The sequence below is a fragment of the Paenibacillus intestini genome, assembly GCF_030803945.1.
Taxonomy (GTDB): Bacteria; Bacillota; Bacilli; order Paenibacillales; family Paenibacillaceae; genus Paenibacillus; species Paenibacillus polysaccharolyticus.
Window position 1 is genome coordinate 1 of record NZ_JAURUN010000020.1, and the last position, 49,849, is coordinate 49,849.

A 49,849-nucleotide genomic window follows, 5' to 3' on the forward strand; every position below is an offset into this window, starting at 1 on the left:
CGAACACGACCGTTAAGCCCTCTAGCGCCGATGGTACTTGGACCGCAGGGTCCTGGGAGAGTAGGACGCCGCCAAGCAAAGAACCACTGCCGATGATGTTCGGTGGTGGTTTTTATTTTGTTTAAATTAGGGAAGAACATAAAAATCTTCATTAAAGGAATACTTAAACTACACTCAAAACAAAAGCAGGCGTCCGATCTGAATAAAAGGACGCCTTTTATTATATTATCAAGGCTTGTCCACCTAAGAAACACATTTGTATACAAAGGGAAGCACACCTGATTGTTCCAAGGAGTTTCCCTTGACATTCTAAATATCGCTTTGCTAAGATGGACAATAATATATTTTCAGAAAACGAATTTTCGGCATACAATACAGCCTGGAATCTTCGGGTTTTGGTCCGTAAAGCTGAGCAAACATAAGGAGGAACACTTGCGTGTGGGAAGATAAATTTGGTAAGGAAGGCTTCACCTTTGATGATGTATTGCTAGTGCCACGGAAATCCGAGACACTGCCTAAAGAAGTAGACGTATCCGTTCGTTTGAGTGATAACGTCAAATTGAACATTCCTTTGATTAGTGCAGGGATGGATACTGTTACTGAAGCGACACTGGCGATTGCCATTGCACGTGAAGGCGGTATTGGTATTATTCATAAAAATATGTCAGTTGAACAACAAGCTGAAGAAGTGGATCGGGTTAAACGCTCGGAGAGCGGTGTTATCACCAATCCTTTTTCACTTACAGCTGAACATCTGGTATCTGATGCTGAGGCAGTTATGGCAAAATACCGGATTTCTGGTGTGCCTATCGTTGAAGGAGATCAGAAGCTCGTAGGTATTCTGACAAACCGTGACTTGCGATTTATCCATGATTTCAACATCAAGATTAGTGAAGTCATGACGCGTGAGAATTTGGTTACAGCTCCTGTGGGTACAACACTGCAAGAGGCAGAAGGTATCTTGCAGAAGCATAAAATTGAAAAACTTCCATTGGTGGATGAGTCCAACACATTGAAGGGCCTTATCACAATTAAAGATATCGAGAAGGCCATTCAGTTCCCACAAGCTGCGAAGGATGCGCAAGGTCGCCTTTTGGTTGGTGCAGCCATTGGTATCTCCAAAGATACTTTTGAACGTGCAGACGCTTTGGTCAAAGCGGGTGTGGATCTGATTACAGTAGATTCAGCTCATGGCCATCATATTAACATTATTGAAGCGGTTCGCAAGTTACGCGAACGTTTCCCTGAGCTCACCATTATTGCAGGCAACGTTGCTACGGGTGAAGCCACACGTGATCTGATTGAAGCAGGAGCTTCGGTTGTTAAAGTAGGTATTGGGCCAGGCTCCATTTGTACTACTCGTGTTATTGCAGGTATTGGTGTTCCTCAAGTTACAGCTGTATATGATTGTGCAAGCGTGGCGCGTGAATACGGCGTACCTATCATTGCTGACGGCGGTATTAAATACTCTGGGGAGATCACCAAAGCTCTTGCTGCCGGTGCTCATGCGGTAATGCTGGGAAGCCTGTTTGCAGGAACAGCGGAGAGTCCAGGAGAAACGGAAATCTTCCAAGGACGTAGTTATAAAGTATATCGTGGTATGGGTTCAATGGCTGCAATGAAACAAGGCAGTAAAGACCGTTACTTCCAGGATGATGACAAAAAACTGGTTCCTGAAGGCATTGAGGGTCGAGTAGCATACAAAGGTCCTTTGTCTGATACAATTCATCAGTTGATCGGCGGATTGCGTTCGGGTATGGGATACTGCGGAACGAGTAATCTGGATCAATTGCGTAATGACACAAGCTTTATCCGTATTACAGGCGCTGGCCTTCGCGAGAGCCACCCACATGATGTGCAGATTACGAAAGAAGCACCTAACTACTCGTTGTAATCTGAAGTGAGTTAATGATTTCCAAGGCAGGCTCGGCGATTTTCGCCGGGCTTGTCTTTTTTTGCGGATACCCCTGTGATAGAATAGAACAAGCGGTGACCGTCCTAGGATGGAACGGGGCGTTGCGGCGATTTTTTGACGTGATCCATGATTTTTTTATGAGATTCAAAGTAAGCCAGTTATGACTTATCATACTAGAAAGAATGTTTATTACGTTTTACATAAGATAAGCATTCAGCAAGATGCGAGCGAAGTGACAATTGATCTGAATAATAGAGCAACGAACTTGCTCATTTCGATACAGCGCATTCAGCAGAGAACCACATATCCATTGACACAGTGACAGGGACTATGAAAATAGCAGCTTGAGCTGCACTGAGGCATTATTCAGAAGCTTCAGACCGAAGGGAGTATTCATCATTGAAAGCCAAACACATGAATAAGAAAAAACGTCAGATCCTCAAAAAGAGCGTAGCCTCCGTTATGCTCCTTAACATGCTATGCATGTCTGCAGTGATGCCTGTTATGGCCGCTGCCAGTGACTCTGGTCAGGTTCTGACTGCGGCAGCTACAACAACGAAAACGCCAGCAAAGGCCGTTAGTATCCCTTCAGTAGACTCGCTTGGACTTGATGTAAGATCGGCAGTCCTGATGGAAGCTTCTACAGGCCAGATTTTACTGTCAGTTGATGCGGATAAAGCGATGCCACCAGCAAGTATGACGAAGATGATGACAGAGTATATCGTTGCAGAACAGGTGAAACAAGGGAAGTTTGGTTGGGATACAGTAGTTACGGTTGGCAAGAACGCAGCTAAAAGTATCGGATCACGCATTTTCCTTGCAGAAGGAGACCAGCATACGGTAAAAGATCTGTATATCGCCATGGCTGTTGGATCGGCAAATGATGCTACCGTGGCATTGGCCGAGTATGTTGCCGGTTCGGAAGCTGAATTCGTAAAAATGATGAATGAGGAAGCGAAACGGATGGGTATGAAGGATACCCACTTCATTAACTCTACTGGTCTGGATCGTGCAGACATGCCAGCAGAATTCCGTCCAGCAGAAGACAAGGAAACGGTGATGTCCGCTTTAGACGCTGCTATTTTGTGTAGATATATCGTCAGAGATCATCCTGACTACAAAGATTTTACAACGATTCAATCCTACAAATTCCGTCCGAACGACAAAGCACCTATTATCAATTATAACTGGATGCTGGAAGCGAATAAAAATATAACCAACTTCAAAAGCTACGCTTACGAAGGCCTGGATGGTATGAAAACAGGCCATACGAGCAACGCAGGCAATAACTTTACAGGTACGGCTGAGCGTAACGGTATGCGTTTGATTAGCGTGGTGATGGGAACCGATTCCGAATCCGCACGTTTTAGAGAAACGAAAAAGGTGCTGGATTATGGTTTTGATAATTTTGAAGTAAAACAGGCTGTTGCAGGTAAAACCAAAGTTAAAGGCTGGGAAACGGTACCTCTGAAAAAAGGGAAAGAGACAACAGTTCCTGTCGTAACCGATAATGCAGTGAGCTTTGTTGTTCCTAAAGGCACTCAAGACCTGAACGTAACATTCAAAGCGAGTGTAACCGAAGCGGACAAACTGGTTGCACCAATTAAAGCGGGTACTAAGGTTGGTACGGTCACTTACACCTACAAAGCGGAGGGAATGGAACCTCAGGAAAAAACGGTAAACCTGATTACAGCCGAAGAGGCTGAGAAGGGCGGCTGGTTCCGCCTATTCTTCCGTGCGATCAAAGACTTCTTCGTTGATCTGTTCGATGGAATCAAAAACTTGTTTTAACCGAAAAATACAAACTAATACTGAATGAGTGGATTGTATATTTACGCTTTTTCCGGTAAAATATCAAGTTAGAATTCTACGTATTACAGTATAAAAGTCTAAGGTTCTTTCATCTGAATAGAAGCGCTATTATGCTTATTGAAAAATGGGAGACAACACATACACTACGGGGGGCTTGGAATATGGAAACGGGAACATCACGCGTTAAAAGAGGTATGGCTGAAATGCAAAAAGGCGGCGTAATCATGGACGTCATGAACGCTGAGCAAGCTAAAATTGCGGAAGCAGCAGGTGCAACAGCAGTAATGGCACTTGAGCGTGTTCCTTCTGATATTCGCGCAGCAGGTGGAGTGGCTCGTATGGCTGATCCAACGATTGTGGAAGAAGTAATGAAAGTTGTTACGATCCCTGTTATGGCCAAAGCACGTATTGGTCACTATGTAGAAGCTAAAGTACTTGAGTCACTGGGTGTGGATTACCTGGATGAGAGTGAAGTACTGACTCCTGCGGATGAAGTATTCCATATTGATAAACATGAGTTTACTGTACCGTTTGTATGTGGAGCGAAAGACTTGGGTGAGGCACTTCGCCGGATCGGTGAAGGAGCATCTATGATTCGTACAAAAGGTGAGCCGGGAACAGGCAACATTGTTGAGGCGGTACGTCATATGCGTTTCATTAACGGCCAAATTCGTAAAGTAACCAATATGTCAAAAGACGAGCTGTATGCCGAAGCGAAGAATCTGGGCGTTGCCTATGAGCTTCTACTGGATGTGCATGAGAACGGAAAATTGCCAGTGGTTAACTTTGCAGCGGGCGGCGTAGCCACTCCAGCAGATGCTGCACTTATGATGCACCTTGGAGCAGACGGTGTATTTGTAGGTTCTGGTATTTTCAAATCGGACAGCCCGGAGAAATTCGCACGTGCAATCGTTGAAGCAACAACACATTATACCGATTATAAATTGATTGCCGAGGTTTCTAAAAACCTGGGAGCACCAATGAAAGGCATCGAAATTTCCAAACTCGCACCTTCCGAGCGTATGCAGGATCGCGGCTGGTAAGAGAAGGGGAATTCAGACATGAAGATCGGCGTTTTGGCACTTCAGGGTGCTGTTACAGAACATATACGCAGTATTGAACGTGCTGGAGCTGAAGGTGTAGCCATTAAGCAAATTCAGCAGTTAGAGGAACTGGATGGCTTGATTTTACCGGGTGGAGAGAGCACAACCATCGGAAAGCTCATGCGCAAGTATGGGTTCATGGAAGCCATTCGTGCCTTCGCCGCAGCTGGAAAGCCGGTATTCGGTACCTGTGCGGGTCTGATCGTTATGGCCAAGCGTATTCAAGGTCAGGATGAGGCTCATCTGGAGCTTATGGATATGACCGTTTCCCGTAATGCTTTTGGGAGACAGAGAGAGAGCTTTGAGACAGACCTACCTGTAAAAGGTATCGATGAGACGGTACGGGCTGTATTTATACGCGCTCCGTTAATTGAGAGTGTTGGCGAACAGGTCGAGGTTCTTTCCACGTATAAAGATGAGATTGTGACAGCACGCCAGGGACATTTGCTGGCTTGCTCCTACCATCCAGAGTTGACGGATGACTACCGTCTACATGCTTACTTTGTAGACATGGCAAGGGCATATAAACAATCGGTAGAAGCAAAATAAAGTATGATGTACAACCTATGATCTCCCGGTCATCGGAGCACTCCTCAGTTGTCTGTTCTAGGCTACTGAGGCAGCTGCATCTGGACGGATGCCTCATGTTGCTTGTAACTGCTGCATAGCGGAATCGCAGCGGAGGTGGCAACCGGGGACATAGGTTGTTTTTTCGGTTATTAGCACATTGTAGGTTATAATAGATATTATTGTGTTTTTAAATGAAAGTATCGAGAACGGGCCTGACATGAGGCTCTATAATGTAGGTTTATTAGGAGGGGTACGTAGTGCTTGATGTGAAAATATTGCGGAATGAATATGCACGTGTAGAAGAAGCATTAAATAATCGTGGCAAATCGCTCGACCTGATTGCAGGGTTTACAGAATTGGATGCAAAGCGACGGGAATTACTGCAGGAGAGCGAGAATCTGAAAAGTCGCCGTAACACCGTGTCCGCAGAAGTAGCTAGACTGAAGAAGAACCGTGAGAACGCCGATGATTTGATTGTCGAGATGCGCGAGGTCTCCGATCGAATTAAAGCGATGGATGAGGAAGTACGTGAGCTTGAGGTTAAGATTAATGACCTCACGATGGCGATTCCTAACATTCCAAATGAAAGTGTGCCTGTAGGTACATCCGAAGAGGATAATGTTGAAATTCGCCGTTGGGAAGAGCCCAAGTCATTCTCTTTCACGCCAAAAGCGCACTGGGAGATTGCACAGGAGCTGGACATCCTTGATTTTGAAGCAGCAGCCAAAGTGACAGGTTCCCGTTTTACCTTCTATAAAGGACTTGGAGCGCGTCTGGAGCGTGCACTGATTAACTTTATGATGGATTTGCACAGTGATCAGCACGGATACGAAGAAATTTTGCCTCCATATATCGTGAACCGGGACAGCTTGTTTGGAACAGGCCAGTTGCCGAAGTTCGAGGAAGATCTGTTCAAGCTTAGAGATACCGAGTATTATCTGATCCCAACAGCAGAAGTACCCGTAACGAACTACCACCGTGAAGAAATTTTGAATGCCGATGATCTGCCGAAGCATTTTGTCGCATATAGTTCCTGTTTCCGCTCAGAGGCTGGTTCGGCTGGACGGGATACTCGTGGCTTGATTCGTCAGCATCAGTTCAACAAGGTGGAGTTGCTCAAGTTATCTTCACCAGAGACATCGTATGATGAGCTGGAGAAAATGACACAAAACGCAGAGCGTGTGCTACAACTTCTGGGCTTGCCTTACCGTGTGTTGACGCTCTGTACGGCAGATATGGGTTTCACTTCGGCTAAAACATATGATATTGAAGTGTGGCTGCCTGAGAGCAATACCTACCGTGAGATTTCATCATGCTCTAACTGCGAAGACTTCCAGGCACGTCGTGCCAATATCCGTTTCCGCAGAGAGCCTAAGGCGAAACCTGAATTTGTACACACACTGAACGGTTCAGGACTGGCAGTGGGACGTACAGTAGCAGCCATTCTGGAGAACTATCAGCAAGAAGACGGAACGGTGATTATTCCAGAAGCATTGCGTCCTTATATGGGTGGGATTGAAGTCATCGCTCGCCGTAAATAGTACGATGTTTAAGATAGCATAATTAACAAATCATCTTACTCCATTCGCCATTTGAGGATGGCGGGTGGGATGGGTGATGTGTTACAGTGCTGGAGGCTGTTAAATCCAGTTCTATTATAAATTTTAAATAAAAATACTTGCATTCCATCATTAATCTATGGTATGATACTTTTCGTGGCAAGTTTATAAAATATTTTTGGAGAGGTACCGAAGCGGTCATAACGGGGCGGTCTTGAAAACCGTTAGGGTGCAAGCCCACGTGGGTTCGAATCCCACCCTCTCCGCCATAACTTTTAAATGACACGCCGCATATGGATTTGCGGTGATTATGTTTGAAACGCACTAGACTGTTGAATAGCGGTCTGGTGCGTTTTTTGTGTTTGTGACCTTTAGAGATAAATCTAACGGGAGTTACTCGTAGGGGTGCTTTTATGAAGAAAATTAAAAGCATACCTAGAACGGTATGCCTTTAAACGAAACCTATGTAGTTTTGGCTTGCTTTTTAGATACTGCTATTTTCTTCTGCAATTCTTTATGTGCAGCAAAACTCATAATAAGGAAGATTAGGTTAACGACCGCAAAGACCGAATAGCCTGGTTGATACGTTATTGCTAATAACAAAGCTATCACTTCTGCTACGACTAGAATTGAAAAGGTTGTAAATGGTAATGTGAAAATAAAAGCCCATGCAATGAATTGAACGAAGATTAGTCCTCCGCTTAATATGCGTGTAGTCTCTCCATCATAACCTACAGGTTGTGTTGTCAGAAACTTAAAGAACATGAATACAAGCCAAAACGCGAAGATGATGCCTGTGGCAACTCTCAATAGATGATTCCCTCCTAACTCTATATAATGAAATGATTGTATCATGCACAATTGAATTTGTAATCATTTTAATGAAGTTTATGGTATGGCCAGATTCATTCATGCATAAAAACAACGTCTTCTCCGCACGTTATAGAAGTGGAGGTGGTAAAGATGAACCGCGAACTAAACATTGATCAGAACGAACTTGTAGGTGCTTGGCAGGAGCGTTTGCCTGAAGTCTTGAATGTGGGTGATCAGGCACAGGTTATGGCAGACGAAGCAAATCATCAGGCGATTCGGATACACATTGCTACAGCAGGTCACGAAATGTACTCTTTTGATTTTAAATGCCAATATGTTGATTCCCGTGAGGTCAGTGTAGAGCTAGTTGACGTGGAACGGGATGGGCGAACAACGGATGAGCGCACAGAACCGATTCAGGAACTGGCGCATGATTACACTCGGCATATTCACGAGTGTGCTCAGTCACTGCAATCGATAACGAAATCTTAACACGAACCAAAAGGGGTCGAATGGAATGACTAAAGCCAAATTGGGTGTGGATAAAAACCTGCAAAATGTTGTTGGAGATCTCGAACAAACTGTGGTTAACAGCCATCATGCACAGCAAATACAGCAAGATTCCAATGATCGCCGCCATCAGGATGCATTAAATCATGATAAAACGGAAGATAGAGACCCATCTCATTCCTAACCTATGATGAGGAGGCACTTATATGAGTAAACCAAAAGCAATTCCTGTACCCGAAGCTCAGGATAACCATCAGCAACGTCATTCATCCAAGCGTTCTTCCATGCAGGAACCATTGTCTGGCTCTAAAAAAGTGAAGAATCAGAATCATGTGGATCATCTAAATCCGGAGGGGTAACCTATAATGTTCTCGTGCAAAAGATAAGTACCAAACATAAAAAATCACTTCATTTCGAAAGTCCCTTGTTACCTAACAGGGGGCTTTTGCGTATTCATACATATGGAAAGACTAGCAGTCAGATCATCCCGTACCTGACATAGGTCTTTCTAGCCATTTTCAAGAGGAAAAATCACAATTTTCCCAAATTAGGTTTCAGTATCGGCCGAGATGGTATATCATTGGTATTGAATTATTTTTTTGGGGTTATCACGAGAGGAGAGAAACAAATGACTAAACGCATGGGGGCGCTTCTTCTTACGTTGTTGTTAACCGTATCTTTGGCTTTAACAGCATGTAGTAGCAAGCAAGAACCAAAAGAGGCATTGAAGACGGCTGCAGCGAATGCTTCTAAATTAACTTCGTACGAAATGAGTTCCAACTTTACAATTAATGAGTTGAGCTATAAACCTGGTGATGCATCTCAGACGGATCAAAGCATGACCCAGTTTATGAGCATGCTGAAGGACGCACAACTGAATGTCACAGGTGTATACCAAAGCGAGCCAATGCAGACAGAGATGACCGTTGGCATCGAGCTTAAAGGCGATATGGGGATGACTTTTAACATTCCTATGGTAATGACCAAAGAGAAATTGTATATAAAAGTGCCAAACATCCCATTCTTCCCGATTCCGGAAAATATGGTGGGCAAATTTATTGAATTCGACTTGAAAAAGCTGGCGGAGCAAGAGGGTACAGAATTTAACCCCGATGCACTGGACGCAGCCAAAACACAAAAGCTGAGCAACGAAATCATGGATGCGGTACTGGGTGAGTATGATGAAGCTAAGTTCTTCAAAAACCTCGACACCAAAGATGCAAAGTTGCCTGAAGGTGTAGACGCGAAGCAGGTTGTACAATTCTCTGTAAACAATGACAATGTGAAAGAAGCAGTTACTGTACTGGTAACCAAAGCACTTCCTAAAGTGATGGATATTGTCTCTAAAGAAGAGTACAGAGATATGTTGCAATTGAGCCAAGCAGATATTGACAAAGCCAAAGAAGATTTGAAAATCTCTGAAGCAGATCAAGCTGAAATGACTAAAGATCTGGATAAATTGAAAAACGTTCTGACAATCAACACATTCAACATTGATTTTGCGTTGGATAAAAACGACTTCCCAGTTTATCAAAAAATGGTCGCTGACATGCTGATCAAACCGGAAGATACCAAAGACGAAATGAAATTGGCCTTCACTGGTTCGAACACATACACTAAAATTAACGAAAAGCCTGAATTCAAAATCAACATCCCAACGGGTGACGATGTAATTACGATGGAAGAGTTCGAGCAATTGATGAACTCCTCTTACGGATATTAGGATCTAAACCTGATCTACAAATAAAACCCGCCTGATACTCAAGCAGAGAAAGCTCTTTTCCTGCTAGTATCTAGGCGGGTTTTATTTGTATAAATACCACTCGCTCCTGTACACAAGGAATGATGTGTTTATTATGTAGACAATCACTGAGGGTGCGGCAATGGGCTTAGCGCTGTAATTCATCTCCCAAATCTTCGGCAAGCACGGCGTAGATTTGATGATCCTGATAGACCCCGTTAATTTTCAAATATTTACGAGCGATCCCCTCATGCTGGAATCCGTTCTTCTCCAGTACCCGCTTAGAACCCTGGTTTGATGGCAATACAGCGGCCTGCACCCGGTTTAACTTCAGAACACGAAATCCATAGGCTACAGCCAGCTTTACCGCAGCAGTCATTCGTCCACCGCCTTGATAGTCCGGATGGATGAAGTAACCCATATCTGCATAATTAGCAACGCCGAGCACAACATTGTTCAGACTGACTTGCCCGATGAGGAGGTCATCCTTAATCGTGAAGATACCGAACTGATAACCGGTACCCTCGTCAGCAGCTCGCACGCGATCCTCAATGCGCCGGGTCTGAGCTTCAAGCGTGTAAAAATCATTTTCGCGAATTGGTTCAACTGCTTGATAAGGGATGCGGGTAAGCTCAATCAGTTCAAGATAGGCTTGTGCATCTTTGATGTCGAGTAAACGAAGACTTATGCCATGAGCTGTATCGTATAGTGTTAGTGCCATTGCAGCAAACATCCTTTCTCACATATTGTTTTCTTATGTTACAGGGTTATTATTTTTTACGCAAACGTCTGAAAAATTGAGTCAGCATGGAAGAACACTCCGGTTGTAGAACATCAGGGATAACCTCGGTTCTATGGTTGAAGCGCGGTTCTTGAAGTAAATTCATTAATGTCCCTGCACATCCTGCTTTGGGATCCGCAGTACCGAAGATAACGCGTGGAACCCTAGATTGTACAATCGCACCGGCACACATTGGACAAGGTTCGAGAGTAACGTACAGTGAACAGTCCAGTAAGCGCCAAGCTCCAATGACTTCGCTTGCCTCTCGAATGGCTACCATCTCCGCATGGGCAGTAGAATCGAGCGTGGTTTCCCGCAGATTATACCCACGACCGATAATCTCGTTGTTACGCACAATTACGGCTCCGATGGGTACCTCACCAAGCGCCTCTGCTTTCTGGGCTTCTGCAATAGCCTGCCTCATCCAATATTCATGCAGCTCTTCCTCGGGCAGCACTGTGAGATCAGGCTGGGGAAAATCATCCTTCATAGGCGTAAAACTCCCTTCTTCAACATTTATTCAGCGAACAAACATTCGGTTTGTTAACATGTTGTGCACAGAATTGTGGATAACTATTAGTTAATCACATAGTTATGAACATACTATCCACAACCCTGTGGATTTGTGAATAAATCAAGTGATACATCTCATTGCATTTCATGAAAAGTGAACATACAACAATATTCGATCTATTCAGCCAGAGCGGTAACTTTCGGGCAAAGGGCGATTATCCTTTTCAAATAGTCATACAAGCGTTATGATGGGTATAGGTTTTGCCATATATCGCCAGAGGGCATAAGCCGAGAGGTGAAGAACGAATTTGTCTATTAAAACGAAATTATCCATGATTATGTCGTGCTCGGTGCTCGTTATTTTGGTATTAAATATCGCACTGAGTTATTATACTACAGAAGAGAATTTGAGGCAGGATAGTGAGAACAAGATGGTACTCACAGCGAAACAGATCGCAATTTCTGTCGAACAAAATCAGTACAGTGCAGATTATGTAAAAAGACAGATTGGAAACAATCTGTGGCTTGCTTCTATTATGGCAGCAGAGGAATTAGATCCAGACATCAAGAACATTACCAATGAAGATCTGGTTCGTTTGAGTAAAAAAGTAGGTGTATCCCATATCTCACTCCTGGAACAGACGGATAATGACATTGTGGTTAACAGGTCCTCTGATCCAAGGGAGATAGGGCTCTCCACGAAATCAATGACGTACTGGTATCAGGCGTTTAAGCAGTTATTTGAGAAGCATCAGGTAACGATTCCCGAGGGGCAGAAGCTTGATCATTTCTGGTCAGATGGTTTCGAGTATTCGACGTCCAGTCCTACAGATGTTGATATCTGGGGTTATTACCATGATGGAAAGAGAAATTACATAATCAACCCCTTCTATAATAATACTGAAGTAGATGACTATGTGAAGATCTCTAGCCCGGATGAAATCTTAAATAAAATCCGTGAAGTCAATCCCTCCATTTTGGAGATTACAGGCATTAATCCATTGACGTTTGCGAGCCCGGATATGAGCGATGATGGAAGAGATACGAACTTCAGCAAACTGAATAACAGACCGATCCGTTTTGGTACATATCAGTATGGCTCGGTAGATGAAGACCATCGTGCTGTGGTGCGAGCTGTTCGCACAGGGCAGAATGTGTCTTTCGTGAGTGAAACACATGATCAGAAGGTTTTGAAGAGTTTTATTCCGATTTTCACACCGAATGAGTCTTCATATGTGATCAGTATTGTCATGGATTACAAACAAATATCCTCGATGGTATCTGAACAGCTGGTCAGCCATGCTTCGATATCTCTGGTCTTGCTGGAGATTGTGATCTTTGGCAGTTACTTGCTTGCTGGTTACATTACACGTCCCATCCAATCGATCTTGGGCAAGGTGAATGATGTGGCGGATGGGCATTTTGATTTCCGTCTGAAGATTAAACGCAAGGATGAGCTGGGACAGCTCGCCAACCGGATTAATGCGATGATTCGAAATCTGGGTCACTATACAAGTCGTCTAAAGCAGATGTATGAAGAGAACCGGGCAGTGAAGGAGCATCTGGAGTCTATCATTAATCAGACAGCTGATGCAATTCATATAACAGACCTTGAAGGAAAAGTGCTACGGGTTAACCGTGCATTTGAACAATTATATGGTTTTCGTAGCCGTGAGGTGGAAGGACGTTCGCTCAAGATTATTCCTCCTGAAGCGGAAGAAGAAATGAAGCAGCAGCATGCACAGCTTATTGAAGGCATGTCGATTACGTCTAATGAAACGATCTGGATGAAAAAAGACGGAACCCGGGTTGAAGTCAGTGTAAGTACGGCGCCTGTACGCGACGAGGCTGGTGAGATTACAGCTCTCATCAGTGTCTCAAGGGATATTACAAGCCGTAATCGGATGGAAGAGCTGCTTAGACGGTCGGAGAAGCTAACGACGGTTGGACAGCTAGCCGCCGGAGTAGCCCATGAGATTCGCAATCCACTTACAACGTTGCGCGGTTTCCTACAGCTTCAACAGGAGAGCAACAAGCTAAATCATCGCCATCTGGATCTGATGTTATCTGAGCTTGACCGAATCAACCTGATCGTAGGCGAGTTTTTGATTCTGGCGAAGCCGCAAGCAGTTCATTTTCAAGAGCGGGATATTCGTTTCATTCTTGGGGATGTTATCTCATTGCTGGATAGTCAGGCACATCTGCACGGGGTTGAGTTTGTGTTGCATGCATCATCGGATTCAGCTATGGTACACTGTGAAGAGAATCAGTTAAAGCAAGTATTCATCAATGTCCTCAAAAACGGTATGGAAGCTATGCCGAATGGAGGAAGCATCCATATCAAGCTGAAGGTTAACGAGCAGGCCAACCGGGTTAGGATTGAAATTAAGGATGAAGGCATTGGCATCCCGGAAGAAATGATGGCAAAGCTTGGTGAGCCGTTCTTCACGAACAAAGAATCCGGCACAGGACTCGGCCTCATGGTAAGTCAGCGAATTATTCAATCCCATAAGGGCATGATGGATATTAAGAGTGCTATGAATAGGGGAACCACTGTCATTATTGAACTGCCGGCTTCTGAAGTGCAGACACAGTTACAGGAGGCAGATCCATCAGCGGAAGAACAACAACCAGATGAAGAGAACTAGATGAGGTGAGATGACCTTTTGCGTATTAATAAATTTATTAGTGAGACAGGTTACTGCTCCCGCCGAGCAGCCGACAAATTAATTGAAAGTGGTCAGGTGACCATTAATGGCATTAAGGCGGAGCTCGGCAGTCAAGCAGAAGAAGGCGACGATGTTCGAATCAACGGGAAGCCGATTAGTGAGAAGAAAAAGCATGTGTACATTGCGTTGAACAAACCCGTGGGAATCACAAGTACAACTGAACAGCATATTCAGGGGAATATCGTTGATTTTGTTGGGCATCATGAACGGATCTTCCCGATCGGACGTCTAGACAAGGATTCGGAAGGTTTAATTCTGATGACGAATGATGGGGACATCGTGAATCGGATTTTGAGATCCGAAGGTCGTCATGAAAAGGAATATATTGTAACGGTTGATCAGACAATCACACCAAGCTTCCTCAGGGGAATGAGCACCGGTGTTAAAATCCTAGGTGAAATGACGCTGCCTTGCACCGTAACTAGAATGACAGACCGTGTGTTCCGTATTATTTTGACGGAAGGCAAGAACCGTCAAATCCGGCGGATGTGCAGTGCATTCGGATATGAGGTTCGCAAGCTGAAGCGGATTCGTATCATGAACATTCATCTTGGAGAGCAGGCAACAGGAACATGGCGGGAGCTTACATCTGCTGAAAAAGCAGAACTGGGCAGCTTACTGGACTATTCACTAGAATAAGGAATACTGAATATGAAACGGGTGAAGGCCCGCCTTAACATTAGCACGAATGAAAAAGCATTGTTTCCTTTAAGAGGAGACAATGCTTTTTAGTTTAAATACAGAAGGACACCCATATACTCGACGCCTCAAAAAAGAGGAAAACCGCTCTCCATCAGTTTCAAGGAGAACGGTCTTAAACTCATTCCGTGCTGAAGGACTGCTAATTGCCGCCATTCACGGATTTTACATTCGTATTGTTACTTTGATACTTCCGGATAATGGACACTTCTACACGCCGATTCTGTGCTCTTCCGATGTTTGTATCGTTGCTGGCGATTGGATGATACTCCCCGTAACCACTAGGTGTGAACTTGGAAGGATCAAGCTGCGGGTTCAGCAACAGAATTTTCAGAAAGTTCAGAGCACGATCTGCACTCAAATCCCAGTTATCCTTATATTGGTTATTGGAAATGGGAATATTATCGGTATGGCCGGATACGACAACTTCATACTCAGGGAACTCTTGCAGCATGCTAGAGATCGCCTTGGCCAGTGAACGTGATTCAGGCTTCACATCTGCTCGCCCAGAGGAGAACAACGCTTTATCACTGATGGTGATCTTGAGTTCAGACTGGTTGAGTTTGGTATTCAGTTGGTCTGATAGTCCATTCTGAGAAATATACTTGTCGAGTCGCTTCTTGAGTTTTTCCAGATCTTCCTGTTCCTTTTGGGCCATCTGGGCATCCGTAATCTGCGCAGGATTTTTCTTTGTGATTTCCTTGGGTATTTCCTTGTTCTTGCCTAAGTCTGTACTGGAGTCCGTTGGATTCATTGACGTGTGATCCAGAACACCGGAACCTCCGTTGAGTGCACTGCTTAGTGCAGAGGCCATTTGCTCGAATTTGGCAGCATCCAGTGAACTCATGGAGAACAGGGTGATGAACAAGGCGAGCAACAAGGTCATTAAGTCGGAATAGGGAAGCAACCAACTTTCATCAATATGCTCCTCATGCGGTTCGTGTTTTTTACCCTTTTTCACCTGATGATCCCTCCTTCTCTTCCAGTTGTTTACGTTCGGAAGGTGTCAGGAATACGGATAACTTTTGGTTGATGGCAATAGTAGATACGCCAGATTGAATAGACAAGAGTCCTTCAACCATCATCAACTTGATTTCCATCTCTTTCTTGGACATCCGCTTCAGCTTGTTGGACATCGGGTGCCATAACACGTAACCACTGAAGATACCCAGGAGGGTTGCGATAAATGCCGCTGCAATAGCATGAGAGAGCTTCTCCATGTCACTGAGGTCGGCGAGTGCCGCAATCAGGCCTACGACGGCCCCTAGAACCCCGAGGGTTGGTGCATACATCCCCGCCTGAGCGAAGATCAGTGCGCCGCCGCGATGTCGTTCTTCGGTCGCATGAATATCTTCCATCAGTACATCACTGACGAATTCCTGGTCGTTACCGTCAATAATCATCCGCATACCGCTGCGAAGGAACTGATCATCAATCTCTTCTACTTTTGATTCCAGAGCGAGCAAACCTTCACGACGGGTAGTGGAAGCCCAGTCCATAAATGTGCCAATTAGAGAAACGCGGTCAATCAGTTCTTGCTTCTTGAAAAGGATACCGAATAACTTCGGAATCTTCTTAACTTCAGACATAGGAAACGCCATAAAGATGGTTCCTGCTGTACCAACGAAGATAATAACGTATGCTGCCGGGTTATTAACGAGGTTAATCAGCGGAGCACCCTTCAAAAACATACCGAGTACAAGGGAGACTAACCCCAAAACTAGTCCGATAATCGTTGAAATTTCCATCATACACCTCATCCATGAGATAAAATTGAATCCTTTCAGGCGGCAGAATTCGGGCTTCCAGACGAAGGTTCTGCTGCAATCCGTTGCATGTCTGGCAACCTCCATGGCTACCGAAAACGAATGAAACGGTCATGTATAGTATTTATCGACCAGATGGGCTTTTTTTTTAAGGGTTATTTTCAGGTATAATAAGATCAAATCCGCCTTTTACAAGGTGAGTGGGAGTGAGAAGTCAATGGGCGTAAAGCATGGACGTGATTATGAAGGTATATTGACAGATTTAACGGTGGCCATAGGACGCATACCGGATCGCTATGTTTTCTTTGAAATGGATGCGGAAGAGTGGGGGAGACTAGGGGAACCGGAACAGCTCGAGGTAGACGAAGCACTGGCGGAGGACTTGTTCTACGCGCTTGGAGAGGAATCCGTCATTCCGGTTGGGAGCGGTGTGGTGATCCATGACAAAGAACAACACCGGATCCATATTTTGATTGGAGAAGAAGAGCTAACCTTTGTACCTCTAATTTAACATGTGTAATGACGATAAAACCTTGCGCTTCAAGGCACTGAGCCATCTGTTCTATGGATTTTGGTGCTTTGACGTGGTAAGATGATACTCATGAAAAAGGCGCCGCTGGGCGGTGGCCTGCCTTTTAGGCTGTATGGGCAGCATGTAAAGGTGCCGATGGTCATGTGGATGTAAGTCCGCGATGTCTCATCATATGGGGAGGAAGATAACGCATGGTTTTTACGCAAGAGGAAGTCGAAGCTCATCTGGGAAGGCTGGAAGGCTGGGAGCTAGAAGAGGGACGGTGGATTGTCCGCAAATTTGTGTTTTCTAACTATATGAAAGGGATTGCTTTTGTGGATGAAGTCGCTGCGATTTCGGAAGCATTCAATCATCACCCTTTTATTACTATTGATTATACAACGGTTACACTGCGTCTTACGTCTTGGGATGCAGGTGGCATTACATCGGTAGACATCAAAGAAGCAGAGCAGTACAACGAAGCTTTTGAGAAAATGAGAACATAATAATCTGCACCAACGTTGTCTGCAGGATGATGTTTGTAATGCATACCAAAAGAGGCTCTTGTCTCCCTAACGGGAGGGTGAGAGCCTCTTTGATGCCTTACGCGCAGAATGCATTATTTCTTCTCTGCTAGCCACATTGCAATGTGGGCGATTTCTTCGTCTTGCAGTTTGCCTTTGAACGAAGGCATACCGCCGCCTTTACCTTTGACAATGGTGGAATAGATTTTCTCCACATCGTCCTTGCTGCCGATGTTCGCAAGAGCTGGGCCTACGCCACCTTGAAGCTGATCGCCGTGACAGGAGATACAGTTGGCCTTCACTAGTGTCTCAGCCTGTCCGGCGTCCATAGCCACTTCAGGCATGGTTGGTTTGGCTTCCTGAGCCACTTCTTCTTTACCTGGAAGCGTAAACATTAAAACAATAGCTAAAGCACATGCTGCAAAAAATACCCCGCTCATGATCCATTTGTGCATCCCTTATGTCCCCTCCAGAATGAAAGATCATCTAACTCAAACTATCCCTATCATTATAACGGAAGCTGTAGCTACATCATAGCATTTTGTGGTAAATTTTTAAACTAATCACAAAAGAGAGACCAATTAAAGCCATTTAATCGTGGGTTTACTCTCTCGGACCTTCATAGACCATGCAATGGAAAGGCTTTAAACCATCTGGGGTTTGGCGTTCATATGTATCCTGGATGACAAATCCGCTTTTTAGATATACCTGAATGGCACGGGTATTCCAAGTCAGTACTTCAAGATCAATTTCATTGGATGGATTTCGGCGGATGGCCTCTTGTACGATCGCAGTAACAAATGCTTTGCCGAGACCTTGACCACACAGATCGGGGCGCATACCGAGACCGATTCGTGTGACATGCTGGAGCGGAAAATATTGTGCAAACCCATAAACCTGGTCATGTTGATCCAGGATAATGGCATATTGTTGTTGTCTGAGATGTGCATCACCGAACTCGACTTCGAGTGCTTTCATCTGTTCCCAAGGAAGCCAGCTATAGATATTGTAAGGTGGGGCGTATTTCCAGCCACATATAAGTTCAGCATGTTCTTCTTGCATCGGTACAACATGAAGTATCAAAGAGGCTTCATTCTTCATATAACAGTGCATGCTCCTTTCTCCAATATCCGTGTCATTGTTCACTCTACAAAAGAGCTGTGTATTAGGCAAGTCTTCATATGATCAGATAAAAATTGAAACAAAAGTCGTGATCATTCCGTTTATATTATAACAGGCTGGGTAAAAACATGATAAGGGCACGGACAAACGAAAGCCGGCGAACGTGTTAGTTCACATACACACCATGACTTGCAACATCGGGAACTACACAGAGTCAGAAAGCATAAAAAAACCGCCGGATACATTCCTGCGGAGAATGTACCGGGCGGTTCTGTTTATACTTCGTATTTCGTTACAGTAGAGTTACATGGTTCCAACATCATGTTGATTACAGCTTGTACCTAGTCAAGGGCCAGTGACTCATAATCGTCCGTGCTCATGATCCGTTTAGCGCCAACGTAGCGGTTAGCCCAGTAGTTCTCACTCAAAGAGCTGATCGTTACACCTTTGGAAGAAGAAGAATGTGCAAACTTGCCACTTCCTACAAAGATGCCTACGTGTGATATACCTTTACCTGTTGTGTTGAAGAACACCAGATCTCCAGGTCTCATCTCCATGCGAGATACGGAATCACCCATGTCGTATTGGGAGCTAGATTGACGAGCCAAATCAATACCTAATTTGTCGAATACATACCGTGTGAATCCGGAGCAGTCAAAACCGTCAAGCGTTGTTCCTCCGCTTTTGTATGTAGTTCCCATTGCTGAATCAATTACTTTATCCATCTTAGAATCTGCAAATGCGCTGCCTGCTCCAAGTGATAATGCAAATGTGAGGCTAAGTACTGCTGCGGTCAGTTTCTTCTTAAACAAGTGATATACCCCTTCCAACGCCTGCGAGGTTAGCTTAAGGATTCGGTTGAAGGTCCCCTATGATCCCTCTGTTTCAAGATCAATTCACCCATAACTGGTTCCCCCGCTTCCCAGGTGCCAGGAATTTGGCTATGCTAGTTATGCACCTGAAAAATGAAAAGAAAATTTAATTTTAAGGATTTAATTTAAAGTTGTTACAAATAAGGATTTAAAGATTACAAAGTTGTTACTAAAAACTCACTGCGCTTATTGTACCAGAGGCTTAGTACTTTGGCAACGTTTAGCAGTAAAATTAACAAAAAAAACCTCGACCTTTGACGGGGAAAGGTCGAGGTTTGCGTATTTATACGTAATAACCAATGAAATGTTTAATATAAGATGGTAACATTTCTTTATTTTTGAAAGCGATCTCAGATGGCGTGCAACATTTTTGTTCAACGTATATGATTTTCATGTCTGGTAGATGTGGACTGCCATAAACGGAAATGACTACATACTTTCCACATACTGAGTAGGCTTCGGGCAAGCGGATAGGATTGTTGCAGGATTAATCCGGATAGTCCTGTCAAGAACCAGGAGGCGGAAGTGAATGCACCAAAGACCACTAAATGCACAACTCCCAGCACCAGCGCAATGCCGATGACAGCAAAGATGCGGCGCACAGCAATCCACAGTCCCTTGAGTGTCCCGTGGATTCGCCCTTCTGCATCCGGGTCAGAAATCCCAAACTGCATGTAGAGCACTGCATGATGTACAATCCAGCCATAAATAATCCAGCCTGCTACATATGGAATGCCGGGAAGTAATAAATGAAGAGAATGAAAACTGTCCATTATTGTAGAAAACAATTTGGGCAGAAGCCAGTATGCAGGCAAGAACATGAGAAAGGTACGTATAGTGTGTAGCAATATCATGGGTTTCCATAACGTTTTGATGCCCCGAATAAAAGGAATGCGTTCTTCAGTAGATTGATAATGTTGCAGGGAGTAGAGTAACCCGGCCTGAATAAGTGGACTGATCAGCAGGCGAAGCAATAACATGCCGCCCAAAATCCACAGATAACGCTGGACCTCCGGACCGGACAGGCTGAGCTGGCTTTCCATTTTGAATAAAAGTGTGCTTAGCTCGCCGACATCATCCGTTGGATAACGTAGTAATAGAGGAACGACAGCCGATTGAACCAACCGGTAGATGAAATAACCCCAAGTTAATTGATAGATAAACAAGAGTGCGGCAATAAACATATGCTGACGGACAAGAAACCAGCCTTCACGAATTTTTGCTTTCACTGTCTCCACCTCACCATGACAGACCTCCGAATATGGCTTCAATTAGTTTCGTAGCACTCATGTTCCAGCGGGATTTGACTTGCTCGTCCAGTCCGGTTCTCAGGAAATTGTTCATATGGCGATTTTCGAGCACGATGTCATACAAAGGGTCAGTCATGGCCCAGGTGACAGGAGATGTATATGTCAGTTTATAGGTGACGCGCTCCTCGCGGCCATCCCAGTGTTTGGTTACGGTATGGCCGTCCTCAAACGCAATCCGAACAGGAACCTTAGGAAAGTCACTGCCTTTTTTGACAATGGTGACAGAGGACTCGTACATTTTTTTGCCGTCCTTCTCTATAGAAGAAACGTTGATCTTCTCTACAGCAAAATCGGCCATGCCGTTCCGGTAGACATATTGGTCAAAGTAATCCGCCCAAGAGGTGCGGGTGACTTGCTCAACCACCTTTTGAAAATCACCCGTTGCGGGATGTTTAAAACGATATTTTTTTACATACGTCGAAAGGATTCGTTCCATGGTCTTCGCTCCGACTTGCTGTTCAATGCCGAGTAGCACCAGTTTGCCCCTTGTGTACACGTTGGAAGCATATTGATTCTGTGAGTCAAACTTCCACGAGGGCTGTGTTAGAGGAGCCGGAGATGTGATCAGACCTGATTGTACCGGTAGATTCGGAATCAATCCGTATTCCTGTTCCATCAGTTTATCTTCTGCATAGGAGGTGAACCCTTCATCCAGCCAGGCCTCCTCAAACTCATTGCTCGCAACCATGCCGTAGAAGTATTGATGTCCAATTTCATGAACAACGGTGCGTTCCAGATCGTAACCCGGTGTTGTGTCATCGGCCCCAAAGGCTGTAATGAGAGTTGGGTACTCCATGCCTCCGGCCCCGTTTGCAGCTTTTGGCGGAACCACGATAGATAAGGTGGCATAAGGATAGGGACCAAACCACTTGCTGTAATTCGTTAATGCGGCTTTGGCAGCAAAGAGATACCGCTCCTTCAGATCCTGATGTGCCGGATCAAGGTAGAGTTTAATGCGTACACCGGGCACGTTGGGGGCAGAGAAGGGTTCCTCTGCATACACAAAATCAGGTGAGGCTGCCCAAGCGAAATCATGCACATCATCGGCATAAAATTGATACACTTTCTCACCATTCTTCAAGGCTGCCTGCTGCGTGGGGAATCCGGTTGCTGCCACCTTGTATGTTTCGGGTACTCGGATACGCACACTGTAGATACCGAAGTCAGCATAGAACTCGGAGTTCCCGTGATACTGATGCAGGTTCCAGCCTTCTATGGTACGGCCCCGTCTTCCAACAGGCTCGTAAGCACTGAGTTTAGGAAACCACTGGCCTGCCATGACAAAATCATCTGTTTTGCCCATCCTTGCGAAAATTTTGGGTAAACTTACTTCAAACGATGTGCGTATTGTGATGCTTTCCCCGCCCTTGACGGGTTTAGGGAGACGAACCTTAATCAGCGTTTTGTCTTTGATGTTCCCGTCATCCGGCTGTACATACTGCATCCGGTGTAGCAGAGAGAGCCCATCCTCCGTCTGCATGTCAGTAAATTTCATGGAGCCATAACCATCTGTAGGCATGACATCGCCGCGAAGCTTACCGCCCGATTCTTTCATAAATGTAGTATCCGCAGAGGAGAATGCATTAGGGTACATATGAAAATAAAGTTCGTTCACCGTTTTTTTGCCCGGATGAGTCCATGTTATGGTCTGTGTGCCTTGCAGTTTGTTCCCCTCGTTCAGCTTCACATCCATGTGGTATTCAACCACACGTTTGCTGTATACCTCGGCTGTAGGGGATTGTACACTTTCCGGGGGGGCGGGCGCTCCGTTTTTGGCTGGAGGCTTGCCCGATTCTGGAGCGAGTACGGGTAACTCAGATGAAATGGAGCGATTGTAACCGAGTGTGATCCATACCCCTCCGGCAAACAGGCATAAGGCCAGGGATATGATGAGCCAGCTCTTGGCGCGTCGTGGAATCATCGTTAAATACCTCCCGTTGACAAGCATCTACAGCATGTATATGTTTGCATTGGGCCAATTATTAGTTAAAATATTTGTATCAACTCTTGGAGGCTATGAACATGGACCAAAATGAGCAAAACGGCAAGAAACAGATTGCCTTGAATATCGTGAGTGCAAAGAGCAAGCATAAAGGCTTTGGTTCAGGCTCTATTGATCTGAACAATCTTTCTCCGGTCATCATTGACCAGGGCGAAGCGAAAATCGACATCGGTGCCATGCACGCGAAGAGTAAAGTGGAACGAGGCATTAAATTTTCAACGAATCGTGAAGACGTTCCGAATGGACGTCAGGTATGGCTGGTATGGGTTGCTGTGGATCGTACAGAGCAAGGACAGTTGTATGGCGGGGCAACGGCATGTGAGATGTGGATTGACACGGAAGCCAAACGGGGGTGGAAGCTGCTCGCGGATCACGTCAACCGGATGGATTATGCGATGAAACGCCGATTTATGCTGGATGAGCTGGGACCGGAAGACAAAGCGGCACTGAAGACTCTTCTGATCTCTCATAATGAAGAATGGTGGAATGCTTCCCCGGATGAATTGAAAGAGGCACTTTCCTAACGGGAAAAAAGAAAAAAGCAACAAGCCCCGAACCGGCAGGTTATCCGGTTTCGGGGCTTGCTTTATTTCTGTGATGAAGATGTAGCGAAGGCTTCATACAGTCGCCTGCATATTTATGAATCCTCCATGTAAATATATGGAGTCTGTTAAACCGGCCATCTTCTTGACGCAATCAAGTCATTACGGATATGCGTCATTCTGTCATTCTACCCACCAGCGTTTGAAATCACTCCACCAGGAACGCTTCTGCTCCTGTACCCCTTTTTGGTTCTGTGCTTCACGCGCCTTATCGTCCTGAGGATTGTCCAGTGGCTGCGTCTCGCCACGGCAGACCTCAGTCGGCTCCGTTCCCTGAATAAACACTTCCAGCCGTTTCTCTTCGCAGCCGTTACCAGCGAGTTTTCCGGTTTCAGGGTTAATGTAGACACTCACGACCTGATCAGGTACAGAGAAGATTTTTGGGGGGACACTTGCAAGGGCTTGTTCCGTAAACTGAGCAAAGATCGGGGCTGCGCGGCGGCCATCGGATGTCGAGATCGCCTTGCCCTGATCATAGCCCACCCATACAGCGGTAGACAGCTCTGGGGTGAATCCAACCAACCAGGCATCCGTATTGGTTGTTCCTGTTTTGCCAGCTACCGGACGTTTGATGGTGGCAGATACCCGATTGCCTGTGCCTCCGTTCTCAAAAACACTCTCCATCAGACGTGTCAGTACGTAGGCTGCTGCCGGTTCCACCACGGTGTCTGCTTTGGTCTGCGGAGATTCATACAACACACGCCCTGCCGCATCCGTCACTTGTAAAATAGCTACGGGTGGTGTCCGTTGTCCTCCAGCAGCAATAACGGAGAAGGCGGAGGCCATCTCCAGCGGACTGACAGGTGAAGTACCCAGTGCAAGAGAAGGGACAGGACTCAGCTTGCTTGTAATACCGAGCTTTTGAGCCATGTTTACGACTTGTTCTGGACTGATCTTCATAATCGTGTTGACCGCGTAGATGTTATCAGATGCAGCAATGGCTTGGCGAAGGTCAATCTCACCTAAATATTTATCGCCGAAGTTGGCGGGTTTGTACGTTTTGCGGTCATTATCGTAATGGAACAAGGTAGGCTGGCTGTTGAAAATAGATGCACTGGTAAGCTGCTTCGATTCGAGAGCAGCGAGATACATAATCGGCTTAAAGGCTGATCCCGGCTGGCGTGTTGTTGTCAGCACATGGTTGATCTGATTGGTACGATAATTTTTGCCACCAACCATCGCTTTAATGTAACCGGTGCGCGGGTCAATCGACACGAGTGCGGTCTCCAGCTCGCTTTTCGCATCCATACCTTTGACAACCGCCATTTCCGCAGCCTTCTGCACTCGTAAATCCAGTGTCGTGTAGATGTTCAGCCCGCCGTGATCCAGCATCGCTTCGCTGATGCCAAGCTCCTTCACTGCAAGACTTCGAATGTAGTCGCGGAAATACGGTGCGTTCTCCACCGTCTTGCGCTCGCCCTCGGGTTTGAAGTTCAGCATTTCTTCGTAGGCGGAGTCCGCTTGTTTTTGCGTAATTTTACCCGTTTCAATCATGGCTTTCAGCACAATCTTCTGTCGATCCTTGGCATTTTTCATATGATTGTAGGGAGAATAATAAGTCGGTCCCTTCGGAATACCCGCAAGCATAGCGCTCTCGGCCAGATCAAGTTTCTTTGCGGATTTGCCAAAATACATCTGCGCAGCTGCCTCAATACCGTAGGCACCGTGACCATAATAGATTTCATTTAAGTACATCTGTAAGATTTCATCTTTGCTGTATTTCATCTCAAGCTGAGCGGTATACATTGCTTCCTTGGCTTTGCGTGTCCAGGTTTTCTCATGGGATAGGTAGAGGTTACGCGCAAGCTGCTGTGTTAACGTACTGGCTCCCTGAGACATTCGCATGTGCTGGATGTTGACAAGGACAGCTCGTCCCATGCCCTGAATGTCGAATCCGAAATGCTGCCTGAATTTACGATCCTCTACGGCTAGTGTAGCGTTCACCAAATCAGGGGTAATATCCTGAAGTTGTACGGGAATCGAATCCTTGCCGCCAGCGGAGAAGGTGGCGATGACTTCACCTTGACTGTCGAGTAATCTTGAGTTGCGATCCGAGTCAGCAAGGGGCAGACTGGTTGCGTATAGATATACCAAAATGGCAGCTATGGCAATCAGGCCGAGCGCCGTAAGTATGGATAGATATTTGATGAATTGGAGTACACGGAACCCGCGTTTGCGGGTCTTGACACTTGGCTTGTTCATGGAACGGGCTCCTCTCTTTTCTTTCCAGTATGGGACGGGAATAACCGGGATATTCAATTGGGCTGCGAAGTGAACAAATTCTAGCCAATTTTGGCCTGAAAACCGTTTTACAGTTGAATCGTCTATCGCGTATAATGCAAAAGGGTAATGAAAAGGTAGGGTTCGGCACAACATACTAAAGCATGTGTGGACGAACAGACCAGTGATTATGCATTTTAAAATGATCACTCATTACTTTTACGGAAAGAAGGTAGCGATCATGGAATTGTGGTTTACAGAGAAGCAGACCCCTGTGTTCGGCATTACCGCTAAGATTAAGCAGACTTACGTCACGGAGCAAACGGATTTTCAGGATCTCGCGATGGTTGAAACCGAAGAATTCGGCAATATGCTTGTACTGGACGGCATGGTGATGACGACGGTTAAGGACGAGTTTGTATATCATGAAATGGCGGCACATCCGGCCTTGAACACTCACCCAAATCCGAAAAAAGTGCTGGTGGTTGGCGGCGGTGACGGCGGTGTAATCCGTGAAGTCATCAAACATGCGGCTGTAGAAAAAGCAGTTCTCGTCGAAATTGACGGTAAAGTGATCGAATATTCCAAAATGTATTTACCTGAAATCGCCGGCAAGCTTGATGAGCCGAACGTTGAAGTGCTCGTTAACGATGGTTACATGCATATCATTGAACATAAAGATGAGTACGATGTTATTATCGTGGACTCAACAGAACCTGTAGGCCCAGCTGCTCCGCTCTTCGAGCGTGGTTTCTATCAGGGGATCTATGAAGCACTCAAAGAAGACGGGATCTTCGTTGCCCAGACGGACAACCCTTGGTTTAAGGCGGATCTGATCCAGAAGGTGAACAAAGATGTCAAAGAAATCTTCCCGATCGTACATGTGTACGGCTGTAATATTCCAACCTACCCAAGTGGTCTATGGACATTTACCATGGGCAGCAAAAGGCATGATCCACTTGAGGTGGACGAGACTCAAATTCCGGAGATGGATACGAAGTATTACTCTCCACGTCTGCACAAAGCGGCATTTGTACTTCCAAAATTCGTGGAAGATTTAACGAAATAAAGGGGAAATGAAGAATGAAACTGGATCAAGCTTATTCAGGAAACGTATTTATTTGCAGCTCTGAGGATTATGAAAATTCGAAAGCGGTCATCTACGGTATGCCGATGGACTACACCGTCAGCTTCCGCCCGGGTTCCCGTTTCGGCCCGGCTCATATCCGTCAGGCATCGGTTGGACTTGAAGAGTACAGCCCGTATCTGGATAAAAGTATCGTGGATATGACCTATTTTGATGCGGGAGACCTGCTTTTGCCGTTCGGCAACGCGGGACGCAGCCTTGAGGTTATCCATGAATACATCGGCAACCTGCTGGCAGATGACAAGTTCCCGATTGGCCTTGGTGGTGAGCACCTCGTGACATGGCCCGTGATTCAACAGATGTACAAGAAATACCCGGATCTGATCCTGATCCACATTGATGCACACGCAGACCTTCGTGAACACTATGAAGGCGAGCCTCTGTCTCACTCCACACCTGTGCGTAAAGCTGCTGAACTGATGGGCGGTCAAAATATTTATCAATTCGGTATCCGTTCCGGCTCCCGCGAGGAATTCCAGTATGGTCGTGAGAACATTAACTTCTACCCGTTTGAAGTAGCGGCTCCAATGAAGGAAGCTCTGCCGAAAATGGGCAACCGTCCAGTTTATGTAACGATCGACATCGACGTGCTTGATCCGTCTGCTGCACCAGGAACTGGAACAGCAGAAGCTGGCGGAATCACATCCAAAGAACTGCTTGAAGCGGTTCACATGATTGCTGGATCGGATGTGAACGTTGTTGGCTGTGACTTGGTGGAAGTAGCACCAATCTATGATCCGACACAACAGACACAGATCGTAGCTGCCAAGTTGATTCGTGAAATGCTGCTTGGATTCGTGAAGTAAGTGAACTTAACTTCTGTTTCGAGCTATGTTATACTGGAAACAGAAGTGTTAGTAATATATTTAATTAATATATTGTGGTCGTGAAGTATAGGGTCTGCGGGTTCAACCATATACTAAATAAAGAGCCATTACCGCGCCAACGGTAATGACTCTTAGGACCCGAAAGGCTGTGGATTGCCACGGCGTGCAAGAATTAAATAATGCTATTCAAGCAAAACCCACCGTCAGGCGTGCAACCTTATGAGGTGGGTTTTCGCTTGTTCCGAAGCTTTTTGCGCAACCAACGGTAAAGCCTTCGTCCACTCAGCACAATGCTGAGGATCGCAGCAATCCACCGGATTACATCAAGCAACACCACAAGTTTGACCATCGACGTCACCCCCTCTTGGAAAGCAGCGCCGTGGTCAGAAAACATCCACACTCAATCAAAAGTCCATATCTCTAATTATAGCACATATGTTCCTATTACAACCATATTTATAATTCAACTTGTTGTAGCCATGACGGGTTATTTTAATTTCAGCTTCATGCTTGTAAATCTGGTAACGTTATTTGGTGCTTATGCCGCCAGGGAATATAAATTTAATAAAATCTCTTTCGTTTTATGTCTGATCCTAGGTATCAGTTTTGTTATGCTGGCTATTCAGTCTTATTCATTGTCATCTGCTTTCACCCGAATTGTTACGTTATGATGCGCGATTTGGGGTAAAACGATAGAAGGAGGTGTTACCAATGAGAATCAAGACAACGAAGAACACCAAGACATGGAAACGAGCAAGTGTGATAACTCTAGTGCTTACACTATTATGGGGAATGGGACGGGCTCATACATTACCTGATGCTAGCGCAGCACCTTCAACCGCAACATGTGGCACAGGAGATCATGGACTGACATCAGAACTGAAAAAAGGCAGTGGCGTGGAAGAAAAGCAATTGCAATTCACGGATATCAATTTTCTAAATCAAACTACAGGACGGGCGGCAGGTAGAGGGTTCTTGATTGGAACTTCGAATGCGGGCTGTACTTGGCAACCCATATACATGGGACAGTGGCAGTTTGAACAATTAAACTTCCCAAATAACGTTACAGGGTATGCACTGGCGGGCGTAAAGGGCTCCTCACTAACGTATCTCATACGTACGGACGATGGAGGTTCACACTGGAAGAGACTGAGTACACCAGGTGTTCCGCCGTTTAAGCGGATTGATTTCGGGGATAAAAATAACGGCTACGGATACAGCTATAACGGTGCATATCGAACTGTCGATGGCGGTGTGAATTGGAGTGAAATAAATACACCAGCCAACACTAGAGCCGCTACATTTATTACAGATAAGCTGGGGTATGTTGTTGTAGTTGTACCCGGGACAGGCTATAAGATCGAGAAGACAAGTAATGGAGGCAAGAGCTGGAATACAGCTCTTCAGGTGAAATCCGGTACATGGAACGGAGCAGACCTGTATGCAAATGGATCTCAGGTATGGGCTATCCTATATGGGGATGCGGGCATGTCCCAACAATCCTACTCCCTGTATGCGAGTGGTGATCAAGGAGAGAACTGGAGGCAGGTTTTCGCTCAATCGACAGCAGGCGCAGGGCCGGCCCCCGGTGCCAATCAAGATGGCAAAGGAACCGGACCGGCTAATCCCGGTGGACATCCAGGCAACATGGCACTGATTGGTAAAAAGACCGCTTATCTCTCTGCTGGATCGCCAGCGGCAGACAAGATTGGAATTGGGCGTTCCTTTGATGGAGGTTCCACGTGGAAAAACATTGATCTGAAAGCTCAAGGCTACAGCTCCCGTATCTCGTTCCCTACAACCAAGATCGGCTGGCTTGTTGTGACAAGTACGAACGCACCTGCCGTTTATGCAACAACAGATGGTGGAATAACCTGGTCAGCAAAAATTTTATTTCGCTCAGAACAGAATTAACAAATTATAAAATGAATTAATGTATTAGCTAATCCATAGTAAAAACGATCTATGTGTATTTTTAATTGAATTAAAATGATGTAACCTCATAATGAGCCCTTTTCCTGAGATTTGATATGGAAAAGGGCTTTTTTTTCAGGAAACAAAAGGGTTGAAACCTGTCTCAAAACAGGTTATTGTAAGCGTTGACAACATATTTCAAGGAGGTTGAAATAGTGGTTAATGTTATTTTAAAGGCTGATTCAGATAAAGGATTAATAAATCGCAATATATATGGTCACTTTTCCGAGCATTTGGGACGTTGTATTTATGAAGGCCTCTGGGTGGGTGAAGATTCACCTATTCCAAATACGGAAGGTATTCGGAACGATGTACTTGCGGCACTTCAGAAGCTGAACATTCCTGTGCTTCGCTGGCCAGGTGGTTGTTTTGCTGATGAATATCACTGGAAGGATGGTGTAGGGCCAAAAAGTGAACGTGCACGCATGATTAATACCCACTGGGGTGGAGTGGAAGAGAATAACCATTTTGGTACACATGAATTCATGAGGCTGTGTGAACTGCTGGGGACAGAACCTTATATCAGCGGCAACCTAGGCAGTGGAACCGTGCAGGAAATGCAGGAGTGGGTAGAGTACATTACGTTTGATGGTGAGTCTCCTATGGCGAACTGGCGGAAGCAGAACGGCCGGGAAGAACCGTGGAAGCTGAAGTATTTTGGCGTCGGCAATGAGAACTGGGGCTGCGGTGGAAACATGCGTCCAGAGTATTATGCGGATGAATATCGTCGTTACGCTACATATGTACGTAATTATTCAGAAAATCAGATTTACAAAATTGCTTGTGGACCGAATGACAGCAACTATGAGTGGATGGAAGTGTTGATGAGAGAAGCAGCCCGTTTCATGGATGGCATTAGCCTTCATTATTACACGATTCCGACAGGTGTATGGGAAGATAAAGGGTATGCTACCGGTTTTGGAGAGGCTGAATGGTTCACTACATTGAAAAAAACGCTGTTTATGGATGAATTACTTGTAAAGCACTCCGAGATCATGGACAAATATGATCCGGAAGGCCGAGTAGGCATTATCGTAGATGAGTGGGGGACATGGTACAACGTTGAACCAGGAACCAATCCGGGTTTTCTATACCAGCAGAATACCATGCGGGATGCAGTACTTGCGGCGGTGAACCTGAACATCTTCAATCAGCATAACAAACGGGTGCATATGGCGAATCTGGCTCAGATCGTTAATGTACTTCAATCGCTTGTATTTACTGAAGGGGATAAAATGATCCTGACGCCGACGTACCATGTGTTCGATATGTATCAGGTCCATATGGATGCACAGCGTCTAGATCTCAGTTATGAGAGCCCGGGGTATACATTTGGTGAGGAGACGATTCCGCAACTTAGTCTGTCTGCATCACGGAACAAAGATGGCGTTATTCATGTGACAGGATGTAATCTCAGTCATACGGATGAGCTTGAAGTAGTCGTGCAACTGGAGGCAGGTCAAGCGGCAAGCGTATCGGGACAGTTGCTCCATAACACTGACTTTGGGGCATTTAATACGTTTGAACAGCCAGATCAGGTGAAACTTGTAGCTTGGGAAGGGCTTGTTTTGGAGAATAATACATTGCGTTTTGTGTTACCTCCGGCTTCCGTTGGTGTGGTCGCTGTTCAGGGTTAAGGTATGAAGCCTAGCAATCACCAATACCAACAGCGGCCCCGTGAGGGAAGAAACGAACCCTGTAAGGGTTGTGACAGCCAGTATGATATTCATATCAGTGATGCCAAAATGGCCCGTCTGGTGGAGATCGCTTCACGCTCACGCACTACGGTAGAGGATGAGGAGTATGAGCGTCGCCTTGCGATCTGCTCAGGCTGCCCTGATCTGCAATATGGAACAACATGCCGGCACTGCGGCTGCCTTGTACAAGTGCGCGCGAAACTGGCCGATTCCACCTGTCCCTATCCGTATGCATCGCAGTGGGCATGAACAGAGTTCATCATTTTATGTTTGAAACTGGGTAAACAAGTATGTTGTTATATTGCCTAGATACGTTTCATTATAATGTAGTAAGAGAGCAAGCCCAATGAAGCAAAGTGGCAAAGTGAATGAAGTCAGACAGCCAGATGATGAAGCAAGATAACGAGATAGATGTGAATTAAGGGAGGGCTGCACGATACGGGTGCAGCTCTCCTTTTTGATGTCATAACAAAAAAACTCTGAATTTGGATTTGAATTGAGCGGGTGAACTGGATATAGTTATACAGTAGAGTGTAGGAGAGCAAGTTTATTCGGAATATGAGCGTGTATAGCGACACAACCATTCAGGAAGGGCTGTTCTCACCAGCTGTCCTGATTTTGCGTCGCCTCGAATATAATGGAGGTTAACATTCATGTCGAAGATGCGACCGGTTCAGATCCGGCTGCACAGCCGTTATGAAGGGGAAGATGTACTGCAGGAAATGCAGGGAGAAGCTGTGGTCAAGGGAGCGTACTTGTATGTTCGTTACGAAGAGCCACAGGCTGGACCCGAGGGAGGCATCACTCGTACAACATTGAAGCTGGGCGGACAATCCATCAAGATTATACGTCATGGTGAGGTGGAGTCGGAGCAGACGTTTGAATTAAACCGAAAGCTTCCAGGTTTCTACCGTTCACCATATATGTCGTTTGCCCTGTCCACGCATACACAGAAGCTGGAACTTTCCATTCAGGGATTGAGCGCACGCGCAGCGTGGAGCTACGACTTTTACCGCTTTGATGAAGAAGCCGGACATTTTGCGATTAGTTTGCATATACAGGAGGAACCAAATTCATGACACGTAATCCACTAGATACGATTAACGAACGGGTAAGTACAGCCATTGGCAATGCGATTGTTGCTGCTGGCATCGTAACACAGGAAGAGCTTCCAGCTATTACACTTGAAGTGCCGCGCGAGAAGTCCCATGGTGATCTGGCTACCAATGCAGCGATGCAGTTGACCAAGATTGCCAAACGGAACCCTCGTCAGATTGCCGAGGAAATCATCGCTAACCTGAATCTTGCAGAAGCCGGAATTGAAAAGGCGGAGATTGCAGGACCAGGATTCATTAACTTCAAATTGAACAAGAGTTATCTCTATCCCGTGCTTAACTTGGTGCATGAGCAAGGAGAGAACTACGGAAGAATTGATGTTGGAGCGGGGAAAAAGGTGGAGATGGAATTTGTCAGCGCCAACCCGACAGGCAGTCTGCATCTGGGCCATGCCCGTGGAGCAGCTGTAGGGGATGCCCTGTGCAACATCCTCGATTACGCAGGTTACGATGTAACTCGTGAATATTACATTAATGATGCGGGTAACCAGGTATTTAATCTGGCCCGTTCTATTGAAGCGCGTTATCTGCAAGAGCTGGGTCAAGAAGCTGAAATGCCGGAAGATGGATACCATGGTGAAGACATTAAAGGTTTCGCGAAGGAACTGGTTGCTGAAAAAGGAGACAGCTTGCTGTCTATGCACCCGGGAGATCGCGCAGCATACTTCCGTGATTATGGTCTGGAGAAAGAACTGGACAAGATCAAACGCGACCTGAACCGCTTCCGTGTGAATTTCGATATCTGGTTCAGCGAAACATCGCTGTATGATAACGGTGAAGTGCTTCGCGTGCTGGACGAGCTACGTGACCGCAACGAGATTTATGAAAAAGACGGCGCAACTTGGTTGAAAACGATGCAATATGGTGATGACAAGGAGCGCGTTCTGATCAAAAACGACGGTACGTATACCTATCTGACACCGGATATTGCATATCACCGCGATAAATACTCCCGTGGTTATGACACGATGATCAACATTTGGGGAGCGGATCACCACGGCTATATTCCGCGTATGAAAGCAGCAATGCAAGCGCTGGGCAACGATCCGGACAAGCTGGTAGTTTTGATTGCACAGATGGTTAGCTTGTTCCAAAATGGCGAGAAAGTAAAAATGTCCAAACGTACAGGTAAAGCTGTAACGATGGAAGACCTGATGGACGAAGTTGGCATTGATGCCATTCGTTATTTCTTCACGATGCGTAGCATGGATTCCCATCTGGACTTTGACATGGATTTGGCGATTTCGACATCCAATGAAAATCCGGTATTCTACGTACAATATGCACATGCGCGTGTGTGCAGTGTGTATCGTCAAGCCGAAGAGCAAGGTATCGAGTTGTTGCCACTGGCACAGATCGATCTGTCCAAGCTGACTACCGAGCACGAGTATGACCTTCTTCGTAAAATGGGAGAATTACCTGAAGAGATCGCTGCAGCGGCTACAGGTTATGCGCCGCATCGCATTATTCGTTATGTCTACGAACTGGCATCCCTGTTCCATAGTTACTACCGGGCTGATCGCGTCATTACCGAAGACGCGCAGCAGACCCAGGCGCGCCTGGCGCTGATCGGTGCCGTTCGCACCGTCATCGCAACAGCGCTCCGTCTGGTGGGCGTATCCGCACCAGACAAAATGTAATCCCTTCGGCCAAGTGGCGGGCAGCTTCCTGCCGCTCGGCCGAAGGCAAAGTCTCCATGCCCCGCGCGAGCAGTTGCTAACGCGCGCGGGCATGGAGACTTTTTTGTGCCCGTGGCTGGCGGTGGCCAGCACCTGGCCCTTGCGGGTACTGGCGATGCTCGCCAAGTACCCGTAAAGGGCTCAGGCTTGCCGCCTGCCGCGGGCACCCAGCAGTGCCCTGCCATCGGCAAAGCCGCAGGGCACTGCTTCAAGAGCAGGCTCGGTTGTGCCTGCTCTCGCTCTTGCCTGCTGCGCAAGGCGTGCCCGGCAGTGGCCGGCACCCGTTGCTGCGCAGCACAGGTGCTGGCGGCGTGTAGCATGCGCCGCCAAGTCACCCCCCGCCCTCTTGCATCAGCTTGAGGGCGTCTAGCTCGCCACCGCGGACTTTACTCTTCGCGGTGGTGCTTTTACGGGCGCGCAGCGGAACCGTCGCGCGCTTCACAAGCGTCTTGATCTCGGCTGGAGACAAGCCGGGATGTTTGGCGAGCAGCAATGCGATTGCGCCGCTCACATGGGAGGTGGCCATGGATGTTCCACTCATCTCATGGTGCTTGCCTTGCACCCAGGAGGACACAATTTTGTCCCCGGGAGCATAGACGTCCACATAAGCACCGCGATTGCTGAATGAAGCAATACGTCTGTTTTTGTCGGTAGCCCCAACCGAGATGGTCTGCGGATATCGAGCAGGATAATCGATGCTGCGGCGCTTGCCGTCATTTCCTGACGAAGCCACAATGACGATTCCTGCTTGATATGCACGGTTGACCACATCAAGCAAAGATTTACTTCGTGTTTTCATACCGAAACTCATATTGATAATATCCACCTTGTTGCGTACACACCAGTCGATGCCGAGTACGATGTCCGAGACATAAGCGGAGCCGTTGTGATCAAAGGCTTTGACGGGGTAGATTAATGAACGCGGGGCAACGCCGATCATGCCTTCGGTACTGTTGGCTGCGGCAATGGTTCCTGCAATATGGGTACCGTGACCGTTGTCATCATGGGGAAGCAAGCTTCGGTTCAACAGATTAATGCCACGGGCAAGGGAGTATCGTAGATCAGGGTGATGGTAATCTGCTCCTGTATCAATAACACCAATTTTGATTCGGTGTCCTGTTGAAACAGACCATACTTTAGGGGCTCGAATTTGCTTCACACCCCAGGGTATGCCTTGAGGGGTGCTGGGTTTGTTGTGGAGTGCAGTAGAATGCAGCGAGACAGGAGTGTCTTCCTCTAACGTAATGTCGTCCCCGTATCGATATAACACGTCCGGGCGCTGGACAGGAGCGATGAGAGTTCTGGCAAGCCTTGAGGTTCGAACGCCTCCCAGATCGGTGAATTCATTGCGCATTCGGGATAATTCAACGAGACAGGCCTCGTACTGCTGCGGTTTGGCGAATCGAATCAGATAACGTCCCCCGTGTTCAGGTTCGGGGCATCTCATTCCGTCAATCAACTGATGCAATAAACCGGTATAGTCCATTATGGGCTGCCCCCTTCGGGATGAACATGCTGAGGTATTCTATGAATGCGCTCATCCCGGCGCATGGGGAACTTGCCCTTTTTTTATAAAAACACATTCTCTCCGTGTCAAAACGGGCGCAGGTACATATGATGGATGGAGGGCTAGAGGGCTCTTGCGGGGAACCTGGTGAGGAGCAATCCTACGAGGGTATACAGTCAGAAGGCGGAGGGGACTCCGTCTTTTACATATGGTTTGGGCTTTTGTTCATAGAGATAGCGTACATATTATTCATTGCTTCCTTATCATTCTGTCTCTCGAAGTGAGAAGATCGGGATATGGATCAAAGGACGGATGTGTAAATATGGGACATGCTTACATAAAAACTTGCTTTTTAACGCTAAATAGGTTTTACTTAGGTTTGTTAATGGATATGTTATACGTAACGATCCAGTTTGCAGGGGATATAAAGTGAATTATGTGTGAGAGGAAGTGTCTTCAGTGAGTACCTCGCTCAATTTGAAAATTGATAAAGAAAAGGTAAGAGAGATCCCTTTGGTGGATCTGGCCTTTATGGTGCTGAAAGCGGCAAACACGCCGTATTACTACCGGGATTTGATGAATGAGGTAGCGAAACAGCGCGGAATGACAGATGAAGAGATCAACGAGTATATCGCCCAGCTGTATACCGAAATTAATATCGATGGCCGTTTTGCTTGCGTCGGTACGAGTCTTTGGGGATTGAAACGCTGGTATCCGGTTGTTGGATCGGAAGATTCCATGACGGGTGCGAAGCGTCCGCGTATCATCAACGATGAAGATGATGATCTGGAAGACGAAGACTTCGGTGAAGAGGACGACAGCTACAACAGTGACGAAGACTTCGACAGCACAGATGATGATCAAGACGAAGATGAAGACGAAGATGACGATGATGATGACATCTTTGATGAAGAAGACAGTGAAGAAGAAGTGCTGGTTGAAGATGACGATTTGGAAGACGAAGACCTCGAAGAAGACGAAGAAGAGTCCGAAGACGAGGATGAATTTGACGACGATTCCGATAATCGGTAATCCTTTTTGCTGACGAAAAATTGCCCGTTTTTTCCCCGATAGTCAGCCTTGACAGCAGACGGGGTAACGGGTAAACTATTGCATGGGCTTATGAATGAGCGACAATATATTTATGTTTTTTTAGAGAAAGTGCCCCGTCCTGCGGGAGTACTTTCTTTTTGTATTTTTAGAGGCAGAATGATGCCAAACGATTACTTTTCCGACTGCTTCCGGCCAAACCTTTTCGGCCTGTTTTTTTGTATGTTCAAACAAAGAAAATGGAACTACCGACGAGGTTTGTAGTGGGACAAGCGTGGATGAAGGCTCCCGGAAAGTTTGCATTATTTTTTGCCAGGAATGATGTGTTAGTTAAAGCCGTCTTCGCTGGAAAGGGCAGTTCGCAGATGCAGTTAATTTCTGCCATTGCTCTTTTTAACGATGATTACCTGGGAAACGGGTTACGATAACACCATATATCGCCTGAATTTCTGTACTTATATTAGGAGGGTAATAACAGTGACAAAGTATATTTTCGTGACGGGCGGAGTTGTGTCCTCCCTGGGCAAAGGGATTACAGCAGCCTCGCTGGGCAGATTGCTGAAGAACAGAGGACTCAAAGTAACAATCCAAAAATTCGATCCATACATCAACATTGACCCGGGAACCATGAGTCCTTATCAACATGGTGAGGTATTCGTAACGGATGATGGCGCAGAGACGGACCTGGACCTTGGCCACTACGAACGTTTTATCGACATCAACCTTTCCAAAAACAGCAATGTCACGACAGGTAAAGTGTACTCTTCTGTAATCAGCAAAGAGCGTCGCGGAGAGTATCTGGGCGGTACAGTTCAAGTCATTCCACATATCACAAACGAGATCAAAGAGCGTGTATTCCGCGCTGGACGTGAAGCGGGTTCGGATGTTGTTATTACCGAGATTGGCGGAACGGTGGGTGACATCGAGAGTTTGCCATTCCTGGAAGCGATTCGTCAGATCAAGAGTGATGTAGGTCGTGACAACGTGATGTACATTCACGTTACACTGATTCCATATATCAAAGCAGCGGGTGAAGTCAAAACAAAACCGACACAACACAGTGTGAAGGAATTGCGTAGCATTGGTATCCAACCAAACGTTATCGTTTGTCGTACGGAATATGAGCTGTCCAAGGACATGAAGGCCAAAATCGCACTTTTCTGTGATATTGACGAGAATGCAGTCGTTGAATGCCGTGATGCAAGCACGTTGTATGAAGTACCACTTAACCTTCGTGAAGAGGGTCTGGATGAAATCGTGGTTAACCATCTGAAACTGACTACTCCTGCACCGGATATGAGCGAGTGGGAAGGTCTGGTGAACCGGATCAGCAAGCTGGAGCGTACGGTCGAGATTGCAATCGTTGGTAAATATGTGGCATTGCATGATGCGTACCTGAGTGTTGTAGAGTCCCTGTCACATGCAGGGTTTGCATCCAATGCGGACGTGAAGATCCGCTGGGTTCCTTCTGAAGATATTACCGATGAGAATGTAGGCGACATGTTGCATGGTATTGGTGGTATTCTTGTTCCTGGTGGCTTCGGTGATCGCGGTATTGAAGGCAAAGTATCGGCAATTCGTTATGCCCGTGAAAAAAATATTCCGTTCTTCGGAATTTGCCTGGGTATGCAGGTTTCTGTCATTGAATATGCACGCTCTATCGTTGGTTTGAACGGAGCAAACAGTTCGGAGATTAACCCGGCTACCGAGTTCCCGGTAATTGACCTGCTGCCTGAGCAAAAAGATATTGAAAATCTGGGCGGTACGATGCGTCTTGGTCTGTACCCTTGTAAGCTGCAGGAAGGTTCTTTGGCGATGTCATGTTACGACGATGAGTTGGTATACGAAAGACACCGTCACCGGTACGAGTTTAACAACGAATACCGTGAAGCGATTGAAAAAGCAGGTCTTGTTATTTCCGGTACATCACCGGATGGACGCCTGGTTGAGATTGTGGAACTTCCTGGACACCCTTGGTTCTTGGCAGTACAGTTCCATCCGGAATTCACTTCCCGTCCGAACCGTCCGCAACCATTGTTCCGTGAGTTTGTGAAAGCTTCTCTGGAGAACGCGGAGAAATAATAAATTGAATCATTGAAAACCCTAGTATTATGAGGATGTTTCTGGCTGCTATTATAGCGCGGAAACGTCCTTTTCTTTTTAATAAAGATGTAGATTGATTTACCCTTTGTCAATTTGAGATAATAGAAGGATTTTACTGGAAGAGGTAGAATACTTATCATGACGACTATGGGATAGTTATCCAGATGTAATGTGTATATGCTTTCCTAATTCTAGGAGGTTACAGCGTGGAAGAGAAAAAAGTTCTGATTGTCGATGACCAAAACGGTATTCGTATTCTACTGATGGAAGTGTTCAGCAGCGAAGGGTATAACACATTTCAGGCGGCAAACGGCAAGATTGCGCTCGAAATCGTCAATAAGGACAAGCCGGATCTCGTTCTGCTGGACATGAAAATTCCGGGGATGGACGGGCTTGAAATACTGAAGCATATCAAGGAGATTGACCCTGATATCAAGGTTATTATGATGACGGCGTATGGAGAACTTGACATGATCAAGGAAGCTACCGATCTTGGCGCGCTCATGCATTTTACGAAACCGTTTGATATTGATGAGATGCGTGTGGCCGTTAATATGCAACTTCGCAATGGCGCTGCGAACAAATGCAGCTAAATCCTGTCGATACAGGATTTTTTTGCGTCAACCACCAACCACATGTAATCATGAGAAAATGGAGTATTTCACCTGTTAGTGTAGGGAATATTGGAAATGGTAACGCCATCATGCCGTGTCTGTGAAAACTGTGCTGCAAAGCACAGCATTTTTGCAAAAGCTTGTTTAGTATTTGACATGGGATGTGGTATAATAAGCCCGTATGTGATTTCGGCTAAAAACCATAGACACAACCCAAACCCCTAGGAGGATTGAAACCATGCCATTAGTATCTATGACAGACATGTTGAACAAAGCACTTGAAGGAAAATATGCAGTTGGTCAATACAACATCAACAACCTTGAGTGGACTCAAGCGATTCTTACTGCTGCTGAAGAAGAGAAATCCCCAGTAATTCTGGGCGTATCCGAAGGTGCAGCACGTCACATGGGCGGCTTTACTACTGTAGTTAAAATGGTAGAAGGACTCTTGATTGACATGAAAATTTCCGTACCAGTTGCAATCCATCTGGATCACGGTTCAAGCTTCGACAAATGTAAAGAAGCAATCGATGCTGGCTTTACATCCGTTATGATCGACGGTTCCCATCACTCCATCGATGAGAACATCGAAATGACTAAAAAAGTCGTTGAATACGCACACGCTAAAGGCGTTTCTGTAGAAGCTGAAGTTGGTACTGTAGGCGGACAAGAAGACGACGTTATCGGTGGTATTCAATACGCTGACTTGAACGAATGTATCCGCATCGTTAAAGAAACAGGTATCGATACTTTGGCACCAGCTCTGGGTTCCGTTCACGGTCCTTACCAAGGCGAGCCAAACCTCGGCTTCAAAGAAATGGAAGAAGTTCGTGACGCGGTACAAGTTCCACTCGTATTGCACGGTGGTACAGGTATTCCTAAGCACGATATCGATAAAGCAATCTCTTTGGGTACTTCCAAAATCAACGTGAACACAGAGAACCAAATCTCGTTCACAAAAGCAGTTCGTGAAGTGCTTGCAGCAAAACCAAACGCTTACGATCCACGTACGTTCATCGTACCAGGCCGTGATGCAATCAAAGAAACTGTTAAAGGTAAAATCCGTGAGTTTGGTTCCAACAACAAAGCGTAATTTATCTTTAAAAGTTCCATACTGTGAAATGGAAGAACACCGCCTAGCCGGTGTCTTTCCATTTTCACACCTTATTTCTACATCGTTAGCCATCAGCACGTATTGCCGTTCATCGGCTGCAAAACACGTAGGGGGACATTAAGCTTTATGGAAAAATTAATGATTAGTGGCGGACGTCCGTTACAGGGAACTGTAACTATAAGCGGTGCCAAAAACAGCGCCATTGCGCTTATTCCTGCAGCATTGCTTGCCGAGTCAGAGGTCGTGTTGGATAACTTGCCATTACTCAGTGACGTGGCCGTATATGCAGAAATTTTGGAGGAACTTGGGGCGCGTGTGACTTGGGAAGGTAGTCAGATGAAAATTGATCCTTCTGATATTAAATCCATTCCGATGCCAAACGGTCCTGTGAAGAAACTTCGTGCTTCTTATTATATGATGGGAGCACTGCTTGGACGTTTTAAAGAAGCAACAATAGGTTTGCCCGGAGGTTGTAATTTTGAACCTCGTCCAATTGATCAACACATCAAAGGGTTTGAAGCGCTTGGCGCAACCGTGACGAATGAACATGGCTCTATCCATTTGTATGCCAAAGAGCTACGCGGAGCTAAAATATATCTTGATGTAAGCAGTGTTGGTGCAACCATCAACATTATGCTGGCGGCCACTCGTGCCAAAGGCTCTACAATTATTGAAAATGCGGCTAAAGAGCCTGAGATTATAGATGTAGCAACACTTTTGAATTCTATGGGTGCCAGCATCAAAGGTGCAGGTACAGAAACGATTCGAATCGAAGGGGTCTCGGAGCTTAAGGGTTGCCGTCACTCCATTATTCCGGATCGGATTCAAGCGGGCACGTATATGATCGCTGCGGCGGCCACGCGCGGAGATGTACTCATTGATAATGTCATCCCCAAACATCTGGAGGCTTTAACGGCCAAGTTGCTGGAGATGGGAGTGGGTATCGAGGAGCTGGACGAAAGTATTCGGGTTATTGGACAGCCGCAGTACAGTCATGTTGATGTAAAGGCGCTGGTATATCCAGGATTCCCTACCGACCTGCAGTCCCCAATGACCAGTGTATTAACACAAGCGAACGGTGTAAGTGTACTGAGTGACTTTGTATACAGCAATCGGTTCAAACATGTGCCTGAACTGGTTCGTATGGGCGCCAAAATCCGTGTGGAAGGCCGATCAGCCATTATTGAAGGCAGTGCACTGAATGCGGCTAAAGTAAAAGCGTCGGATCTTCGTGCTGGTGCAGCACTAGTCATCGCGGGACTTACCGTCAGTGAAGGAGTTACTGAGGTGACGGGAGTTGAGTTTATTGATCGTGGTTACGATCATTTGGTGACCAACCTACGTTTGCTTGGTGCAGACGTGTGGCGGGAAACCGAATAGGTATTGATTAAGGCGCAGCATCGCAAATATTCCCGCTTGAAGCGTGTTTTGTAGCGGTGCTGCATAACCTATAGTAGAATAGGGTATACTATTCTAATAGATTTTGTATTCTCTTCCGGATATGATGAACTGTAACAGGTTCTCGTTTCGGAGGGTCTTTTTTTGAAATAAACATCATAAGGCTTTAGAACACATCATTTCTTATATTGTTTTTGAAAATCATTCCCTTTCTCCAATCCCCGGATTTGTTTGAACCTGCGCTTCATAGCCGGTCTTCCCGGATCGATCGCCCCATGTTTGGAGTTCACTCATTAAGGATTATGCCATGTAATGGCCATTCCACCCGGAAACTTACACACCAAGACATGTATTTGCATTATAACGGTTACATTCCGTACAATGGATAGAAGAGATTGTGGTAGAACTGCTTTCTATGGCTTGAATTAGCTAACGAAACTATCCATTTCACGGACTCATTAATTGAATAGGTGGTTATTATATGGATCTGCAAATTTCCGATTTGGAAGAAATGAAATTAACGGACCTCTATAAGCTGGCGAAAAAATACCAGATTCCTTATTACGGGACCCTTAAAAAGAAAGAATTAATCTTTGCAATACTCCGTGCGCAAGCGGAACAAAGTGGTTTGATGTTTATGCAGGGCGTGCTCGAGATTTTACCTGAAGGTTACGGCTTCTTGAGGCCAATCAACTATTTGCCAAGTACAGAAGATATTTATATCTCGGCCTCACAGATTCGCAAGTTTGATTTACGAACGGGTGACCTTGTATCAGGTAAGTGTCGAACGCCAAAAGAAAATGAGAGATATTTCGGTTTATTGCAAGTTAACGCTGTGAATGGTGAGAATCCATCGGCGGCTGCGGAGAGACTTCACTTCCCGGCATTAACCCCATTGTATCCGCAGAAGAAACTGGTTCTTGAAACATCCCCGAGCCATTTATCCACACGTATTATGGATGTGCTTGCCCCTGTAGGGTTGGGACAACGTGGATTGATCGTAGCACCTCCCAAAGCCGGTAAAACGCTTCTCCTCAAAGAAATTGCCAACAGCATCTCAACTAACAATCCAGAAATTGAACTTTTTGTCCTGTTGATTGATGAACGTCCAGAAGAAGTAACGGATATGTCTCGTTCGGTAAAAGGTGAAGTTGTCGCTTCCACGTTTGATGAGTTGCCCGAGAATCATATCAAAGTAGCGGAACTGGTGCTGGAGCGCGCTCTGCGTTTGGTTGAAGCCAAAAAGGATGTCGTTATTTTGCTCGATAGTATCACACGTCTGGCTCGTGCATATAACCTGGTGATTCCACCATCTGGACGTACACTAAGTGGTGGTATTGATCCAGCAGCATTCCATCGTCCAAAGCGTTTCTTTGGTTCTGCTCGTAACGTGGAGGAAGGCGGTAGCTTGACTATTTTGGCAACAGCGTTGATTGATACGGGGTCGCGTATGGATGACATCATTTATGAAGAATTTAAAGGTACGGGTAATATGGAGCTTCATCTGGATCGCAAATTGGCTGAACGCCGTATTTTCCCTGCCATCGATATTCGCCGTTCCGGTACACGCCGTGAAGAGGTATTGCTTAGCAAGGAAGAGCTGGATACGATCTGGGCTATTCGTAAAAATATGAATGATTCCCATGACTTCGTTGAAGGTTTCCTGAAAAAACTACGCAACAGTAAAACGAATGCCGAGTTCCTGGCTGCGTTTGACGCGGCTGGCAATGCGCCCTCCAGCAATGCTGGAACGACGACAACTCGCCGTTCCCCAAGACAAACGGCTACATCAGGAACATCGAATTAACATTTGAACTGCAGTTTGAATTCGTATAACGTAGCCATGATCGTTGTAAGATAAAGATGTGGCTGACTGTACAATCAACTGACTGCAATATAATATACTCGTCGTCAGGTTTAACCCAATAGATGTGAGGAGAACATCATGTATTTAGTATACGCAGATGAAAAAGGTAATGTTTTTGATCATCCCTCCCTGTACGGACTCGCCCGTAGTGGAGATATGATTGTCGAGATAATGGAGGATGAGTTGATTCCTCTGCCGGACGGTGCAACATTGGTTGGTCTTCCAAGCACCCGTCCTATCGGTATGGACCCGGATACAGGCGAGATGTTGCCGTTGCCGAGTGATACACAAGCTGTAGGGGCTCTGTTGCCGCAAGGTTTTACGCGTCTGTGCTTGCCGGGTTACGTAAAAACGGATAAGGATTACAAGCTGCCGTTGTTTGGATACTCGGCTGTCGTTTGGAAAGATGGCGGTTTCTACGTTACGGCTTCCCAGTCCGATATTCCTGAGAAGTGGAATCCGATGAACTGTGATCGTGACGATGTGCGCTCTGGGGTTAAACGATTTACGGAGAAGTATCCAGAGAACCGTTTATACACCCACCTGTCCAATTGTGCACTGGGTTATGAGTGTCTCACGTCTTCCAACACATTCTTGAATCGTTGGGAAGGCGGCGTTCCTGTATCATACTCATGTAATGCTGGTTGTTTCGGTTGTATCTCTGAACAGCCGGATGACAGTGGATTTGTATCACCTCAAACACGGATGAATTTCCGTCCTCGTGTAGATGAGATCGTTGAAGTGATGCTGGAACATCTGAAAACACCCGAATCTATTATTAGCTTCGGACAGGGGTGTGAAGGTGAACCTTCCACACAGGCCAAGCTGATCATCGAAGCTATTCGCGAAGTGCGCTCCATTACGGATATGGGTTACATCAACATTAATACCAATGCTGGATTGAATGATCATATCCGCGGAATTGTGGATGCGGGGCTGGATCTGATGCGTGTGAGTACGATCAGTGCATTGGATGATCATTACAACGCGTATTACAAACCTCGTGGATATACATTGGCTAATGTAGAGAAATCAATGAAGTACGCTGCGGAGCAAGGGGTATATACCTCCATTAACTATCTGATCTTCCCGGGTGTAACCGATCGTGAGGAAGAGATCGAGGCAATGATTGAATTTGCACGCCGCACCAACCTGCGATTGATTCAGATGCGTAACCTGAATATTGACCCGGAGAGCTATCTGGAGTTAATTCCGCCAGCACAGGGAGATATATTGGGAATGAAGCAGATGCTGGAGATATTTGCGGAAGAGTTGCCGGATGTTGTCATCGGGTCGTATACGCATGTTCCACCGGCTGGGATGGCTCGTCCCAAAAAGCTAATTACCTCTTGAATGAATTAGATTGCAACCGGGTTTAGGCCGTGTTATAATCTGCTGTGTTGTGCCATTTACTCTGGGTCCGCTTGAGGCTCAGGGCGGAAAGAGGTGAAAGGTAATGAAAGAAGCAATTCATCCTAAATACACGATTGGTCAAGTATCCTGCGCATGCGGTAATACTTTTGAGACTGGTTCGGTTAAAGAAGGACTTCGTGTAGAGATTTGCTCCGCGTGCCACCCGTTCTTCACAGGTAAACAGAAGTTTATCGATGCTGGCGGCCGTGTGGACCGTTTCAAAAAGAAATACGGAATCTAATCGTACAATTCCTTGTGGATTGTCTAATTATTGTATCCCAATCACCCCTGCTATTTTGGCAGGGGTTTTTAGTTACTTATACAGAGAAGTGTGTGGTTTCCATTTTCCAGCCGGTTGCATTTTGGACTACCTTGCGTTATACTATTTCTTACCGTGCTAGATGGGGAGGTAGCGGTGCCCTGTAACTCGCAATCCGCTATAGCGAGGTTGAATTCCTGTTAGAGGTTTTGTCGATGTGAGGTTTGGTCCCTGAACGTGGTGTTGACGGTTGGGTCCTCCGCAATGAGTACTCATGAACCTGGTCAGGTCCGGAAGGAAGCAGCCATAAGTGAGATCACTCTTGTGCCGGAGGGTTGCCTAGCCTGAGCTATTGTTCAGGGGTGCCGCTTGGATCGCAAATATCGATAGCAGGTGCACGGCTTAACCTTTTAAATTGTAGAGACCTTTGCAGCAGTATAAATGCAGGGGTCTTTTTTGATATGTTAAAAAACCGCGTATGAAATGAGTCAGATAAAGTTTGGATTCACTCTGGAATATAGTATAATGGGGTGACGACAACGGACTCGAATGCGAAGTGGAAGGAAGGTAACGCATCATGGAGCATATCGCGTTATACCGGGCGTGGCGTCCTCAGTCGTTCCAGGATATGGTGGGACAACAACATATTATTCAGACCTTGCAGAACGCGATTCGTGAACAGCGGACCTCCCACGCTTATTTGTTTAGCGGTCCCCGAGGGACGGGGAAGACAAGTGCGGCCAAAATATTGGCCAAGGCTGTAAACTGTGAACGCGGACCTGCAACTGAGCCTTGTAACGAATGTGAGGCTTGCCGCCGAATTACGAATGGCGCTGTTATGGATGTGCAGGAGATTGATGCTGCCTCCAATCGGGGCGTCGAGGAAATCCGTGATCTTCGGGAAAAGGTGAAGTATGCCCCTACCGAAGTCCGGCAGAAAGTTTATATTATTGATGAAGTGCACATGTTGACGACAGAGGCGTTCAATGCTTTGCTCAAAACATTGGAGGAGCCGCCGCCACATGTAATGTTTATTTTAGCAACGACAGAACCGCATCGTCTGCCTGCTACCATTATATCGCGTTGTCAGCGATTTGATTTTCGCCGCGTATCTCTGGAAGAACAGACAGCCAGATTGACTTTGATCTGTGAACAGGAAGGGATGGAAGCGGATCAAGATGCGTTGCAGTACATTGCCCGTCTATCTGATGGTGGGATGAGGGATGCGCTCAGTGTGCTGGATCAAATCTCTTCATTTACCGATGGGAAAGTAACGTATCAGCAGGTTATGGACATGACAGGCGGTATTCCTTCAGAACAATTTGCCAAGCTCGCATCCTCCTTGCTCAAAGGGGATGTCGGTCATATTTTGCAGATGATCGAGGGCTTTATGCATGAAGGCAAGAGTGCGGACAAATGTATGGAGAATCTGCTCTACTATTTCCGGGATTTACTGATGATCAAGATGGTGCCAGATGCGGACAAACTGACGGATCGGGTGTTGAACCCGGAATCGTTTCGAGATATGGCGGAATCGTTTACGAAGGAACAGTTGTTTCAGATGATCGATACGCTGAATCGGTACCAGAGTGAGATGAAATATGCAGTTCAGCCGCAGACATTGTTTGAGGTGGCTCTGCTTAAACTGTGTAGTATCCCGGCTATGGGCGGAGCAGCTTCATCGGTTGGAGTGACTTCTCCTTCTGCACCCGCTGATACTGGAGAGATCAATCGATTGAAACAGCAGCTTGCTGAGCTGGAGAAAAAGCTAGATCGAGCGCTCAAGAGTGGTCTGTCAGGTGGGGATGCGGCTTCAAATGCTCCTGCACGACCGGCAACACGTGCGCCAATGTCCAGAGCGAACGCTCCAGTGAAGCTTCCGGCGAATTTGGATCAATATATTGCGCGCAAAGGATCTTCAGAATTCACGGAGATCAGCAAAAAATGGAGCCAGATTTTGCAACGTGTCAAAGAAGAGAAAGTTACGGTTCATGCTTGGTTTATGGATGGAGAGCCGGTTTCACTGCTCGAAGACAATGTGCTGGTTGCTTTTAAGAACAACATCCACCGTGAAACAACCGAAAAACAGGCGAATCGTGATGTCATTGAGCGGGTGCTTTCGGAACAGCTTGGGCGTCCGGCTCGACTTGTGACGATGATGCTTAGGGACTGGACTGGTGCGATGGAAGGAGCTTCTGAAACGCCAAAGGAGGATTTTAAGCTTGAACCAGAGCATGAAGATGGTGGTTCAGGCGATAAACAGCCTTGGATTGATGAAGCTATTCAGTTATTTGGCGAAGATCTCGTAGTCATTAAAGAGTAGTACATTACGATGTAATGTGTATAATTTGAGATAACTATATTAAAGGAGATGACGGATATGAATAACATGAACCAAATGATGAAACAAGTGAAGAAAATGCAGGAGCAAATGCTGAAGGCGCAGGAAGAACTCGCGGACAAAACGGTTCAAGGTACTTCTGGCGGCGGAGTGGTAACTGCTGAAGTTAACGGGCATAAAAAACTGCTTGCCATCACGATCAAGCCTGAAGCCGTAGATCCGGATGATGTTGAAATGCTTCAAGACCTTGTCATGACTGCTGTGAATGATGCTTTGACAAAAGCAGATGAAATTGCGAATCAGGATATGGGTAAATTCACGGGTGGCATGAAAATTCCGGGGTTATTTTAGTATAAACTGATCCTGTCAAAAGGAGACACAACCGATTGTATTATCCTGAACCGATAGCCAAGCTGATTGATGCCTTCACCCGTCTTCCTGGGGTGGGTCCGAAGACAGCGGCTCGTTTAGCTTTTCATGTGCTTAACATGAAGGAAGATGACGTTATTGATTTTGCCAAAGCGCTCGTGAGTGTGAAGCGTAATCTCCATTACTGTTCTGTGTGCTGTAATATTACAGATACAGACCCTTGCCGGATATGTCAGGATAAGTCGAGAGATGTGTCCGTCATCTGTGTAGTCCAAGATTCGAAAGATCTGGTAGCTATGGAGCGGACTAAGGAATTCGATGGGTACTACCATGTGTTGCAGGGGGCAATTTCTCCAATGGAGGGAATTGGTCCGGATGATATACGCTTGAAAGAGCTGTTAACTCGTTTGAGTGATGAGCGGGTAAAAGAATTGATTTTGGCGACTAATCCCAATATTGAGGGAGAAGCTACGGCGATGTACATTTCCCGCCTAGTGCGTCCGTTTGAAATTAGTGTGACCCGTATTGCTCACGGATTACCCGTGGGCGGCGATCTGGAGTATGCAGATGAAGTTACACTTTCGAAGGCGCTGGAAGGACGCAGAGAGATGCGCTAATGTATCTAGTTGCGTGTGAGCTTGATAAGGGTGTCGTTCGTATAGAAGACAATCCAATAAATTGATTTATATTGCAAGAGAGAGCCGTGAGCTCTCTCTTTTTTTTATTATAAAAGTAGATCTCCGAGTTCTAAGTTTGTCCCTTCCTTGATATGTATGAGAGTGTGCTATACGGATGGATAAGGGAGGGTGTTTATGTTGATATGGCGAAAAAAGCGTAGCTTAAGGGACGGGAAGAAGAGAGAGCTTGCGAAACTGGAGGCGGAGTTGGTTTATGTGGATGTGCAGAAGGCCAAACAAGAGTGGGAACGTGCGATGCGACAGTTTGAGGATGCTCTGGGAGAGGATGAGATCGATTATGCCATCTATGTCCTTGAAGCGGCCGAGAGGAAATATCAAATTCATTTGAAACGGGCCAAACGGTTGATTGGGATGGATGTGACTACTACCGATCGAGGACTCAGTGTGTAATTAGAGTAAGGTGGCTGAGTATACAGGTGATTTTATATATAGCTGGAGGTGGAATGTATGAAGGGTGTTATTCTGGGAAGCATATTGGTTGCCTCTCTGTTGGCACTGGTTGTTGTTTTGTTTAGAAAACGCTTAGGGTTATCAATCTTTACATCAATCGGAATTCATGTGGTGCTTGCGGCTGCTGGGATATATGTCGTAAATTACTCGGGTTGGATAACAGGAATTTATATCCCTTTAAATCCTGCAACAATAGGTACAATTACTGTTCTGGGACTCCCGGGGGTTGGTCTGTTATTGGGGTTGAAAATTTCTTTATTCGGGTAGTTGACTACCGAGCAATATATATGGTACATTATATCTCGTTGCTTTGCTTGCTTGGTTACACGCTTTGCTTGAAACAAATGAAGTTCATTATGAACTTCAAAAATAATTTCAAAAAAAGGCTTGACCAAAACAAACGAAGTATGATATATTATAAAAGTCGCCGCTGAGACAAAATGGTGATGAAAAAAGAAGTTTGATCTTTGAAAACTGAACAACGAGTGAGTATCGATCTTGCTTGCAAGATCAAAAATGAGATTTTTAATCTCGTCAGATTCAAAATGAGCTT

General features: G+C 46.0%; 47 protein-coding genes, 1 tRNA gene, 1 rRNA gene, 1 other RNA gene and 1 riboswitch. Of the genes, 37 read left to right on the top strand and 13 right to left on the bottom strand.

Features of this window, described 5'->3' with window-relative positions; all coding sequences use genetic code 11:
• The 7 genes from rrf to J2T16_RS27835 all read left to right on the top strand — a co-directional run.
• Window positions 1-77: ribosomal RNA gene (gene rrf, locus J2T16_RS27805) — 5S ribosomal RNA — on the top strand; the annotation flags it as partial.
• 359 nt (window positions 78-436) lie between these two features.
• On the top strand, window positions 437-1,894 hold the full coding sequence (gene guaB / locus J2T16_RS27810; RefSeq protein ID WP_090924897.1) for an IMP dehydrogenase: 1,458 nt from the start codon (window positions 437-439) through the stop codon (window positions 1,892-1,894).
• A 420-nt stretch (window positions 1,895-2,314) separates the two neighbouring features.
• Window positions 2,315-3,706, top strand: a complete 1,392-nt coding sequence (locus J2T16_RS27815) for a D-alanyl-D-alanine carboxypeptidase family protein (RefSeq protein ID WP_090924896.1) — start codon at window positions 2,315-2,317, stop codon at window positions 3,704-3,706.
• A gap of 182 nt (window positions 3,707-3,888) precedes the next feature.
• Complete coding sequence (gene pdxS, locus J2T16_RS27820) at window positions 3,889-4,770, top strand: pyridoxal 5'-phosphate synthase lyase subunit PdxS (protein ID WP_024628815.1); 882 nt, start codon at window positions 3,889-3,891, stop codon at window positions 4,768-4,770.
• Between the two features lie 18 nt (window positions 4,771-4,788).
• Entirely contained in the window at window positions 4,789-5,379 is a 591-nt protein-coding gene (pdxT, locus tag J2T16_RS27825) for a pyridoxal 5'-phosphate synthase glutaminase subunit PdxT (RefSeq protein ID WP_339834437.1), read from the top strand.
• 278 nt (window positions 5,380-5,657) lie between these two features.
• Window positions 5,658-6,941 carry a serine--tRNA ligase gene (gene serS, locus J2T16_RS27830; protein ID WP_090924894.1) on the top strand — a complete coding sequence of 428 codons (1,284 nt, stop codon included), beginning with the start codon at window positions 5,658-5,660 and terminating at the stop codon, window positions 6,939-6,941.
• 198 nt (window positions 6,942-7,139) lie between these two features.
• A tRNA-Ser gene (locus tag J2T16_RS27835) sits at window positions 7,140-7,228 on the top strand.
• A gap of 193 nt (window positions 7,229-7,421) precedes the next feature.
• On the opposite strand, the gene J2T16_RS27840 is transcribed toward J2T16_RS27835, so the two are convergent.
• Window positions 7,422-7,769 (bottom strand): hypothetical protein, encoded by a 348-nt coding sequence (locus J2T16_RS27840; RefSeq protein ID WP_090924893.1) that lies wholly within the window; start codon window positions 7,767-7,769, stop codon window positions 7,422-7,424.
• Window positions 7,770-7,922: 153 nt separating this feature from the next.
• On the opposite strand from J2T16_RS27840, the gene J2T16_RS27845 reads away from it, so the two are divergent.
• The 4 genes from J2T16_RS27845 (at window position 7,923) to J2T16_RS27860 (ending at window position 10,005) form a co-directional block, all read left to right on the top strand.
• The gene (locus tag J2T16_RS27845) at window positions 7,923-8,264 is read left to right on the top strand and encodes a hypothetical protein (RefSeq protein ID WP_090924892.1); all 342 of its coding nucleotides are present in this window, start codon (window positions 7,923-7,925) and stop codon (window positions 8,262-8,264) included.
• A 25-nt stretch (window positions 8,265-8,289) separates the two neighbouring features.
• The gene (locus J2T16_RS27850) at window positions 8,290-8,466 is read left to right on the top strand and encodes a hypothetical protein (RefSeq protein WP_221790065.1); all 177 of its coding nucleotides are present in this window, start codon (window positions 8,290-8,292) and stop codon (window positions 8,464-8,466) included.
• A gap of 22 nt (window positions 8,467-8,488) precedes the next feature.
• Window positions 8,489-8,641 carry a small acid-soluble spore protein P gene (locus J2T16_RS27855; protein ID WP_123067169.1) on the top strand — a complete coding sequence of 51 codons (153 nt, stop codon included), beginning with the start codon at window positions 8,489-8,491 and terminating at the stop codon, window positions 8,639-8,641.
• A 269-nt stretch (window positions 8,642-8,910) separates the two neighbouring features.
• Window positions 8,911-10,005 carry a hypothetical protein gene (locus J2T16_RS27860; protein ID WP_090924890.1) on the top strand — a complete coding sequence of 365 codons (1,095 nt, stop codon included), beginning with the start codon at window positions 8,911-8,913 and terminating at the stop codon, window positions 10,003-10,005.
• 166 nt (window positions 10,006-10,171) lie between these two features.
• On the opposite strand, the gene J2T16_RS27865 is transcribed toward J2T16_RS27860, so the two are convergent.
• Window positions 10,172-10,744: a GNAT family N-acetyltransferase gene (locus J2T16_RS27865; RefSeq protein WP_221790067.1), complete on the bottom strand. Its 573-nt coding sequence runs from the start codon at window positions 10,742-10,744 to the stop codon at window positions 10,172-10,174.
• Between the two features lie 49 nt (window positions 10,745-10,793).
• A complete protein-coding gene (gene tadA / locus J2T16_RS27870; protein WP_221790069.1) occupies window positions 10,794-11,294 on the bottom strand; it encodes a tRNA adenosine(34) deaminase TadA in 501 nt (166 codons plus the stop codon).
• A 355-nt stretch (window positions 11,295-11,649) separates the two neighbouring features.
• Here tadA and J2T16_RS27875 point away from each other — a divergent pair, with 355 nt between their 5' ends.
• On the top strand, window positions 11,650-13,965 hold the full coding sequence (locus J2T16_RS27875; protein ID WP_260511034.1) for a PAS domain S-box protein: 2,316 nt from the start codon (window positions 11,650-11,652) through the stop codon (window positions 13,963-13,965).
• An 18-nt stretch (window positions 13,966-13,983) separates the two neighbouring features.
• Window positions 13,984-14,685, top strand: a complete 702-nt coding sequence (locus J2T16_RS27880; protein ID WP_154960660.1) for a pseudouridine synthase — start codon at window positions 13,984-13,986, stop codon at window positions 14,683-14,685.
• Between the two features lie 202 nt (window positions 14,686-14,887).
• On the opposite strand, the gene motB is transcribed toward J2T16_RS27880, so the two are convergent.
• Entirely contained in the window at window positions 14,888-15,706 is an 819-nt protein-coding gene (motB, locus tag J2T16_RS27885; protein WP_154960661.1) for a flagellar motor protein MotB, read from the bottom strand.
• Window positions 15,693-16,493: a flagellar motor stator protein MotA gene (motA, locus tag J2T16_RS27890; RefSeq protein ID WP_090924884.1), complete on the bottom strand. Its 801-nt coding sequence runs from the start codon at window positions 16,491-16,493 to the stop codon at window positions 15,693-15,695. Before motA ends, motB begins: the two co-directional genes overlap by 14 nt.
• Before the next feature lie 235 nt (window positions 16,494-16,728).
• Between motA and J2T16_RS27895 the strand changes: the two genes are divergently transcribed.
• Together J2T16_RS27895 and J2T16_RS27900 are read left to right on the top strand one after the other, a co-directional pair.
• Window positions 16,729-17,022, top strand: coding sequence for a hypothetical protein (locus J2T16_RS27895; RefSeq protein WP_154960662.1), 294 nt, complete (start codon window positions 16,729-16,731; stop codon window positions 17,020-17,022).
• Between the two features lie 212 nt (window positions 17,023-17,234).
• Window positions 17,235-17,528: a 4a-hydroxytetrahydrobiopterin dehydratase gene (locus J2T16_RS27900; RefSeq protein WP_090924882.1), complete on the top strand. Its 294-nt coding sequence runs from the start codon at window positions 17,235-17,237 to the stop codon at window positions 17,526-17,528.
• Between the two features lie 113 nt (window positions 17,529-17,641).
• On the opposite strand, the gene J2T16_RS27905 is transcribed toward J2T16_RS27900, so the two are convergent.
• The 5 genes from J2T16_RS27905 to J2T16_RS27925 form a co-directional block, all read right to left on the bottom strand.
• Window positions 17,642-18,001 (bottom strand): c-type cytochrome, encoded by a 360-nt coding sequence (locus tag J2T16_RS27905; RefSeq protein ID WP_154960663.1) that lies wholly within the window; start codon window positions 17,999-18,001, stop codon window positions 17,642-17,644.
• A gap of 148 nt (window positions 18,002-18,149) precedes the next feature.
• Window positions 18,150-18,647 carry a GNAT family N-acetyltransferase gene (locus J2T16_RS27910; protein ID WP_154960664.1) on the bottom strand — a complete coding sequence of 166 codons (498 nt, stop codon included), beginning with the start codon at window positions 18,645-18,647 and terminating at the stop codon, window positions 18,150-18,152.
• Between the two features lie 362 nt (window positions 18,648-19,009).
• Window positions 19,010-19,480 (bottom strand): C40 family peptidase, encoded by a 471-nt coding sequence (locus tag J2T16_RS27915; RefSeq protein WP_090924879.1) that lies wholly within the window; start codon window positions 19,478-19,480, stop codon window positions 19,010-19,012.
• Between the two features lie 3 nt (window positions 19,481-19,483).
• Window positions 19,484-19,621: riboswitch (cyclic di-AMP (ydaO/yuaA leader) on the bottom strand.
• 293 nt (window positions 19,622-19,914) lie between these two features.
• Window positions 19,915-20,769 (bottom strand): hypothetical protein, encoded by an 855-nt coding sequence (locus J2T16_RS27920; protein ID WP_154960665.1) that lies wholly within the window; start codon window positions 20,767-20,769, stop codon window positions 19,915-19,917.
• A gap of 10 nt (window positions 20,770-20,779) precedes the next feature.
• On the bottom strand, window positions 20,780-22,771 hold the full coding sequence (locus J2T16_RS27925) for a M1 family metallopeptidase (protein WP_154960666.1): 1,992 nt from the start codon (window positions 22,769-22,771) through the stop codon (window positions 20,780-20,782).
• Between the two features lie 101 nt (window positions 22,772-22,872).
• Between J2T16_RS27925 and J2T16_RS27930 the strand changes: the two genes are divergently transcribed.
• A complete protein-coding gene (locus J2T16_RS27930) occupies window positions 22,873-23,376 on the top strand; it encodes a YwhD family protein (RefSeq protein ID WP_154960667.1) in 504 nt (167 codons plus the stop codon).
• A 201-nt stretch (window positions 23,377-23,577) separates the two neighbouring features.
• On the opposite strand, the gene J2T16_RS27935 is transcribed toward J2T16_RS27930, so the two are convergent.
• Window positions 23,578-25,656 carry a transglycosylase domain-containing protein gene (locus J2T16_RS27935; protein WP_499020057.1) on the bottom strand — a complete coding sequence of 693 codons (2,079 nt, stop codon included), beginning with the start codon at window positions 25,654-25,656 and terminating at the stop codon, window positions 23,578-23,580.
• Window positions 25,657-25,915: 259 nt separating this feature from the next.
• On the opposite strand from J2T16_RS27935, the gene speE reads away from it, so the two are divergent.
• Window positions 25,916-26,743 (top strand): polyamine aminopropyltransferase, encoded by an 828-nt coding sequence (gene speE / locus J2T16_RS27940; protein ID WP_221790077.1) that lies wholly within the window; start codon window positions 25,916-25,918, stop codon window positions 26,741-26,743.
• A 14-nt stretch (window positions 26,744-26,757) separates the two neighbouring features.
• On the top strand, window positions 26,758-27,627 hold the full coding sequence (gene speB / locus J2T16_RS27945) for an agmatinase (protein WP_090924873.1): 870 nt from the start codon (window positions 26,758-26,760) through the stop codon (window positions 27,625-27,627).
• Between the two features lie 238 nt (window positions 27,628-27,865).
• On the opposite strand, the gene J2T16_RS27950 is transcribed toward speB, so the two are convergent.
• The gene (locus J2T16_RS27950) at window positions 27,866-27,997 is read right to left on the bottom strand and encodes a hypothetical protein (RefSeq protein WP_499020060.1); all 132 of its coding nucleotides are present in this window, start codon (window positions 27,995-27,997) and stop codon (window positions 27,866-27,868) included.
• Between the two features lie 362 nt (window positions 27,998-28,359).
• Between J2T16_RS27950 and J2T16_RS27955 the strand changes: the two genes are divergently transcribed.
• From J2T16_RS27955 to argS, 5 genes are all read left to right on the top strand, one after another.
• The gene (locus J2T16_RS27955) at window positions 28,360-29,562 is read left to right on the top strand and encodes a WD40/YVTN/BNR-like repeat-containing protein (RefSeq protein WP_499020063.1); all 1,203 of its coding nucleotides are present in this window, start codon (window positions 28,360-28,362) and stop codon (window positions 29,560-29,562) included.
• 215 nt (window positions 29,563-29,777) lie between these two features.
• Entirely contained in the window at window positions 29,778-31,259 is a 1,482-nt protein-coding gene (locus tag J2T16_RS27960; protein WP_499020066.1) for an alpha-N-arabinofuranosidase, read from the top strand.
• Window positions 31,260-31,262: 3 nt separating this feature from the next.
• Entirely contained in the window at window positions 31,263-31,568 is a 306-nt protein-coding gene (locus tag J2T16_RS27965; RefSeq protein WP_336121432.1) for a DUF6171 family protein, read from the top strand.
• A gap of 404 nt (window positions 31,569-31,972) precedes the next feature.
• Complete coding sequence (locus J2T16_RS27970) at window positions 31,973-32,398, top strand: YwiB family protein (protein WP_090924869.1); 426 nt, start codon at window positions 31,973-31,975, stop codon at window positions 32,396-32,398.
• The gene (argS, locus tag J2T16_RS27975) at window positions 32,395-34,074 is read left to right on the top strand and encodes an arginine--tRNA ligase (protein WP_090924868.1); all 1,680 of its coding nucleotides are present in this window, start codon (window positions 32,395-32,397) and stop codon (window positions 34,072-34,074) included. Before J2T16_RS27970 ends, argS begins: the two co-directional genes overlap by 4 nt.
• Window positions 34,075-34,444: 370 nt before the next feature.
• On the opposite strand, the gene J2T16_RS27980 is transcribed toward argS, so the two are convergent.
• Complete coding sequence (locus tag J2T16_RS27980) at window positions 34,445-35,599, bottom strand: S8 family peptidase (protein WP_499020070.1); 1,155 nt, start codon at window positions 35,597-35,599, stop codon at window positions 34,445-34,447.
• A gap of 480 nt (window positions 35,600-36,079) precedes the next feature.
• Between J2T16_RS27980 and rpoE the strand changes: the two genes are divergently transcribed.
• The 14 genes from rpoE to J2T16_RS28050 all read left to right on the top strand — a co-directional run bounded on the left by rpoE (window position 36,080) and on the right by J2T16_RS28050 (window position 49,563).
• On the top strand, window positions 36,080-36,652 hold the full coding sequence (rpoE, locus tag J2T16_RS27985) for a DNA-directed RNA polymerase subunit delta (RefSeq protein WP_154892127.1): 573 nt from the start codon (window positions 36,080-36,082) through the stop codon (window positions 36,650-36,652).
• Between the two features lie 495 nt (window positions 36,653-37,147).
• Window positions 37,148-38,752, top strand: a complete 1,605-nt coding sequence (gene pyrG / locus J2T16_RS27990) for a CTP synthase (RefSeq protein ID WP_090924864.1) — start codon at window positions 37,148-37,150, stop codon at window positions 38,750-38,752.
• Between the two features lie 227 nt (window positions 38,753-38,979).
• Window positions 38,980-39,366 (top strand): response regulator, encoded by a 387-nt coding sequence (locus J2T16_RS27995; protein WP_090924863.1) that lies wholly within the window; start codon window positions 38,980-38,982, stop codon window positions 39,364-39,366.
• Window positions 39,367-39,625: 259 nt separating this feature from the next.
• Window positions 39,626-40,480, top strand: a complete 855-nt coding sequence (gene fba / locus J2T16_RS28000; protein ID WP_056698160.1) for a class II fructose-1,6-bisphosphate aldolase — start codon at window positions 39,626-39,628, stop codon at window positions 40,478-40,480.
• 147 nt (window positions 40,481-40,627) lie between these two features.
• Window positions 40,628-41,881, top strand: coding sequence for a UDP-N-acetylglucosamine 1-carboxyvinyltransferase (gene murA / locus J2T16_RS28005; RefSeq protein ID WP_090924862.1), 1,254 nt, complete (start codon window positions 40,628-40,630; stop codon window positions 41,879-41,881).
• A gap of 499 nt (window positions 41,882-42,380) precedes the next feature.
• Complete coding sequence (rho, locus tag J2T16_RS28010) at window positions 42,381-43,706, top strand: transcription termination factor Rho (RefSeq protein WP_090924861.1); 1,326 nt, start codon at window positions 42,381-42,383, stop codon at window positions 43,704-43,706.
• Window positions 43,707-43,844: 138 nt separating this feature from the next.
• A complete protein-coding gene (locus tag J2T16_RS28015; RefSeq protein ID WP_090924860.1) occupies window positions 43,845-45,119 on the top strand; it encodes a radical SAM family protein in 1,275 nt (424 codons plus the stop codon).
• Between the two features lie 103 nt (window positions 45,120-45,222).
• The gene (gene rpmE, locus J2T16_RS28020; RefSeq protein WP_090924859.1) at window positions 45,223-45,420 is read left to right on the top strand and encodes a 50S ribosomal protein L31; all 198 of its coding nucleotides are present in this window, start codon (window positions 45,223-45,225) and stop codon (window positions 45,418-45,420) included.
• Window positions 45,421-45,571: 151 nt separating this feature from the next.
• An RNA gene (gene ffs, locus J2T16_RS28025) (signal recognition particle sRNA large type) lies at window positions 45,572-45,839 on the top strand.
• 176 nt (window positions 45,840-46,015) lie between these two features.
• Entirely contained in the window at window positions 46,016-47,761 is a 1,746-nt protein-coding gene (gene dnaX, locus J2T16_RS28030; protein ID WP_090924858.1) for a DNA polymerase III subunit gamma/tau, read from the top strand.
• Window positions 47,762-47,818: 57 nt separating this feature from the next.
• Complete coding sequence (locus J2T16_RS28035; protein ID WP_090924857.1) at window positions 47,819-48,130, top strand: YbaB/EbfC family nucleoid-associated protein; 312 nt, start codon at window positions 47,819-47,821, stop codon at window positions 48,128-48,130.
• Between the two features lie 35 nt (window positions 48,131-48,165).
• On the top strand, window positions 48,166-48,765 hold the full coding sequence (recR, locus tag J2T16_RS28040; protein WP_062329683.1) for a recombination mediator RecR: 600 nt from the start codon (window positions 48,166-48,168) through the stop codon (window positions 48,763-48,765).
• Between the two features lie 195 nt (window positions 48,766-48,960).
• Complete coding sequence (locus tag J2T16_RS28045; RefSeq protein WP_221790083.1) at window positions 48,961-49,236, top strand: YaaL family protein; 276 nt, start codon at window positions 48,961-48,963, stop codon at window positions 49,234-49,236.
• 57 nt (window positions 49,237-49,293) lie between these two features.
• Window positions 49,294-49,563 carry a pro-sigmaK processing inhibitor BofA family protein gene (locus J2T16_RS28050; protein ID WP_221790082.1) on the top strand — a complete coding sequence of 90 codons (270 nt, stop codon included), beginning with the start codon at window positions 49,294-49,296 and terminating at the stop codon, window positions 49,561-49,563.
• The last annotated feature ends 286 nt before the right edge of the window (window positions 49,564-49,849 follow it).

Excerpts from the sequence above, each read along its gene's own strand:
- J2T16_RS27955 (WP_499020063.1), top strand. The coding sequence starts at position 28,360 with ATGAGAATCAAGACAACGAAGAACACCAAGACATGGAAACGAGCAAGT.
- J2T16_RS27860 (WP_090924890.1), top strand. The coding sequence starts at position 8,911 with ATGACTAAACGCATGGGGGCGCTTCTTCTTACGTTGTTGTTAACCGTA.
- J2T16_RS27875 (WP_260511034.1), top strand. The coding sequence starts at position 11,650 with ATGATTATGTCGTGCTCGGTGCTCGTTATTTTGGTATTAAATATCGCA.
- J2T16_RS27910 (WP_154960664.1), bottom strand. The coding sequence starts at position 18,647 with ATGAAGAATGAAGCCTCTTTGATACTTCATGTTGTACCGATGCAAGAA.
- J2T16_RS27925 (WP_154960666.1), bottom strand. The coding sequence starts at position 22,771 with ATGATTCCACGACGCGCCAAGAGCTGGCTCATCATATCCCTGGCCTTA.
- argS (WP_090924868.1), top strand. The coding sequence starts at position 32,395 with ATGACACGTAATCCACTAGATACGATTAACGAACGGGTAAGTACAGCC.
- J2T16_RS28045 (WP_221790083.1), top strand. The coding sequence starts at position 48,961 with ATGTTGATATGGCGAAAAAAGCGTAGCTTAAGGGACGGGAAGAAGAGA.
- pdxS (WP_024628815.1), top strand. The coding sequence starts at position 3,889 with ATGGAAACGGGAACATCACGCGTTAAAAGAGGTATGGCTGAAATGCAA.
- J2T16_RS27950 (WP_499020060.1), bottom strand. The coding sequence starts at position 27,997 with ATGGTCAAACTTGTGGTGTTGCTTGATGTAATCCGGTGGATTGCTGCG.
- pdxT (WP_339834437.1), top strand. The coding sequence starts at position 4,789 with ATGAAGATCGGCGTTTTGGCACTTCAGGGTGCTGTTACAGAACATATA.
- dnaX (WP_090924858.1), top strand. The coding sequence starts at position 46,016 with ATGGAGCATATCGCGTTATACCGGGCGTGGCGTCCTCAGTCGTTCCAG.
- motA (WP_090924884.1), bottom strand. The coding sequence starts at position 16,493 with ATGGAAATTTCAACGATTATCGGACTAGTTTTGGGGTTAGTCTCCCTT.
- J2T16_RS27865 (WP_221790067.1), bottom strand. The coding sequence starts at position 10,744 with ATGGCACTAACACTATACGATACAGCTCATGGCATAAGTCTTCGTTTA.
- J2T16_RS27980 (WP_499020070.1), bottom strand. The coding sequence starts at position 35,599 with ATGGACTATACCGGTTTATTGCATCAGTTGATTGACGGAATGAGATGC.
- murA (WP_090924862.1), top strand. The coding sequence starts at position 40,628 with ATGGAAAAATTAATGATTAGTGGCGGACGTCCGTTACAGGGAACTGTA.
- J2T16_RS28035 (WP_090924857.1), top strand. The coding sequence starts at position 47,819 with ATGAATAACATGAACCAAATGATGAAACAAGTGAAGAAAATGCAGGAG.
- J2T16_RS27970 (WP_090924869.1), top strand. The coding sequence starts at position 31,973 with ATGTCGAAGATGCGACCGGTTCAGATCCGGCTGCACAGCCGTTATGAA.
- J2T16_RS27905 (WP_154960663.1), bottom strand. The coding sequence starts at position 18,001 with ATGCACAAATGGATCATGAGCGGGGTATTTTTTGCAGCATGTGCTTTA.
- J2T16_RS27855 (WP_123067169.1), top strand. The coding sequence starts at position 8,489 with ATGAGTAAACCAAAAGCAATTCCTGTACCCGAAGCTCAGGATAACCAT.
- fba (WP_056698160.1), top strand. The coding sequence starts at position 39,626 with ATGCCATTAGTATCTATGACAGACATGTTGAACAAAGCACTTGAAGGA.
- rho (WP_090924861.1), top strand. The coding sequence starts at position 42,381 with ATGGATCTGCAAATTTCCGATTTGGAAGAAATGAAATTAACGGACCTC.
- J2T16_RS28050 (WP_221790082.1), top strand. The coding sequence starts at position 49,294 with ATGAAGGGTGTTATTCTGGGAAGCATATTGGTTGCCTCTCTGTTGGCA.
- J2T16_RS27845 (WP_090924892.1), top strand. The coding sequence starts at position 7,923 with ATGAACCGCGAACTAAACATTGATCAGAACGAACTTGTAGGTGCTTGG.
- J2T16_RS27930 (WP_154960667.1), top strand. The coding sequence starts at position 22,873 with ATGGACCAAAATGAGCAAAACGGCAAGAAACAGATTGCCTTGAATATC.
- J2T16_RS27850 (WP_221790065.1), top strand. The coding sequence starts at position 8,290 with ATGACTAAAGCCAAATTGGGTGTGGATAAAAACCTGCAAAATGTTGTT.
- J2T16_RS27900 (WP_090924882.1), top strand. The coding sequence starts at position 17,235 with ATGGTTTTTACGCAAGAGGAAGTCGAAGCTCATCTGGGAAGGCTGGAA.
- J2T16_RS27895 (WP_154960662.1), top strand. The coding sequence starts at position 16,729 with ATGGGCGTAAAGCATGGACGTGATTATGAAGGTATATTGACAGATTTA.
- J2T16_RS27965 (WP_336121432.1), top strand. The coding sequence starts at position 31,263 with ATGAAGCCTAGCAATCACCAATACCAACAGCGGCCCCGTGAGGGAAGA.
- speE (WP_221790077.1), top strand. The coding sequence starts at position 25,916 with ATGGAATTGTGGTTTACAGAGAAGCAGACCCCTGTGTTCGGCATTACC.
- J2T16_RS27935 (WP_499020057.1), bottom strand. The coding sequence starts at position 25,656 with ATGAACAAGCCAAGTGTCAAGACCCGCAAACGCGGGTTCCGTGTACTC.
- tadA (WP_221790069.1), bottom strand. The coding sequence starts at position 11,294 with ATGAAGGATGATTTTCCCCAGCCTGATCTCACAGTGCTGCCCGAGGAA.
- J2T16_RS28015 (WP_090924860.1), top strand. The coding sequence starts at position 43,845 with ATGTATTTAGTATACGCAGATGAAAAAGGTAATGTTTTTGATCATCCC.
- speB (WP_090924873.1), top strand. The coding sequence starts at position 26,758 with ATGAAACTGGATCAAGCTTATTCAGGAAACGTATTTATTTGCAGCTCT.
- rpmE (WP_090924859.1), top strand. The coding sequence starts at position 45,223 with ATGAAAGAAGCAATTCATCCTAAATACACGATTGGTCAAGTATCCTGC.